The following is a 56583-nucleotide window of genomic DNA, read 5'->3' on the forward strand; positions in this document are numbered from 1 at the left end:
CCGCCGGCCGGGGACACGGCGCCCCGCCGCCGGCAGCGGCCGCAGGCGCCGCCGGTCATGGCCGCCTCGGCGATAATGGCCCGCCGCGGCACCGCCGCCCTCGCCGACCCGCCATGACCGACGCCCTGCCCGACCGCCTCTCCACCGACCCGCGCAGCCCGCACCACGACGCCGCCCTGCTCGAGCGCGGCATCGGCATCCGCTTCAACGGCGTGGAGCGCCGTGACGTCGAGGAGTACTGCGTGAGCGAGGGCTGGATCCGCGTGGCCGCGGGCCGCGCGCGCGACCGCCGCGGTCAGCCGATGACGCTCAAGCTCAGGGGCAAGGTCGAGCCCTATCCCCTGCTGCCGGAGGCGGGCGAAGCGGAAGGCTGACCCGGCCTAACCGCCCCCGGCCGGGCCGGCTCCGCCGTCGTCCCGCGCGCGCTGCCACGGCCAGCGGCCGTCGAGTTCGACTTCCAGCGAGATGCTCAGGAAGGTGCGGATCAGCACGATCGCGCCCAGCACGGTGACGCTGTCGAGCGTGGGCTCCACCGCCACGGTGCGGATGATGTCGCCGGCCACCATGAACTCCAGGCCGAGCAGGATCCCGCGCCCGACGTCCTGGCGGAGCCGCCGGTAGGCATCGGCCGCCGGCGCGCGCCCGGATCCGGCAACCCAGCGCAGCAGCGCCCAGGCCAGGCCGATCACGATCACCAGCGCGCCGCCGGCGTCGATCACGAGGCTGAGGCTTTCGGCCAGCTGCTTGAACTGCACGGGATCCATGACGTAACGGGCAACGCGGACCGGGCCGACTATGCGGGCACGGCCCTCGGCGCCGCGTCGAGATGCGGGCACCGCCGTCACGGATCGGCCCGCCGCTGCTTCAAGGCCCGGGCGTATCGCCGTTAACGGGCGGGATCCCCCACCGGCGCGACCGCCCCGCCCATGTCGAACCTCACCGAAGAGCAGGCCCGCGACTACATGCACAAGCTGCTGGCGGCGATGGCCCGCGCCGGCGGCTCCGACCTGTTCATCGCGCACGACTTCCCGCCGAGCATGAAGGCCAACGGGCAGATGACGCCGCTGGGCCCGCAAAAGCTCACCGGCGCGGTGACGCAGAAGCTCGCCCACGCGCTCATGAACGAGAAGCAGCGCGCGGAGTTCGCCGCCGAGCTCGAATGCAACTTCGCGATCGCGCTGCCGGGCGTCTCGCGCTTTCGCGTCAACGTGTTCGTGCAGCAGGGGCACGTGGGCATGGTGCTGCGCACGATCGCCGCGGAGATCCCGAACTTCGACAAGCTCCGCCTGCCCGAAGTGCTCAAGGACCTGGTCATGGCCAAGCGCGGGCTCATCCTGGTCGTGGGCGGCACCGGCTCGGGCAAGTCGACGTCGCTCGCCGCCATGCTGGACCACCGCAACCGTACCAGCGCCGGGCACATCATCACGGTGGAAGACCCGGTCGAGTACGCGCACGCCTCGCAGAAATCGCTGGTCACGCACCGCGAGGTGGGCGTCGACACGCACAGCTGGCATCACGCGCTGAAGAACACCCTGCGCCAGGCGCCCGACGTGATCCTCATCGGCGAGATCCGCGATGCCGAGACGATGGAGCATGCCATCGCCTTCGCCGAAACCGGGCACCTGTGCCTGTCCACGCTGCACGCCAACAGCGCGTCGCAGACGATGGAGCGCATCATCAACTTCTTCCCGGAAGAGCGCCGCACGCAGTTGCTGATGGACCTGTCGGCCAACCTGCGCGCGATCGTCTCGCAGCGGCTGGTGCGCACCGAGGACGGCCGCGGCCGCGCGGCGGCGGTGGAGATCCTCATCAACACGCCCACCATCGCCGAGAAGATCTTCAAGGGCGAGTTCAACGAGCTCAAGGGCATCATGTCCAGGTCGCGCGAGCTGGGCATGCGCACCTTCGACTGGGCCCTCTTCGAGCTCTACAACGACGGCACGATTTCCTACGACGAGGCCATCCGCAACGCCGACTCGGCCAACGAGCTGCGCCTGGCGATCAAGCTCAAGAGCCGGCGCGGGGAGCCTGCGGGCGCCGCGGGCACGACGCTCACGCTCGACGCCGCGCCCTCGCCCGAGGAGGTGGAGGCGATGCGTCGCGAGGAGCTTCGACGCCAGCAGGAAAAGCGCGACCAGATGGAACTCGAGCGCATGCAGCGCGAGAAGCTCGCGCAGCGCGCGCCCGCCGGCTGACCCGGCCCCACGCGGCGTTTACGGCCACGGCGCGAGCATGGCCTGCCGTTCCGGAGAGGTTCCGTGCCCGACTGGGAAACGTACGCGCCCGCCGCGGGCGTTCTGCTCGCGGCGCTCGTGGCCGGCTACGTCGTCCACCGCATCCTGCGATCGGTAGCGCGCCGGGCGCGCGAGCGTCGCGACCGCCTGGCCGCGCGCGTGGTGCACGTCATCGCGCCGCCGGCGTCGATCGCCCTGCCCCTGGTGCTGCTGGTTGCGGCCTCCGCCGCCGTGCCGCTGCCGGGAACGTGGGCGGCGCTGCTGCAGCGCACGGCCGGGATCGGGCTCATGCTCTGCCTGACGTGGCTGGGCGTGCGTACCGTCGGTGCGATCGAGCGCCGCATCCTGCTGGAGCATCCGGTGGACGTGGCCGACAACCTGGCCGCGCGGCGCGTGCAGACGCAGACGCGCGTGCTCGGGCGCATCGCGCAGGGCATCGTCGCGCTTCTGGGCGTGTCCGCCGTGCTGATGGGCTTTCCCGCGGTGCGCCAGCTGGGCACCACGCTGCTGGCCTCGGCAGGCGTGCTCGGGCTCGTGGCCGGCATCGCGGCCAAGCCGGTGTTCGGCAACCTCATCGCCGGCCTGCAGATCGCCCTGAGCCAGCCCATCCGCCTCGACGACGTGGTGATCGTGGAGGGCGAGTGGGGTCGCGTCGAGGAAATCACCAGCGCCTACGTGGTCGTGCGCATCTGGGACGAACGGCGGCTGATCGTGCCGCTGCAGTGGTTCATCGAGCACCCCTTCCAGAACTGGACGCGACGCAGCGCCGAGCTGCTGGGCGCGGCGCACCTGTGGCTGGACTACCGCACCCCGATGGACGCCGTGCGCGCGGAGCTTTCGCGCATCTGCCAGACCGACGCGCGCTGGGACGGGCGGGTCTGCGTGGCGCAGATCGTCGAGGCCGACCGCACCACCGTGCAGCTGCGCATGCTGGTCAGCGCCCGAAACTCCGGCGACCTGTTCGACCTGCGCTGCGCGGTGCGCGAGCGGATGATCGACTTCCTGCTCGCCCACCACCCCGAGGCGCTGCCGCGCATGCGCGCGGACATCGTGCGCGGAGTAGCGGCGGTGGATGCGCTCGAGGTGCGTGCCGGGGCCGCGGGTCGGCGTGATCGCGCCGACGCGGCGGAAACGGGCTCGCCGGGCGCGGAGGCAGCGGATGGCGAGCGCTCGGCGGCGCCCGCACCGTCCCGCCTCGCGCAGTGAAGGGGTGGGCGACAATGCGTCCATGCGCATCGCCTCCCTGCACCTGCATCCGCTCAAGTCCTGTGCGCCGCTGGATGTCGACATGCTCGAGATCACGCCGCGCGGGCCGGCGGGCGACCGCCGCTGGCTGGTCGTCGATGCCGACGCACGCTTCGTCACCGGTCGCCAGCACGGCGCGATGGTCGGCATCCGGGCCAGGCCCGCGCGCGACGGCCTGCAGCTGGATGCACCGGGCATGCCCGGCCTGCACGTGCCCACGCCGCCGGCGGACGCACCGCGCCTGGACGTCGCCATCTGGCGCGACGTGGTGGACGCACAGCGCTGCGGCGCGGAGGCCGATGCGTGGCTCTCGCGCTACCTCGGCATGCCGGTGCGGCTCGTTCACATGGACGAGACCAGCAGGCGTGCCGTGGACCCGGATTTCGCCACGCCCGGGGACGTGGTGAGCTTCGCCGACGCCTATCCGCTGCTGGTGATCTCACAGGCCGCGCTCGATGCGCTCAATACGCGACTGCCGCAGCCGGTGCCGATGGCGCGGTTCCGGCCCAACCTGGTGGTGGAAGGCTGCGCGCCGCATGCCGAGGACGGCTGGCGCCGCGTGCGCATCGGCGAGGTCGAGTTCGAGGCGGTCAAGCCGTGCACGCGTTGCGTGTTCACCACGATCGACCCGGCGACGATGGCGCGCGATCCCGGGGGCGAGCCGCTGCGCACGCTGGCCACCTACCGGCGTGCACCCGCCGGCAGCGGGCTGTCGGGCGTGCTCTTCGGAATGAACCTGATCCCGCGCGGCACCGGCACGGTGCGGCGCGGGGACGCGGTCACGATGCTGGCCTGAGCGAGGCGACCTCGTCGGCCTCGGCACGTTCGAGGGGATAGACCTCGGACACGGGGCAGCGGCCGGCGTCGGGCATGTCGCGCAGCCTGCGTCCCGTGTCGAAGGCACCCGCCACACCGGACGCGGCCAGGTCGCCGCTGAAGATGGCCTCGTCGCCGGCGAAGCCGCAGACCATCGCATTGCCCACGCGCGACACCAGGTTCAGGTGCACGGCATCGGTGAGCCCCTGGCAGCCGGCGCCCAGTTCGACGCGGTAATAGCGATGTCCGCCCGAGCGCACCGGCGAGACCTCCACGATCAGCCCGTGCGCGTCCTCGCTCCAGCCGCGCATGTGATTGGTATTGACGCAGTAGGACGGCGAGCCGACGAAGCCGCGCCGGCGCTCGCCGGTAACGGTGACGTTGCCCAGCACGGCCGGCTGGCCGGCGCGCGCGCCGGCCATCGCGTGCGAGGCGTAGGTGCGGGCGTCGACGCGCTGGACGTGGGCGATGGGGCAGGCACGCGGCCCGGCCACTACGGCCTCCTGCGCACGCCCGCAGGCCCAGCCGCCGGGGCTCACCAGCGTCGCCTGCGGCTCGTCGGCGATGCCCGGGCAGCGCAGCGCGAGATCGAGGCGGAAGCGCGACCCGTCGGCCAGCCTCACCGCGAGCGTGTGGTCGTCGCTCTGCACCATCTCCACGACGCTGCGTGCATCGGCGCAGGCCGGAGAAGGCGGCGGCCCGCGATCGGCGGCGCCGGACGCGGCGGCGAGCACGAGCAGGGGCGTAAGGGCGAGGCGACGGTCCATCGTGGCGGGTCCTTTATGGGTCGCGCCAAGCCTAGCGCGGCGGCGGATGGGCCGCACCGCTCGGCGCACGGGCCGATAGACTGCGCGCACCCCGGGGGCCCGCATGAACGCCGACGGCATCTCCTTCCACCATCGCTGGGCCTTCTGGCTCGGCTGCGCGCTGATCACCGCGGGCGTACTCGCCCACGTCCCGATGTTCATGATGGGCCGGCACACGCACTGGCAGATGGTCGGCATGCCGATGACCACGGGGATGTGGCTCGGCATGGCGGCCATCCCCGCGGGGCTGGCGCTGTCCTGCTACGGGCTGATGCCGCCGCGCGCACGCCGCGACCGCCTGGCGCAGGCCGGCCCTGCCCTGCACTTCCACGTGGCCGACGGCGTGCCGCTCAACCGCGAGCACTGGAAGCTGGTCGCGGTGCTGGTGGTGACGCTCGCCATCGACGTGATGAAGCCGGCCACGCTCGGCTTCGTGGTGCCGGGAATGAGCAACGAGTACGAAATCAGCAAACCGACGGCCAGCCTGCTCGCGCTGTTCGCGCTGACCGGCACCACGGTGGGCTCGGTGGTCTGGGGGCGCATCGCCGACGTGTTCGGCCGCCGTGCCGCCATCCTGCTGTCGGCCCTCATGTTCGTGGGCACCGCGATCTGCGGGGCGATGCCCAGCTTCGGCTGGAACCTCGCCATGTGCTTCCTGATGGGCGCATCGGCGGGCGGCCTGCTGCCGATCACCTTCACGCTGATGGCGGAGACGGTGCCGGCCGCGCATCGGGGCTGGCTGCTGGTCGCCCTCGGTGGCGTGGGCACGTCGGCCGGCTACCTGATCGCCGCCGGCGCGGCGGCCACGCTGGAGCCGCTGTTCTCCTGGCGCGTGCTCTGGCTGCTGGGGCTGCCGACCGGCGCGATCATCCTCTTCCTCAACCGCTACATCCCCGAATCCCCGCGCTTTCTCTCCAACGCCGGGCTCGGGCACGTGGCGCGCGCGGTGCTGCGCAGGTTTTCCGGCGGCGCGACGCACGCGCTCGAACGCGACGACGCAGCGCATCCTGGCGCGCCGCAGATCGAGGAACACCATGCCGCGCAGGGCCTGCGGCAGTTGCTGCGCGGCCGGCATGCGCGCATCAGCTGGGGCCTGCTGGTCTGCGGCACCGCCTGGGGCCTGGTCAACTTCGGCGTGCTGCTGTGGCTGCCGGTGAACCTGGCCGGGCTCGGCATCGACCCGCGGGCGGCGAGCGCGCTGCTGGCGAAGTCCGCCGTGTACGCGCTGCCGGGCATCGCCGTGGTCATCTGGCTCTACCACCGCTGGAGCAGTTACCGCGCACTGGTGCTGTTCATCGGCCTCACCACGCTGTCGCTGCTGGCCTTCGCCGCGCTGGACCTGCTCGGCCTGCGCTCGGAGCCGCTCACCATCGTCGCCACCGCGGCATTGCTGGTGAGCGTGAGCGGCGTGATCGCCATGCTGATTCCGTATGCGGCCGAGATCTATCCCGTGCACCTGCGCGGCACGGGCTCGGGCGTGATCGCGGCGAGCTCGAAGTTCGGCGGCATCGTCGGCGCAGGCCTCGGCGTGCTCGGCTTCTTCACCCATTTCGCGCTGTCGGCACTGCTGATCGCGGTGCCGATGGCGATCTCGGCGGTGATGCTCTGGCGCAGCGGCGTGGAGACGCGCGGCGTGCGGCTGGAGGACATCCAGCGCCGGATCGCCGGCCCGCACGCGGATTCCGGTCGCGCCTAGGCGGCGCGCGAGGCACTGGCGGCAGCAGGGTTCGCGCGGCTGGGCCCGACGGGTGCCGGCATCGCCGCCTCCGGCGTCCGCCGCCTGACGACGCTGAACCGTTGTGCGCCTCGCGCGAAACAGGCGGAATTAAGTTCCACGCAACAGCTTCGTCCCACTGCCTTACTGCACCTCTGCCGATCCTGCTCGCGGGCCGGTACCCGGCTCGTTCCACCCCACTTCCCAGCAGCAGGAGAGGCGACATGGCCAAGCAGAACCAGGGCGGCAGCCAGGGCGGCAGCCAGGGCGGCAAGCAGGGCGAGAGCAATCGCGGATTCGCATCGATGGACAAAGAGCAGCAGCGCGAAATCGCCTCCGAGGGCGGCCGCGCGGCGCATCGCAGCGGCAATGCGCATGAATTCACGTCCGAGGAGGCGCGCGAAGCCGGCCGCAAGGGCGGCGAAGCCAGCGGTGGCGGCAACCGCGGCGGCAGCCAGGGCAGCCGCGAACGCTGAAGCCAAGGCACGACACCAGCGCGCGGAACCTCCGGGGTTTCGCGCGTCGTGCCGTCTGCAGGCATCGCGCGGGCATGCGCGCGATGCCTGATCGTCGCGGCGCGCGCTGGCTTCATTCGCCTCTCACCGCGCGCGGCGGACCGTAATGCGGCCACGTTCCGGAATCGCCGCCATGCGCCTTGTCGTCCTGCTGTTCGCGCTCCTCATGCCCATCACCGCGTGGATGAACCAGCAGGGCGTGTTCGGCCCCACCAACGGCGAAGTCTCGGACCGCTATCCCACGCTGCTGGTCGCGGCGGGCTATGCGTTCTCGATCTGGGGGCTGATCTTCCTGCTCGATCTCGTGTACGCCGTCTGGCAGCTCGGCGGCGCGCGACGCAGGGAACGCGCGCTCACGCTGGCCGCGATGCCGGCCGCCGGAGGCTTCCTGCTGACCACGGTATGGATGCCGCTGTTCTCGATGGGCCTGTACTGGATCTGCCTGGCCGTGATCTTCGGCGCGCTGGCCTGCATGGTCGCGGCCGCGGTGCAGGTGGTTCGCCATGGCCAACCGGGCCGCGACGCGGTCGCGCGCTGGGCGCTCGGGCTGCACGCGGGCTGGCTGTCGCTCGCGGCCTTCCTCAACCTGGCCCAGGTGCTCGTCGCCGAGCAGGTGCTGCCGGGCGACCGCATGCTGGGCTGGAGCCTGCCCCTGCTGGCCGTGGCGGCTTTCACGCTGCTCGCGATCAACCACGCGCTGCGCGGCCTGCTGCCCTACGTGCTGGCGGCGGTGTGGGCGCTGGCGGCGGTGTTCGTCAAGCAGTCGGGCTGGAACCTGCCCGGCTCCGACGTCATGGCCTGGGCCGCGCTCGCAGTGGCAGCCGTACTCGTCGCGCAGACGGTACTCCTGCATCGCCGTGGCCTGCCGGCACGCCTGGCCACGCATTCGACCGCACACTGAGCGCCCATGCAGGCCCGGCCCCGCAGCGCGGCCGGGCGTGCCGGCCGCGGGTCAGCGGCGCATCGACACCGGCATGCCGGTCGTGACGACCTTCGCCAGCGCGGCCGCGCTCCAGTTGGTCATGCGGATGCAGCCATTTGATTCGGTCTTGCCCACCTTTGCGGGGTTCGGCGTGCCGTGGATGCCGTAGTGCTCCTTCGACAGGTCGATCCACGTCGTGCCCACCGGATTGTTCGGCCCAGGCGGGATCTCGGCCTTGCGGTCGGTCTTGCGGCTGCCGGCGATGAGCTTGGGGTCGTAGTGCCAGACCGGATCACGGGAGACGCCGAGGATCTTCCAGTCGCCGATCGGCAGCGGGAACTGCGCGCTGCCGGTGGTGACGGGGAACGCGCCAAGCACCTTGCCGGCGGAGTCCTCGAGCAGCAGCTGGGCATCGGACTCGTCGACCACGATGCGCGCCGGTGCCGGCAGGTTCTGCCCGGGCGCCACGTGCGGCACGGTGATCTTCGTACCGGCGGTGGCGAGATCGGCCTGCGGGTTGAGCTTCTTCAGCAGCGCCGGGCTCATGTGGAACTTCTCGGCGATCTTCTCCTCGACCGACTCGTAGGGGAGCGCGTCGAGCTTGGCCATCTCCATCGGCTGCGTGGGCACCTTGCCGAAGGGACCGGCCACGTCCTCGGCGGTCAGGGTGTACTCGACGAGGATGGGCGCGGTGTCGACGTTCAACTTCTCCCATGTCGCGGCATCGAGCTTGCCGCTCTCGGTGAGGCCCTGCGCGCGCTGGTAGGCGCGCACCGCGCGCGCGAGGTTGCCGCCGGCCGCGCCGTCGATCTCGCCGGGCGAGAAGAACGCGCGTTCCAGCAGCACCTGTGCGCGCAGCGGGCTGTCCTTGGGAAGTTCCGCCTCGGCCGCGGCGGCCACCACCGGCGCCGGCGCCGGCTGCACGGCCGTGGCCGCAGTCCCGCCGGTCGCGGCGGGCAGTGGCTTGCCGGGGGCGCCCGGCAGGCCATCCTGCACGCCTGGCGTGCCGGTCGCAGAATCCGGCGCGCCTGCGCCGGTGGCCACGCTCGTCGTCGCGGCGGGTGCGTCCGGCGTGGGCGGGTTCGCATCGGCGCCCGCGTCGGGCGACGGGGTGCGCGTGCAGGCGACCAGGCCGGATACGGTGAGCGCGCAGGCGAGTGCGAAGGCGAGGCGATGGGGTCGGATCGTGTTCATGGCGGTGGCCCTGTGCGGATCACCGCATCCTTCCCGTGCGCGGTCTCGTGGACGTGAAGCCGCGCGGCGGCCCGCGCGGAGCGTTCATCGATGCGAAGGCGGCGTACCGGTGCGCAGGCGCGCTCAGCCCGCATGCGCCGTGCGCAGCCCCCGCCACCGCGACTCGAAGACGGCGATGGTGATCGCGTACACCGCGATGATGACCAGCGACACCGCCACGTACCGTTGGGCCGGGAACGCGTACCAGGCGGCCACGATGCCCGCCGTGCGCGTGATGGCATGCAGCAGGCCGATCCAGTGGCCGATGATCCAGGAGAAGGGCAGCCACATCAGCCCGGTAAGGATGCCCACGCTCAGGGGCAGCGAGTCGGGCTGGACCAGGAAGAACGGGATCGCGATGGCATAGACGAGAACCGCCATCCCCACGCTGTGCATGAAGAGCGCATCGAAGGCGTTCCTCGGCCTGGACCGGTCGAGGAAGTTCTCTCCGGTCAGCCTGGACAGCGCGATCCCGAGGTAGGCGATCATGCCGGTGGCCAGGAACAGCACCAGCGGCAGCCAACGCGGCTCGAGCACGAGCGCGGCCACCAGCACGGCCCCCCAGGCGAGGGTGCCCGCCAGCGGCATGGCGAGAAAACGGCGGCGCGCGAACTCCTCGCGCTGGGCGTCCAGACTGCGTTCCATGAAGGTCTCCCCCGGGATGCGCGCAGCGTAGCGACCTTGCGGCGCCGAAGAAAAGGGGGCAGGCGACCGCCCGCCCCGCCCCCCGAACCGGGTCAGCGGCGGAAGGTGATGTGTTCGATGCCGCCGGCGCGCGCACTGGAAAGCGCGGTCGCGAAGGCCTGGTAGTCGGCCTCGCGCGAGGCGGCGATTTCCACCACCGCCCGCGGACTGCGCCGCGCGAGTGCGTCCAGCTCGGTCTGCAGGGCTTCGCGCGTGAGTACGCGGCCGTCCAGCGCGAAGCCACCGCTGGCGTCGACGCGTAGCTCCACGCGCGGGGCAGCCAGGGCGGCCGGCTGGCCGTCTCCGGGAAGACGCGTCGAGAGCGTGCCGGTGACCGCTGGCGCGGCGATCATGAAGATGACCAGCAGCACGAGCATCACGTCCACCAGCGGCGAGATGTTGATCTCGGCGATGCAGCCATCGCGGCTGGAACGGTCGGAAGAGGAATACGCGGACACGCTCATCGGCTTCTCCTCGCAAGGGCGGGAACGCCCGCTTGCAGGCTATCGCCGCGCCCGGCGCGCCCGGCGCGGCGGCCGGGCGGCCCGGCCCGCGTTGGCGTGGCGTTCAGGCCGGCGAACGGAAGGGCTTGCGAGCCGCGGCAGCGACGCGCTCGTGCGCGGAGCACGCATGCGCGACGCCAGCCGCCGTTGACTTACCAGCCCACGCCAGGCGGGTACTTGGCGATCACCGGCGACAGGTCGACCAGCATCCAGTAGCCCTCGCGCGTTTCGAACGACGGGGGCAGCGTTTCGGCACGCATGGGCTTGCCCAGCGGCGTGACGCAGGAGGCCAGGTGCACCGAGACGGCCTGCTGTGCGGCGTCGGTGATGCCGCTCAGACTCGAGGCGCGGGTCGTGCACCCCGGGAAGTCCGGCAGGGTGATCGAATACTGGCGCTCGGCGTCGCGCTCGATGAAGGCGTAGTACTGCATGCGGCGAACCCTGCTCCTGCCGGTGGCAAGCGGCCGTGATGATACCCGCGCGGGGCCGCCCGCCGGGGCACCGCGGCGCGCCGCCCGTCCGGGATGCAGCAAGCACGCCGGCCCTACACGCCGGCAGAACCCCCGTGGGCCTATGACGATCCCGCCTGCAACCGGAGCCCGACCCATGCATGCGCACACGCCGCCCGGCAGTGGTCGCCACGCGGCGCCGGCGCGGGCCGCCCGCGTCGTCCGCGACATGCCACCGGCGCGCGTCGCCCACCCGCCGCCCGGCCGGACGCGCGCCTCCAGCCCGTGCGGGGCACCCGGCAGCCGGCCATGGAGTGGCTGACGCCCGCGTGGGCCCGCCTGCTCGCGGACGCCCTGCTGGTGCTGCACGTGGGCGTGGTGGCTTTCGTCGTGCTCGGCACGGTGGCGATCCTGGTGGGTGCGCGACGCTGGCGATGGGTACGCGGCCGGCGCTGGCGTGCCATCCACGTCGCCGTCATGGGGGTGGTGATGCTGCAGGCCTGGCTGGGCGCCGTCTGCCCGCTCACCGTCTGGGAACAGGCATTGCGCCGCCGCGCCGGGCAGGCGACGTACGGCGAATCCTTCATCGAGTACTGGCTGGCGCGCCTGATCTTCTTCGACGCACCGTGGTGGACCTTCGTCGCGGCCTACACGGCCTTTGCGGCGCTCGTGGCGCTGGCCTGGTGGCGTGTTCCACCGCGGCCCCGTCGGCGCGCGTAACGGCTCGCGCACCCGGCGCTCGCCATCGCCTAACGCGGGCGCTGCGAGGCTGGACACCCCGCCCCGGAGGAGCACGCCATGGCCCGTCCCGGCAGCCCATCCCCCGATCCCGACACCGGCGCCGCCGGCGGCAGCCGCCGGAACATGCCCGGCCCGCAGCCGCCCCAGGCGACGGCGAACCGCCTCCACGACGTGGATCTCGAGACGCGCGGTGAGTATTTCGAGGACGAACGGCGTGATCGCGACAGCAACGGCTCCGGCCGCTACGACGATTCGGTCGCCGGACGTCGCAGCGGACGGCAGCAGGGCGACCGCGCCGGCACCGCACGCGGCGACTGAGCGCGAGCGCGGGGGCGACATCGCATCGGGCGCCGGCGTGCCGCGCCCGCGGGACGCGGCGCCGGCGGTGTCGCCCGACGCCGACTTGCCGGATACTCCGTGCAGGACCCGGACGGGACCTGCAGGCATGAGCGGTGCGCGCAGTCACCTCGACGACATCATCAACAATGCCACGGCGGCGTTGCTGATCACCGACGCGCAGGCACGCTGCACCTACATGAACCCGGCGGCCGAAGCCGTCACCGGTTACACGCTCGACGAGCTGCGCGGGCGCGTGCTGCACGACGTGCTGCATCACACGCGCCCGGACGGCAGCCCGCTGCCCGCGAACGCCTGCCCCATCGGCCGCGCGGCGGCGGCCGCCGGGCACGTGCGCGGCGAGGATGTCTTCATCCATCGCGACGGGCATTTCTACGACGTCGCCTACGCCGCGAGCGTCATCCGCGACGGCGGGGCGGTGGTGGGGACCGTGCTCGAGGTACGCGACATCACGGAGGCCAAGCGCGCGGAGGCGCGCCGGACGCTGCTGGCCGGCATCACCGAGGACATCGCGCGCGGCGCGGCGCTCGACGACGTGCTGCGGCACGCTGCCGAGGGCCTGGCGCGCCTGCTGGATGCGCGCAGCTGCGAATTCAGCGAGATCGACGAGGTGGCCGGCATCCTGCAGGTGGCCACCAGCTTCCGGCATGGCCGCGCCCCGCTGCGCGGCCGGCACCGGCTGGACGACGTGCTGCTCGGCGACTACCCCGGGATGTTGCGTCGGGGCGAATCGGTGGCCGTCGAGGACGTGCAGGCGGATGCCCGCGTGGATGGCGCGCGTTACGCGGCCCTGGGCATCGGTGCCTTCGCGATCGCGCCGTTCGTGCGCGACGGGGAATGGCGCTTCGCGGTCTCGGTGACCGACACGCGGCCCCGCCGCTGGCGCGACGACGACCTTCGCCTGCTCCGTGCCGTGGCCGCACGCGTGTTCCCCCACGTCGAGCGCCGCCGCCACGACGAGGCGCTGCGCCTGAGCGAGGAACGCTTCCGCTTGATGGCCGACTCGGTACCGCACCTGGTGTGGATCCTGCGGGGCGACGGAAGCGTGGAGTTCGTCAACCGCCAGTGGGTGGAATACACCGGCCGCGCCTTCGACCCGAGCGCGCGCGTGCCGGCGATGACCGAGCTGGTGCATCCCGACGACGTCGCGACCTCGACCGCCGCGTTCGGCCAGGCGCTCGCGACGGGCCAGGCATTCACGCTCGAGCACCGCATGCGCGCGGCCAGCGGCGACTACCGCTGGTTCATCGTGCGCGCCGAGCCCTGGCGCGATCCCTCCAGCGGCGAGGTCGTGCGCTGGTTCGGCAGCTCCGCCGACATCCACGACCTGAAGCTGGCGCAGCAGGCGCTGGCCGATGCCGACCAGCGCAAGGACGAGTTCCTGGCGATGCTCGCGCACGAGCTGCGCAACCCGCTCGCGCCCATCGCGACCGCGTCGCACCTGCTCGACCGCGTGGCCGACGACCCGGCGCGCGTGCGCGAGGTGGCGCGCGTGATCGGCCGCCAGGTCGGCCACATCCGCGAACTCGTCGACGATCTCCTGGACGTGTCGCGCGTCACCCGCGGGCTGATCACCCTGCGCGAGGACGTGCTGGACGTGTCGGCGATCGTGGCCGGCGCGGTCGAACAGTCGCGCGCCGACATCGACGCGCGCGGCCACCGCCTGCGCATCGCGCAGGCCGATGCGCCATTGCGCGTGCGCGGTGATCGCACGCGGCTGATCCAGGTGCTGGCCAACCTGCTCAACAACGCGGCGAAGTACTCGCCCGAGGGCTCGCGCATCGACGTCGGGATCGCACGCGAAGGCGGCGACGCCCTCATCAGCGTTGCCGACACGGGCCAGGGCATCGACGCGGGCCTGCTGCCGCACGTGTTCGAGCTGTTTTCCCAGGGCCGCCGCACGCCCGAGCGTGCGCACGGTGGCCTGGGGCTGGGCCTTGCACTGGTGCGCCAGCTCGTCCAGCTGCACGGCGGGCGCGTGAGCGCGCACAGCGACGGCCCGGGGCGCGGCAGCCGCTTCGTCGTGCGGCTGCCCGCGGTGGACGAGGCACCCGTACGCGTCGAAGCCGAGCCGTCGCCCGGCGAGGGCCGTTCGCTGCACGTCATCGTGGTCGACGACAACCGCGATGCGGCCGACACCCTCGCCGCCGCGCTCGGCCTGCTGGGCCACCGGGTGGAAGTGCATGGCGACGCACGCGCCGTGCTCGCCGCGCGCTGGCCGGGTCCGCCCGACGTGTTCCTGCTGGACATCGGCCTGCCGGGGATGGACGGCCGTGCGCTGGCGCGGGCCCTGCGGGAGCGGCCGGAGCTGGCCCAGAGCCGCTTCATCGCCATCACCGGATACGGAAGCGCCGAGGACATCGCCCGCTCCCGCGCCGCGGGTTTCGACCATCACCTGGTCAAGCCGCTGGACCTCGACGCCCTGCTCAGGCTGCTCGCCGAAGCACGGCCGGAGCCCGCGCACGGCCGCTGACGAAGGTCGTGGTGACCAATGCCACGCGGCGCGTGCACGCGCGCCTGCATAGACTCGCGCCGTGCTCCGCTCCCTGCTCCTGCTGGTGCCGCTGCTGGCCATGCCGGCCTGGCCCGCGCACGCGCGCACCGTCTACCGCTGCGTGCAGGGCGGCACCGTGAGCCTGGCCACCGCACCCGAGCCCGGCTCGCGCTGCGAAGCCCGCCACGTGCCGGACGATGCGGTGAAGCTGCCCAACCTCTGGGGCGCGCTCGGCCTCGTCAAGGGCACGCTCTACGAACGCGAGCAGGACGGCCGCATCGTCTACAGCACGCGCAACCTGCCCGGTTCGCGCAAGGTGCTGTCCTTCACCGTGCAGACGCCGCCGGGCGAGCCCGCGCACGAGGGGCTGGGGCGCGTGGGCCCGGCGCGGGTGGACCGCTTCGCGCCGCAGTTCCGTGCCGCCGCGAAGAAGACGGGGGTGGACGATGCCTACCTGCGGGCGATCGCGCATGCCGAAAGCGGCTTCGATCCGCAGGCCGTCTCGCCCAAGGGCGCGCGCGGCGTGATGCAGCTCATGCCCGGCACCGCGCGGGAGCTGGGGGTCACCGATCCGCATTCGCCCGTGCAGTCCATCGACGGCGGCGCGCGCCACCTGCGCCAGCTGATCCGTCGCTACCGCGGCGACCTGGTGCTTGCGGCCGCCGCCTACAACGCGGGCGCGGGCGTGGTCGCGCGCTACGGGGGCGTGCCGCCCTACCGCGAGACGCGCGCCTACGTGGAGAAGGTGCGTGCGCTGTACACGCGCTACCGCCGCGCACTGGGCCTGTCGCCCCGCGCGCTGGACGGACACGTACCGCTGACCGCCGCGAAGTAGCACCGCGGCACGCCACGCGCCGGCAAGGCGGCGCCCCTCCTTCAGTCCACCACCGCGCGCCCGGGTGGCGTGACCGCATGCCGCATGCAGTGCCGGCCCGCGGGATGGCCCACGTCGAAGGCATGCGTCTGCCGCGAGGCCCGGGCGAAGCGGGCGCAGAGCTCGTAGCGGCGCGCATCGATCACGCGGTACTCGTAGGGCGTGCCCGTCTGCGGATCGGCGAGCGAAAGCCGCTCCCAGTCGCGCCCTTCCGAGATCTCGCCCAGCGACGCAGGCAGCCGGCCCTCCAGGCGGTAGCGCGCCTCGATGGCCGACTTCAGGCCCGCCAGGTCGCGCTCACGGCGCTCGTCCATGCGCCGCAGGCGCTGCTCGCCGGGCGTGCCGATCGTGAACACCGCGGCCGCGATGCTCGCCGCCACCGCCACGCCGGCCGCCACCAGCAGCCAGGTTCCCGTCCTCCGCGTGCTCATGCCCCGGCCTCCTCGCGGCGAAGATCGTGCAGGTACCAGCCGAAGATGGCACCGGCCAGCACGGCGACCACGAGCACCTTCAGCAAGAAGCGCAGCGTCGCCTCGCCCCCGAGCACGTGGTAGACCAGCGTGGTCATGTCGCCGATCAGCACCGAGGCCGCGAGGAACAGCGTGAGGTAGGTGAGCCAGCGGCGCACCGGTGAGAGGCGCTTGATCGGATGGCGCGCCACGTCACGCGAGACGCGGTGGGCGACGAAGGCGAAGACCGGGAACGCGATCACCAGCGCCGACGCGGCCCAGCGGATGGAGTTGTCGGTCGCGGCGATGATGTAGTCGGCCGAGGCGGCGTCGGGCAGTGCGCGATCGATCAGGTCGAACAGCAGGCTGCCCAGGTTCCAGGTGCCGAAGTAGAGCGTGGCGAACATCACGAGGTAGGCGAAGGCCTCGCGTGCCGAGAGCGAGGCGCGCGGACGCGGTACCGGCACGGGGAAGTCGACGTCGGCCCAGGCGTCGAGCACGCCGCGCGTCTGCTCCGCGCTCCAGCCGGCGCGCGCGAGCGCCTCACCGATCGCCGCGCGCGGCTGCCCGCGCATGAGCGCTTCGCGCACGAAGGTTTCCAGTTCCTGTGTGGCGTTGGGCATGCGGGCCTCAGTGGGTGGGTGTCGGAGATGCGGTCGTCGGCACGTAGGCGACGCAGCCACGGCCTTCGGCACGGTCGATGCCGCCGATGCGCACGCAGGAGGCGGCGGCGTCCCAGCCGAAGGCGCGACCGGTGTAAGGATTCCGATGCGGGCTGCTCGCGAGCGCCGACGCCACCTGCACCGGTGCGATGCCCGCGGCGTGCAGGCCGAGCACGGCGAGCACCGCGCGACGGCGCGCCTCGAGATCCGCCAGGCGCCGGCCGTAACCGGCATAGGCCGGTGCCGCGATGCTGCCGAGGATGCGGCCGACGGGGTTGTAGATCGAGTACGGGAAACGCGTACGGTCCTCGATCCAGGCATCGAGCTGCCGCAGCGAACGCTGCAGTTGCGGATACGGTGCACCGCTGGCATCGGCGATGCGGCGCATCATCGCGGCATTGGCGTTGCTCGTGGCCTGGGGCTTGAACAGGGAATTGAACGATGGTGCGTCCGCACCACGGGCCTGCAGCTTTCCGCGTGCGTCGGCGCTGGTGCGCCGCATGAAGTTGTCGCCCAGCTTCCACTCCCAGGCCAGCACCCCGAGCAGCGAACGCTCGCTGGCGGATACCGGCAGCTTCCATGCAGGCGGGATCGCCGCGGCGATTGCGGTGGCAGGCAGGCGCTGCACTGCGAGCGTCCCCAGGGCCAGGTTCCGCTGTACCGCTGCCGTGGCGACCATCTTGGTGAGCAGCGTGTCCGCGCCGGCCAGGCCGCCGCGCCAGAACCGCGTATCGGCCTCCAGCGCTTCCCGCACGGCGGTGGCATCGCCGGCGCCTGCGTCGACGAAGGCCTGCATCAGCAGAAGCTCCTGGCCCTGCAGGGCAAGCGAGAGCGGCGCCGGGCGCCAGTCCATCGGCGACCGCGGCGGCGGGCCCTCGTGCCAGCCGCGGCGTGCGAGCACCTGGCGGTAGGCCGCCAGCAGCGCGGCCTCGCGCGCGATCCAGGCCGGCATGTCCGGTTCCGCGGCGGCCAGCAGGCGCGCGCAGTCGTCGCGCCGTGCGCTGCACGCGCCCAGGGCATCGTCCAGGCGCTCACCGCGGGCGGCGCGCCTGGACCGCGCGTCGCGTCCGGCGGCGTCCACGAGCCGTGCCGCAGCGTGCGGGCCGGCTTGCTCCACGGCCGTCGCCCCCAGTGACGCCAGCCCCGCCAGCGCATCGTCGGCCGGATCGACGGGGCGTGCCGAGGCGACGATCGCCTCCAGCGCCCTCGCATCCCCCGATGGCACCTCGTCGCGCCGGTTCACGAGCAGCACCACGGCCGCGAGCATCAGCAGAAGCAGCACGATCGCCAGGGCGCTCCAGAGCAGCGCCCGCAAGGCGCGCGGCATCGACTTGCGCGTTCGGCCCGGCACGATCGGCATGCCCATCCCCCGCCCCATCGCATCTCTTCCTGCAGTTCCCCTGCCGCACCGATCATGGCACGGCCCCGCGGCAGCCGGCGCGGGGCGCTGAATCCCCGCCGGCCCGCGCCGCATGCGCGCGAGCCCGCCACGCGAAGCTGCGGGATAATTGCCGGATGCCGCCGGGCCCGCCCGGCCTTTCTCGCACCCTGCCGCGTCGGCCCTGTGCCGGACGTGCGCCGACCGTGGATCCGACGATGAACACCGCCCACCGCAAGCCCCTTCCCGGCACCTCGCTGCACTGGTTCGACGCCCGCGAGGCGGTGGAGGCGATCCAGCCGGGCGCATGGGACGGCCTGCCCTACACCTCGCGCGTGCATGCCGAGAACATCGTGCGCCGTGCCGAGCCGCACCGCATCGGCGATTACCTGCGCCAGCTCGTCGAGCGCCGCCGCGACCTCGACTTCCCTTGGTTCCCCGCGCGCGTGGTCTGCCACGACATCCTCGGCCAGACCGCGCTGGTGGACCTCGCGGGCCTGCGCGATGCCATCGCCGAGCGTGGCGGCGACCCGGCGCAGATCAACCCGGTGGTGCCGACGCAGCTGATCGTCGACCACTCGCTCGCCGTCGAATGCGGCGGTTTCGATCCCGATGCGTTCGCGAAGAACCGCGCCATCGAGGAGCGCCGCAACGAGGACCGCTTCCACTTCATCGAGTGGACCAAGCACGCGTTCAAGAACGTGGACGTGATCCCGCCGGGCAACGGGATCATGCACCAGATCAACCTGGAGAAGATGTCGCCGGTGGTGTACGTGGCCGACGGCGTGGCCTTCCCCGACACCTGCGTGGGCACCGACTCGCACACCCCGCACGTGGACGCGCTGGGCGTCATCGCCATCGGCGTGGGCGGGCTGGAGGCCGAGAGCGTGATGCTCGGCCGCGCCTCGTGGATGCGCCTGCCCGAGATCGTCGGCGTGGAGCTCACCGGCCGTCCGCAGCCGGGCATCACCGCCACCGACATCGTGCTCGCGCTCACCGAGTTCCTGCGCCAGTCGAAGGTCGTCGGCGCCTACCTGGAGTTCCGTGGCGAGGGCGCGCGCGCGCTCACGTTGGGCGATCGCGCGACGATCTCCAACATGGCGCCCGAGTACGGCGCCACCGCGGCGATGTTCTTCATCGACGACAACACCCTCGACTACCTGCGCCTGACCGGCCGCGACGAGCAGCAGGTGCAGTTGGTCGAAACCTATGCGAAGGCGGCCGGGCTCTGGGCCGATGCGCTGGTGGACGCCCAGTACGAGCGCACGCTGACCTTCGACCTCTCGAGCGTCGTGCGCAACATGGCCGGTCCGTCCAACCCGCATCGCCGCCTGCCGACCACGGCGCTGGCCGAGCGCGGCATCGCCCGGGACCTGGAGGCCGCGCGCGCGCAGGAAGCCAGTGGCTTGATGCCCGACGGCGCGGTGATCATCGCCGCGATCACCAGCTGCACGAACACCTCCAACCCGCGCAACGTCATCGCGGCGGGCCTGCTTGCGAAGAAGGCGAACGAGCTCGGCCTCGTGCGCAAGCCCTGGGTCAAGACCTCGCTCGCGCCGGGCTCGAAGGCCGTGGAGCTCTACCTGCAGGAGGCGGGCCTGCTGCCGCACCTGGAAGCGCTGGGCTTCGGCATCGTCGGCTTCGCCTGCACCACCTGCAACGGCATGAGCGGCGCGCTGGACCCGGCCATCCAGCAGGAGATCGTCGAGCGCGACCTGTATGCCGTCGCGGTGCTCAGCGGCAACCGCAACTTCGATGGCCGCATCCACCCCTATGCCAAGCAGGCCTTCCTGGCCTCGCCGCCGCTGGTGGTGGCCTATGCCATCGCCGGCACCATCCGCTTCGACATCGAGAAGGACGTGCTGGGCACCGGCAGCGACGGCCGCGCGCTCACGCTCAAGGACCTGTGGCCGACCGACGAGGAGATCGACGCCATCGTGCGCGAGCACGTGCGCCCCGAGCAGTTCCGCCGCGTCTACGGCCCCATGTTCGACGTGCGCGTGGAGAACGCGCCGGTGAAGCCGCTCTACGACTGGCGCCCGATGTCCACCTACATCCGCCGCCCGCCCTACTGGGAGGGCGCGCTGGCCGGCGAGCGCACGCTGCGCGGCATGCGCCCGCTGGCGGTGCTCGGCGACAACATCACCACCGACCACCTCTCCCCCAGCAACGCGATCCTCCCCGACTCCGCGGCCGGCGAATACCTCGCGAAGATGGGCGTGCCGGAGGAGGACTTCAATTCCTACGCCACCCACCGCGGCGACCACCTCACCGCGCAGCGTGCGACGTTCGCCAATCCGAAGCTGCTCAACGAGATGGTGCGCGACGAGCACGGCAACGTGCGGCAAGGTTCGCTTGCGCGCATCGAGCCCGACGGCGTGGTCACGCGCATGTGGGAAGCCATCGAAACCTACATGCAGCGCCGCCAGCCGCTGATCGTCATCGCCGGCGCCGACTACGGCCAGGGCAGCTCGCGCGACTGGGCGGCCAAGGGCGTGCGGCTCGCGGGCGTGGAGGCGATCGTCGCCGAGGGCTTCGAGCGCATCCACCGCACCAACCTGATCGGCATGGGCGTGCTGCCGCTGGAGTTCCAGCCCGGCACCAACCGCCTGACCCTCGGCATCGACGGCACCGAGACCTTCGACGTGATCGGCGAGCGCACCCCGCGCGCCACGCTGACGCTGGTGATCCATCGCAAGGAGGGCAACACGCTCGAGGTGCCGGTGACTTGCCGCCTCGACACCGCCGAGGAAGTCTCGATCTACGAAGCCGGCGGCGTGCTGCAGCGTTTCGCCAACGACTTCCTCGAAGGCAACCGCGACGCCGCGTGATCCGGTCCCTCTCCTGGCAGGGTGCGAGACACCGCCGCCGACTCGCGACGCCGAGCGCCGCCCGCCGCGCTGCAGCTGCCGGATGAGGCGCCGGGCAGCGCAGCCTGGCCATCCAACCCCTCTCCCGCCGGGAGAGGGGTTGGGGTGAGGGGCAACGAAGCGGTCACCGCCCGCCGGTCCCGACGCTCTTGCCTGCCTGCTGTGTCGCACCGATACTCCGATGGCAATCTTTGCCATCGAGGCCCGCCATGGCGACCATGAACATCTCCCTCCCCGACCCGCTCAAGCAGTTCGTGGACCAGGAAGTCCGCGAAGGCGGCTTCGCCAGCACGTCGGACTACATGCGCGACCTGCTCCGCCAGCGCCAGCGCGCCAAGGCCGAGGAGGCACTGCGGCAGGCGATCGCCGAGGGGCTGGCGTCGGGCCCCGCCCGGCCACTGCCCGATGGGTTCTTTGACGAGCTCCGAGCGCAGGCGCGCCGCCGCGCTGCCTCATGAAGCTAGTCCAATGGCGGCCCATGGCCGTTCAAGACCTCCGCGCCGCGGCCGAGTGGTATGCGCAACAGGGCGGGCTCGCGCTCGAGCTGCGTTTTCTTGGCGCCGTCGAGGCGGCGATCGGCATGCTCCTGTCGCATCCCGCGAGCGGCTCCCTGCGGCACAACGGCTTGATTCCGGGCTTGCCCGCGCCGCTGCGCTTCCATCGCCTGCCGGGTTTCGGGCGTCACCTCCTGTACTACTGCGACAGCACCAACCACCTCGATGTCATCCGCCTTTGGCACGCCTCCCGCGACCTCGACACCCTGACCGACACGCCCGACGCGCCGCCCTCCGCCCCGGACCCCATTGAATGACCCTCGAACCCGCCTCGCCCGCGCTGCAGAAGTTCCAGTCCCTGCTGCGCGAGCTGTTCCAGTACGACTGCGCCGATCTCGACTTCGGCATCTACCGCATCCTCAACGAGCGCCGCGGCCTGTTCGAGGACTGGCTCACCCAACGCCTGCCGGCCGCCGTGAAGCAGGCGCTGGCCGGCGGCGCCGCCGCGCAGGTGGACGCGCAGGCGAAGCGTCTGGCCGAGCTCGCCGCCGAGCTGCGCGAGGAATACGAGGACGAGCGCATCATCGACGGCGACGGCCGCCTGCGCGAGGACATCCGCGGCCGCACCGCCCGCGAATACCGTGAGCTGTGGGAGGCCCGCCAGGCCGCCGGCCAGCCGCAGGACCGCGAAGCGGAGATCTACAACCGCCTCTACGACTTCTTCCGCCGCTACTACGAAGATGGCGATTTCCTCAGCCTGCGCCGCTACGGCGCCGAGGACGCCTACGCCGTGCCCTACAACGGGCAGGAAGTGATGCTGCACTGGGCCAACCGCGACCAGTACTACGTCAAGACCGGCGAGCACTTCACCGACTACCGCTTCCGCGCCGGCACCGGCAGCGACGCCTGGCACGTGGAGTTCCGCATGCGCCGGGCCGAGACCGACCGCGACAACGCAAAGTCCGCCGACAAGCGCTATTTCTTCGCCGACTTGGGCGCCCTGCACCTAGACGCCGCCACACGCACCCTGACCGTCCCCGTCGAATGGCGCGCGGCCACGTCGGCGGAAGCCGCCGCGCTGCCGGCGCGCAACGCGCAGGACGCGATCAACGCCGACATCGAGAAGAAGCTGCTGGCCGCGAAACCTGTGAAGGCCGAGCCCACGCTCAAGACTGCGCTCGAAGCGCAAGCGCCAGGCACCGGCGACACCCCGCGCACCGTGCTCGCCCAGCACCTGCGCCGCTACACCCGGCGCAACAGCAGCGATTTCTTCATCCACAAGGACCTGCGCGGCTTCCTCACCCGCGAGCTCGACTACTGGCTCAAGGCCGAAGTCCTCAAGCTCGACACCCTGCTGGCCGGCGAGCAGCCCGCCCGCGCCTGGCTGCAGACGCTGGCCATCCTGCGCGAGGTGGCCACCACCATCATTGACTTCCTCGCCCGCGTCGAAGACTTCCAGAAGCGCCTGTACGAAAAGCGCAAGTTCGTCACCGAGTGCCACTGGTGCATCACCCTCGACCACGTCGAACGCGCGGGGCTCACCGAACGGCTGGTGGAGATCCTCAACACCACCGAGGGCGGCAAGGCGCAGAAGGCGGAGTGGAAAAAGCTCTTCGCCATCGACGAAGTGAAGGCCGAGGGCGGGAAGTCGGGTTGGAAGGAGAAGGTGACGGCGGAGTTTTTGCGGAGTCAGCCATTTCTATTTGTAGACACACATAACCTACCGCGTGAGTTCACGGATGCTTTGCTGGGCCACGTCGTGGGGCTTGACGATATAACCGTCAGCATCTTGATCCATGGAGACAACCTCCAGGCCCTAAGGCTCACAGAGGAACGCTTCAAGACGGCGATCGATATCGCTATCACCGACCCACCTTACAACACAGGTTCTGATGACTTTCCTTACAAGGACGGGTTTCTGCACTCGTCGTGGATGACGATGATGGCCGATCGCCTTAAGACGTGTCGCACCCTGCTTCGCGAATCTGGACTGCTGTTTGTGCATATCGGTGACAAGAACAATGAATACAGGGAAAGCCACAACCTAGTTCGCGTACTCGACACGGCCTACGGTGCCCCCAATTACGTCGCGCAGCTGGTATGGAAGAATAAGAGTGGCGGTGGCAACGACAGCGACTTTTTCGCACAGGACCACGAGTACATATTTGCCTACGCACACAGTCGGTCCCACGCTGTTTTGCGTAGCGACCCGGACGCACAAGTCACAACTTCCTATAACCGCTCAGACGCGAACGGCAGCTACGCGCTCGAACGGCTCGACAAGCAAAGTATCCGCTACTCCGTCACCGGGGATTACGTCATCGTAGGCCCGGATGGAACGGAGTACCGACCTCGCCACAAGGATCCGCGCAAGCCCAATGCGACTTGGCGCTGGTCTAAGGACAAGGTGAGCAAACAGTACGATCAGCTCGTTTTCGAAAATGGGAACGTGTATACCAAGAACTACAAGGACGATGGCGCGGTTCCTAGATCACTTTTGGCCGACGAACGCTTTGGCAGAACCCGTACGGGCAAGACTGAACTTTTCTCGCTATTTGGGGCGGAAGTTTTCCGCAACCCAAAGCCGACGAAAGTCGAGCGCTTCTTGCTCAATGTGGGTGCAGATGACGCGGCGATAGTCCTCGATCCATTTGGTGGTTCCGGAACCGTTGCTCACGCCGCCATCGCTGCAAACCGGCTCGATGAAGGCACGCGAGTGTCGTTGATGATTGAGCAGGGGGGCCACTTCGATTCGGTTCTTCGGCCGCGCGTCCTGAAAGCTGCGTATTCGTCCGAATGGGTGGACGGAAAGCCTGTGAAACGTGACGGCATCAGTGCGGTCGTCAAATACCTCCGCCTCGAATCCTACGAAGACACCCTCTCCAACCTCCGCGTACGCAAGGCCGAGGACACGCAGCCGGGCTTCGACTTCGACGCCGTGCCGGAGAGCTATCGCCTGGGCTACTGGCTCGATGTGGAAACCGCCGGCAGCGCCAGCCTGCTCGACGTGGAGAAGCTCGAGCAGCCGTTCGACTATCGCCTGCGCGTGCACGACGGCCGCGAGTCGCGCGAGCAGGCGGTGGACCTGGTGGAGACCTTCAACTACCTCATCGGCCTGATCGTCCGCCGCCGTCGCGTGCTCGACCGCGACGGCCGGCGCTATGTGCTCGTTCTCGGACGGACCCGCGCGGACAACGCGCCGACGGCCGTGCTGTGGCGCGACATCGCGGGATGGACGACAGACGACTTCGCCGCCGAGCGCGACTGGCTCGCCGCGCAGTCGCCGTTCGAGGACGCCAGCGTGATCTACGTCAACGGCGACTCCGCCCTGCCCGGCGCGCAGTCGCTCGATCCCATCTTCCACGCGCGCATGTTCGCGCCGGTGCACTAAGAGCCATGTCCGGCGCCGACCTGCATGCCCGCATCACCGCCCGACGCGAGGCCATCGCGGCCATCTGCCGCGCCCGCCACGTGCGGCGGCTGGACCTGTTCGGCTCGCTCGTCCGCGGCGAGGCCCATTCCGGCAGCGACGTGGATCTGCTCGTGGACTTCGAGCCGCTTCCTCCTGGCGCGTACAGCGATGCCTACTTCGGCCTGCGTGAAGATCTGGAACACCTCCTGGGCGCCCCCGTGGATCTCGTGGTCGAGCGCGCCATCCGCAATCCCTTCTTCCGGCAGGCCATCGAAGGCCAGCGCGAGGCGCTCTATGCGGCTTGAATCGGCCAAGTACCTGTTCGACGTACAGAGCGCCGCGCAACGCCTGGGCGATTTCGTGGCGGGCAAGAACTGGGAGGACTACGAACGCGACGCGATGCTGCGCGCGGCCGTCGAGCGCCAGTTCGAGATCATCGGCGAAGCGCGCGCCCAGCTCGGACGCCGCGACGCGGCGCTGCTGGCGCGCATCGAGGATCATCGTCGCATCATCGCCTTCCGCAACATCCTGATTCACGGCTATGCGGATGTGGACGATGCGCTCGTCTGGGACATCGTGCAAACGCGATTGCCGGGCCTGCGCGCGCAGGTCAATGCCCTGCTGCAGGGGGCTGTCTGATGCCGCGAGGGAAACGCGCTACCGCGGCACCCGCCGCCCCGACCCCTGCGGCCACGCCGGCCGGCACGGCAACACTGATAAACGCCCGGCTGGAGCAGCGCCTGGTGCTGCTGCGCTGGGTGCTGCACCTGCTCGGGCAGCCGGACAACCGCACCCTGCTGGCGCGCTGCGCCGCGGTGCAGGAGGGCGTGGGCGTGGACGGCGTGTTCCACGTCACCCGGGCGCTCATCGGCTACGTGCGCGATCCGGCCCTGCAGCAGGACCTTCTGCGCTACGACGCCAACATCCGCAGCCATCTGGACCGCATCAACCGCGCCCGCGCCGCGCAGCCGCTGCAGCTGCGCTACTTCCAGGTCCTCGCGCTGCTGTTCACGGAGTTGTACCTGGACCACATCGCCCATGCGCCGGGCGCGTTGCTAGACAGCCTGAGCCGCTTCGCCGCCACACAGCCCGATCTCGCGGGCGCCCGGCCTTTCGGCAGCGACGACCTGCGCAAGCTCGCCTTCTGGATGGCCACCGGCAGCGGCAAGACCCTGCTGCTGCATTTCCATCTGTTGCAGTACCGGCATTACTTCCCGGGCCCCGTCAACAACATCCTGCTAATCACGCCCAACGAAGGCCTGTCGGCCCAGCACATCGCCGAGGCGCGCGCCTCGGGCATCGCGATCGAACGCTTCGACCCCGAGCGCCCGCCGCTGGTGGGTGCCAGCGACGCGGTGCAGGTGATCGAGATCACCAAGCTGGTGGACGAAAAGAAGGACGGCGGTATTCGCGTGCCTGTCGAGCAGCTGGTCCGCCGAGACGTGCCGAACCTGCTGTTCGTGGACGAGGGCCACAAGGGCAGCGGGGGCACCGTGTTCAAGGGCTACCGCGATGCGCTGGGCGCGAGCGGCTTCACCTTCGAGTACAGCGCCACCTTCGGACAGGCGCTCAACGCGGCGGGCAACGAGGACCTGCTGGCCGAGTACGGCAAGGCCATCCTCTTCGACTATTCCTACCGCTACTTCCACGGCGACGGCTTCGGCAAGGATTTCCGCCTGCTCAACGTGGACAACGATGCGGACGACGTTCGCCGCCTGCTGATGGCGGCCAACCTGCTCAGCTACTACCAGCAGCTGCGCGTGTATGCCGATGGCACGGACTGGCGACCGTACGGCATCGAGAAGCCGTTGTGGGTCTACGTGGGCGCGCGCGTGGACAGCGGCAAGACCGGCGGGTCGGATATCGCCGCGGTGCTGCATTTCCTCGATGCGTTCCTGGCTAATGAGCGCGGCAAATCGGCCGACCTCATCAAGCGCCTGCTGCACGATGCGCGGCTGTTCCGCGGCGAGGACGGGCGTGCCGCGTTGCACGAGGCGTTGGATTGGCTGCGCGCCCGCTATCCCGAGAACGCCGACTTCGACGCGCTGCTGGCGGACGTGCTCTCGCGCGTCTTCCACGTCGAAGGCGCTGCCAGCCGCCTGCAGGTGCAGCCCATCCGGGACGCGGACGGCGAAATGGCCCTGCGTGCGGAGGGCGCCGCGCGGCCTTTCGGCGTAGTCAATGTGGGCGACACCAGTGCGCTCGAAAAGCTGCTGAAGGCCGACGGCGTGACCGTACTCGACGACGTGGTGGGCGGCTCGCTGTTCCGCGAGATCGACCGGCGTGATTCGGGCATCCACCTGCTGGTCGGCGCGAAGAAGTTCATCGAGGGCTGGAGCAGCTGGCGCGTCAGCAGCCTCGGCTTGCTGAACGTCGGCAAGAAGGAAGGCGCGCAGATCATCCAGCTGTTCGGGCGCGGCGTGCGCCTGCTGGGCCTGGGCCGCAGCCTGAAGCGCTCGTCCGCGCTGCCGGGCATCGAGCACCCGCCGGACATCCGCTGGCTCGAGCAGCTCAACGTGTTCTCGGTGCATGCCTCGTACATGCGCACGTTCCGCGAGGCGCTGCTGCGCGAGGGCGTGGACGATCTTCCCTCCGTGGTGATCGAGCTGCCGCTCTGGCGCCTGGACGAGCACGAGGCGGGCGTCGCCGACCTGCCCTATTTCGAGCCGCCGGGCGAATCGCGGTTCCGAACCGAGCGCGTGGTGAGCCTGGGCCTGCAGGCGAGGATGCCAGTGCGGCACGATGCCACGTCGCGCTTTTCCCACTACCGGGGTGGCAGCGCGGGCCTGGAAGGTGGCACGGGCGAGCGAGCACCCCCGCGCGACCTTCCGCCAAGCCTGCTCGGACTGGTGGACTGGACGCGCGCCTACTTCCGTCTGCTCGAGAAAAAGCGCCTGCGCGGCTGGACCAACGTCATCCTTCGCCCGGCGCAGCTGCGGGAGCTTGTGGCCACTGGCGGCTGCCAGTTCATTGCGGATGACGACTTCTTCCGCCCCACTGACGCCGCCGCCGTGCGTCGGGTGCAGGACGCCGTATACGAGGCGCTGGAAACCTGGTTCGAGCGCGACTACCGCCACCAGCAGAAGCAGTTCGAGACGCAGCACATGCGCGTGACCCGGGTCGGCGAAGCGCAGGCGCAGTACCGCCCGTATCGCGTCGTGGTGCGCGTGGACCAGCGACCCCTGATCGCGGAGCTGCAGCGCCTCGCGGGCGAGCTGGCCGCCGGTCGCGCGCCTGCCCCGGGCGATTTGCCGCAGTTTCCGCGCTCCGGCTTCGACCGGCACCTCTATCAGCCGCTGCTCGTGGCCGTGGAAGAGAGCGTCGAGGGCGTGACAGTCTCGCCCAAGAGTCTCAGCCGCTCGGAGGGCGCTTTCGTGGACGCGCTCCGGGCGCACTGCGAGGCCGGCCGGCTGCCCGCCGGTCAGCGTCTCTACCTGCTGCGCAACCAGTCGCGCGGGCACGGGCTGGGCTTTTACGAGAGCGAAGGTTTCTTTCCGGACTTCATCCTGTGGACGACCGACGGAACGCGCCACCGCGTCGTCTTCGTCGAGCCGCACGGGCTGCTCAACGAGAGCCGCGGCGGCGACAAGGTGACCGACTTCCACACGCGCCTGCGCGATTACGTCGCGCCCGGGCTGGCGGCTGCCGGACGGAGCGACATCGAAGTCGATGCGTGGATCGTTTCGGAAACGCCGCTCGCGGAACTACGCGACCGCTGGGGCGTGACGTGGACCGAGGCCGAGTTCGCCGCCCGGCACATCCTGTTCCCGCAGGCCGATTACGCGCACGTGATCGCGGCGATCCTCGCCGCGGGGCCCGCCCCATGACCGTCCTGCGCTGCACGGCCAAGCTCCTCAAGCGCCTGCGCCAGTCTCCGAAGCTGCCGGAGCCTTCGCCGCAGCTGAACCCGCTCGGCGAGTGGCATGCGGATGTCGACTTCTGGAACCGCAAGCCCTTCGTGCTGATGCTCAACGCGGCCACCGGCGCCACGCTCGTGCTCAACGGCAATGCGGCGGGCCTGAAGGCGCTGCACGAGCGCGCCGCGCTGCAGTTCGCATCGCTCTGCGCGTACTTCGGCATCGAGGGGCCACAGGTGGACGCCGAAGCCGCGGCGTTCGCGTCCGGCTTCAGCTTCGGCCAGGCGCGCGACCGCAGCCTGCAGGCCTCGATCAACGGCCGCCGGACACAGGTCTGGCTGGGCTTCGAATGGCGCGGCGAATCGCTCGCGGAAGCGGCTGCCGGGCTGTGGGAGCACGGGCTGTTCAAGCATCCCTCGCTCGGCCGGAACGAGCAGTTGCGCTCGGAACATCACCGCACGCTCGACCTTCTTCGGCAGCGCCTGTGTGCGCCCGCCACGGTGCTGCCGTTCGGCGCGCCGCGCCCATAGCCATGCCGTCGTCAGCGACAGAAATCGTCCCCACGCTTCTCCCGACACGCCCATGACGCACACCCCCCAGCTCCGCATCCCCGCCACCTTCATGCGCGGTGGCACGTCCAAGGGCGTGTTCTTCCGCCTCGACGACCTGCCCGAGCCGGCCCGCGTGCCCGGCCCAGCACGCGATGCGCTGCTGCTGCGCGTGATCGGCTCGCCCGACCCCTACGGCAAGCACACCGACGGCATGGGCGGCGCCACCTCCAGCACCAGCAAGTGCGTGATCCTCGCGAAGTCGAGCGTGCCGGGCCACGACGTCGACTACCTCTACGGCCAGGTGGCCATCGACAGCGCCTTCGTGGACTGGAGCGGCAACTGCGGGAACCTGTCGTCGGCGGTCGGTCCGTTCGCCATCGCCAACGGGCTGGTCGACCCCGCGCGCATCCCGCGCGACGGCCACTGCACCGTGCGCATCTGGCAGGCCAACATCGGCAGGACGATCGTCGCGCACGTGCCGATGGCCGATGGCGAGGTGCAGGAAACCGGCGACTTCGAGCTCGACGGCGTGGCGTTCCCCGCCGCGGAGATCCCGCTGGAGTTCCTCGATCCCTCCGACGACGGCGACGCCGGCGCGATGTTCCCGACCGGCCGCCTCGTCGACGTCCTCGAGGTGCCGGGCGTCGGCAGCTTCGAGGTCACGATGATCGCCGCGGGCATTCCCACGGTATTCCTGCGCGCGGCCGACCTCGGCTTCGACGGCACCGAGCTGCAGGGCGCGATCAACGAGGACCGCGCCCTGCTCGCCAGGCTCGAGGCCATCCGCGCGCATGCCGCGCTGCGCATGGGCCTGATCGACGACGTGGCCGGAGCGGCCACGCGCCAGCACACGCCGAAGATCGCCTGGGTGGCGTCGCCGAAGGACTACGTGGCCTCCAGCGGCCGGCCGGTGCGCGCGGCCGACGTCGACCTGCTGGCGCGCGCGATGTCCATGGGCAAGCTGCACCACGCGATGATGGGTACGGCCTCGGTGGCGATCGCCACCGCCGCGGCCGTGCCGGGCACGCTGGTCAACGCCGCGGCCGGCGGCGGCGAGCGCGGCGTGGTCACCTTCGGGCATCCGTCGGGCACGCTGCGCGCCGGCGCCGAGGTGCGCTGCGTGGACGGGCAGTGGACGGTCACCAAGGCCGTGATGAGCCGCAGCGCGCGCGTGCTGATGGAAGGCCACGTCCGCGTACCGGCCGAGGCAACCGGCTGAGCCGCGGCGCCGGCACCGCGCGCTGCCGGCGGGGCTAACGGCCGCTTGGTCGCTGCCATGTGAAGACGGGCATGACACGCCTGTCGCGATGATCGGCCGACATCCTCATGGGGTGGACACATGGGCGGTCCGGCCTTGTCGAGTGCAGCACTTACCGCAGCCGCCACTGCCGGGGCGGTGGCGGCCGTGGCAACTGCCGTGTCCGGGCTGGGGCACCGCACCCGGCGGGTCCGCATCCTCCTGCGCCAGCTGGCCGGCCTGCGTCGCCGGGTGCAGCGGCTGAAGAAGGTCGAGCGGCTGGCGGGGATCGGCGAGTACGTCTGGAACGTCGACACCGGTGCGATGTGGTGGTCGCCGGCGACCTACCGCATCTTCGGCATGGACCCCGCGCGCGGCATCGACATGGACCGCGTGATCGCGGCGGTCCACCCGGAGGACCGGCGCATCGCCATCGCCTCCATCGCCGCGGTCGTCGCCGGCGAGCACCGGCCGGAGGTGTCGGTGCGCATCGTGCGCCCGGGCGGGGACGTCCGCCGCATCGTGACCACCGGCGAGCGCGTCGTGCAGCAGGGCGAGCGGCGCGTGATCGGCTTCATGAAGGACGTCACCGAGCTCGATGCCATGCGCAGCCGCCTGCGCGAGGCCGAGGCGCAGTACCGGGTGCTGTTCGACGACAACCCGGTGCCGATGTGGATCTTCGATCACGCAGGCGGCGTTCTTGTCGCCGTCAACGCGGCCGCCGAGCGGCTGTTCGACTACGGCCCGGGCGAGATGGCCGGCCGGCCGGTCGACTCCCTGCTGGCCGAGGAGGAGCAGCCGCCCGAGGGCAGCGCCGCCTGGAACAGCCGCTGGCGCTCGGGCGCGGTCGTCACCAGCAAGTCCCGCGACGGCCGGCGCATGCGGCTGGCGCTTTCCGTGCACGACACCATGTTCAACGGACGCGCGGCGCGGCTGGTCGGCGCGCAGGACGTGACCGACCGCGAGCGCAGCGAGGAGCGTTTCGCGCTGATCGCACGCGCCACCAGCGACGCCGTCTACGACCTCGACCTCGAAACCGGCACGATGTGGTGGAGCGATTCGTTCTACACGATGTTCGGCTACCCGCGCGGCGCGGTGGAGCTGTCGCTTTCGGGCTGGAGCATGCTGGTCCACCCCGACGACCTCGACCGGGTGACCGCCAACCTCGAGCGCGCACTGGCCTCGGGCGCGAGCGAGTGGCGCGAGTCCTACCGCCTGCGCCGCCGCGACGGGCGCTACGCGCAGGTCAGCGAGCGCGGCTTCATTGCACGCGGGCCACGCGGCCATGCCCTGCGCATCGTGGGCGGAGTGGTCGACGAAACCGAGCGCCGCCAGCAGGAAGCCGAGCTGCGCCTTCTGCGGCGCGCGGTGGAGTCCGCGGACAACGGCGTCATCATCGCCGATGCCCGCGCGCCCGACCTGCCGGTGGTCTACGTCAATCCCGCCTTCGAGCACATGACCGGCTACACGCGCGAGGAGATCGGCGGGCGCAACTGCCGTTTCCTGCAGCGCGACGACCGCGACCAGGCCGGCCTGGACGCGATCCGCCGCGGCATCCGCGAGGCGCACGAGGTGCGCACGCTGCTGCGCAACTACCGCAAGGACGGCAGCCTGTTCTGGAACGAGGTCTACATGGCGCCGGTGCGCGACGAGCGCGGCGCGCTGACGCACTTCGTGGGCATCCTGCACGACGTGAGCGAGCGCCATCGCTACGAGGAACAGCTGGCCCATCGCGCCACCCACGACGAGCTCACCGGCCTGCCCAACCGCGTCCTGATCGAGGATCGCCTGCAGCAGGCGCTTCACGCCTCCGACCGCTACGGCACCGGCGCGGCCGTGGTCTTCATCGACCTCGACGACTTCAAGATCGTCAACGACAGCCTGGGCCACGACACCGGCGACCTGCTGCTGAAGGAGGTGGCCCGAAGGCTGCTGGCGGTCGTGCGCGAGACCGACTCGGTGGGCCGCTTCGGCGGCGACGAGTTCGTGGCCGTGCTGAGCTCGCCGCAGCACAGCGAGCGTCCGTCGGAGGTCATCCGGCGCATGATGGACGCGCTGGCCCAGCCGGTGATGCTGGGCGACGTGCAGCACGCGATCACGGCCAGCATCGGCTACGGCTGCTACCCCGAGCACGGCGGCGACGTGCAGACGCTGTTGCGCCACGCGGACCTGGCCATGTACCAGGCGAAGGTGACCGGGCGCAACCGCGCGGTGGTGTACCGCGACGAGTTCGACGCGCATGCCTCGCAGCGCCTGCAGCTGGTCAGCCACCTGCGCGAGGCGCTGGAGAAGGGCGAGTTCGACGTGATGTTCCAGCCGCAGTACGACGCCGACGGCCGCGCCCAGGGCCTGGAGGCGCTGGTGCGCTGGAAGCACCCGGCGCGCGGGATGCTGCCGCCGGCGGAGTTCATCGGCGCCTGCGAGGACAGCGGGCTGATCGTCGAGCTCGGCCGGCGCGTGCTGGAGCAGGCGGCCGCGCATCACCGCCGGCTGGTGGACGCCGGCCTGCCGGGGCTGCGCATCGCGGTGAACGTCTCGGCCGCGCAGTTCAACGACGATCTCTACCTCGACATCGAGCACCTCGTGCGCACGCTCGAACTGCCACGCGGGGCCCTGGAGCTCGAGCTCACCGAGAGCGTGGTGATGCACTGCCCCGAGCGCGCGATCGAGCTGATGCAGCGGCTCGACGCGCTGGGCGTGGGCTTCACCATCGACGATTTCGGCACGGGCTATTCGAGCCTGGCCTACCTCAAGCGCTTTCCGATCCGCCGCCTCAAGATCGACCGCTCCTTCGTGCAGGACCTCGACCGCAACGCGCAGGACGCGGCCATCTGCCAGTCCATCATCGGCCTGGCCAGGTCGTTGGGCATCGCGACCGTGGCCGAGGGGGTGGAAACGGTGCAGCAGGAACGGTGGCTGCTGGAGAACGGCTGCAACGAGCTGCAGGGTTTCCTGCTGGGCCCGCCGCAGCCGTTCGAGGAGCTGCTGCCCGGCCTCGTGGCGGGCAATGGCGTGCATCCCGGGCCGGGCCCGTGACGGCGGTGCCGGCGAAGGCCGACATCCGCGCGCGATCCGGCGCGCACCTGCTGCCGCACGCGCGACGACGAACCCGGCCAGGCCGCGCGTGAACTGGCTGGCGCACCTGTATCTCGCCCGCCAGAGCGAGGATGCGATGCTGGGCGCGCTGCTGGGCGATTTCGTCTTCGGCTCCAGCGAACTGGAAGACTTCGGCCCGATCGTGCGGCGCGAGATCCTGGTGCATCGCCGCATCGACGCGTTCACCGATTCGCATCCGGCCGTGACCGCGCTTCGAGCGCGCTTCCCCGAAGGCCGGCGACGCTACGCGGGCATCGCATTGGACGTGTACTTCGACCACCTGCTCGCCCGCGACTGGGCGCGCTGGTCCACGACCGCGCTGGAAGCCTTCACCGCCCGCGCCTATTCGATGCTCGGCGCGCGCAGCGCGGTGCTGCCGGCACGGCTGCGGGCGATCGCACCTGCCATCGCGGCCGACGACTGGCTCGGCAGCTACCGCCATCGCGACAGCGTCGACCTCGCGGTGACGCGCATCGCAGCCCGCCTCTCGCGAAATGGCGAGCGCCTGGTGGGTTGCCTGGAAGACCTTCGCGGCCTGGAAGACGAGGCCAGGAGCGCGTTCGACGCGCTGTTTCCGGCGCTGTGCGGGTTCGCGGATGCCGAACGCGCGCGATGGAACGCAGGTGCCGGGCCTCAGCCGTCGGCGACGCGATCGCGACCGCCGCGCTTGGCCTCGTAGAGCGCCACGTCCGCGCGCTGCAGCAGCGCGTCCAGCGACTCGCCCGGCCGGCGCGTGGCCAGGCCGATGCTCACCGTGAGCGGCATGTCGGGCACCAGCCCCTGGCCACGCTGGCGCAGCCCGCTGCGGATGCGCTCGGCCACCGCATGCGCTTCCGCCGTTCCGGTGCGCGCCAGGCCCACCACGAACACCTCGCCGCCGTAGCGCCCCACGGCATCGCGTCCGCGCAGCGCGCCGCGCAGCACCTCGACGAACAGCCTCAGCACGCGGTCACCGCCTTCGTGGCCGATGCGATCGTTCACGCGCTTGAAGTGGTCCAGGTCGAGATACAGGACGGAGAACGGGCCGGCCTCCTGCGCGAGTCGCTCCTGCGCCACCTCGCGCCAGGCGCGGCGGTTGAGTACGCCGGTGAGCGGGTCGGTGCCCGCCAGCAGCCGCGCCTGGTCGCGCTGGCGACGCACCGATGCCGCGCGCTCGGCCAGGCCCAGCGAGAGCACGATGGCCTCGAAGGCTCCCGCGGCGAGCGCCGCATCGTCGCTCCAGGTCCAGTCCGGGGCGATGCCGTAGAGCTGCAGGCTGCCGAGCACGGTGACGGCCAGCAGCGGCACCCAGCCCAGCAGGAAGATCAGCGCATACCGCGACCCCCGCGAAGCCGCGCCCACCGCCACGCCCAGCAGCAGCGGCCCTCCGAGGATGAGCATCGGGTTGACCAGCGCGCGCATCGGCGCATGCAGGCCGGGGATGTAACTCACCGCCACCACCAGCAGCATCAGGGCGGCATAGGCCTGCAGCGCACGACGCACGCGCGGCAGGTGGCGCCGCAGCTCGGCGAAGTGATCGAGAAACAGCACCGCGGCGACCACCGAGAGCGTGGTCACGCCCCGGCCCCACAGCGGCAGCGTCGCGCCCACCGTGCTCCAGCCCAGGGGCGCGACGATGTAGCCGCTCTGCGTCGCCTGGATCAGCGCATAGGCGAGCACGTACGCCGCGTACCAGACGAAGGCGGGGTCGCGCAGGCGCAGGCCGAACACCAGCGCGATCACGGCGGTCGCCAGCATGATCACCAGGCAGGCGGTGGCGAAGGCCAGCCAGCGCGCCTCCACCGCCTGTTGCGCGGCCGGGTCGCGCAGGGCGAACAGCAGCGGCGAGGGCACCGCGTCGCGCGCGTCCACGTGCAGCACCAGCGGTGCGTCGCCTTCCGGCAGGCGTGGCAGCTCGAACACCAGCCGCCCGAAGGCGTACCGGTCCGATGGCGCGAGCAGGTGCGCGGTCCTGGGCGGGGCGCCGGGCACGTGCAGGGTGATGCGCTGAAAGCCGGCCGAGTCCACCGACAGCACCCACGGACCCGCCGGCCACGCGCCGGAGCGGGGATGCAGGCTCAGCCGGATGCCATCCGGCGCGCGGCCGAACGCGCTCAGCCGCGACGGGTCGAAGGCGCGCGGGGCGGCGCCGGTCGCCGGCACCCACTCGCCGCGCATCGCGACCTCTCCCTGCGCCGGCACGCCCGCGCCGGCCAGCCACGGCCAGGCCAGCGCGATCAGCAGCGCGGCCAGGCGCAGGGCCACGAGGGCCGCGCGGGAGCGGGCGGAGCACGGAAACGCGGGCATGGGCGACGTCGTCGAACCGGGCTGGCCTGCGCCATGCGGCGGCGCGGCGGTGGGGGACGCTTCCGTCATCGGCCGCGCGCGGCGGTCCTGAATGCGCCCCACGCCCGCGGCATTCCGCACGCCCTCAGCGGCATGCACGCTGCACGCGCTCCTGCCAGGCCCGCAGCGAGTCGAGGTCGCGCGACAGGCCCGCGCGCCGCTCCCAGTCGTCGCGGTCGGCCTTCGCCTGCGCGCAGGCGTCGCCACCCGCCGGAAGCACCGCGCCCGCGGGCGCCACGGGCTGCCGCAGGCGCGCATTGCGCAGCGCCATCTCCCGCTCGGTGCGGTAGTGCCGCCAGGCCAGCTCGTTCGCCGTCGGCGCGCGCTCGGGCACGTAGGCGCGCGTGGCGGTGGCGCGCGCCGCGCCCTCGCAGGGATGGCTCTGCAGGCTCACCGGCTTGCCCTTCTCCACGCAGCGGTAGACCACCTGGGCCGCGGCCTCGCGCGGGCCGGCCAGGCTGCAGGCCAGGGCGATGGACAGGAGGACGGTGCGCATGCGGTCGCGGGCGGCGGGACGGGCCCGCCATGGTGCAGGCCACGCGCGCGCGGCGGATGTGCAGGAAGTCGGAGGCGCGCGCGCCGCGCCCGGTGCGCGCATGCAGCCCGCACGATTTGATCCGACGCAAGTCGCGCGGCGGCGGTCGGCCTACAGTCGCCCCGCACTCCCAACCCCGACTCCCATGGCGACCCTCCTCTACGAGCGCGACGGCCACCGCTGCGTGGCCTTCAATGACCTGGTGCGCGGCGACGACGGCATCCAGGCCAACCAGTTCCTGGTGCAGCACGGCGCGCACAGCGCGCTGATCGACCCCGGCGGCGCATTGCTCTACAACCCGCTGATCCTGGCGATGGGCCCGTACGTCAAGCCCACGGACCTCACCTGGCTGCTCTGCTCGCACCAGGACCCCGACATCATCGGCTCGGTCGACAAGTGGCTGCTGTACACCAAGGCCACCGTGGTGTGCTCCAGGCTCTGGGGCCGCTTCGTGCCGCACCTGGTGCCGGGCTACATGAAGAACGCCGGCAGCGAGCGCTACCACCTGCTGCCCGACGAGGGCGGCCGCATCCCGATGGGCGACGCGTACCTGCGCGCGATGCCGGCGCACTTCATGCATTCGGTGGGCAACTTCGGCTTCTTCGACCCGGTCAGCCGCATCCTGTTCTCGGGCGACGTGGGCTCGTCGCTGATCCCGAGCCGCGCGCCCTACGTGTTCGTGGAGGACTTCGCCGCGCACGTGGACGCAATGGCCGGCTTCCATCGCCGCTACATGGCCTCCAACCGCGTCACCCGGCTGTGGGCGCGCATGGTCCGCCAGCTCGCGCCGGAAATGATCGTTCCGCAGCATGGCCTGCCGCTGCGCGGCCGCGCGATGGAGGATTTCCTGGACTGGCTCGAGCGGCTCGAGTGCGGCGTCGACCTGCTCACCGCGGCCGACTACGCCTGACACGGCCGCTGCGACGCCCGGGCCACGCCGCCTCCCCCAGCATGAGCGCATGAACGACCGCATCCTCCATCCCGCCCTCGCCGCACGCGTCTGCAGCGCCGAGGAAGCCGCCGCCCACATCCGCCATGGCCAGACCGTCGCCATGAGCGGCTTCACCGGCGCCGGCTACCCCAAGGTGGTGCCGCAGGCGCTGGCCTCGCGCATGCGCGAGGCGCACGCCGCCGGCGAGGACTTCCGCGTGCGCGTGCTCACCGGTGCCTCCACCGCGCCCGAGCTCGACGGCGAGCTCGCGCGGGCCGAGGGCATCCAGCTGCGCCTGCCCTACCAGTCCGACCCGGCCGTGCGCGAGCGCATCAACGCGGGCACGCTGGACTACATCGACCTGCACCTGAGCCATGTCGCCCAGTACACGTGGTTCGGCTTCTTCGGCGATGTCGACGTGGCGGTGGTGGAAGTCGCCGCCATCCGCGAGGACGGGCGGCTGGTGCCGTCCTCGTCGGTGGGCAACAACAAGACCTGGCTGGACCAGGCCTCGCGCGTGATCCTGGAGGTCAACCGCTGGCAGCCGATGGCGCTGGACGGCATGCACGACGTCTACTACGGCACCGCGCGGCCGCCGAACCGCAAGCCGATCCCGCTGGTGCAGCCCGACGACCGCATCGGCGAGCGCTACCTGCGCGTGGACCCGGACAAGATCGTCGCGATCGTCGAGACCGATTCGCCCGACCGCAACACGCCCTTCGCGCCGCCGGACGAGGACTCGCGCCGCATCGCCGGGCACCTGCTGGACTTCCTCGACCACGAGGTGCGCCGCGGGCGCCTGCAGCCGAACCTGCTGCCGCTGCAGTCGGGCGTGGGCAACATCGCCAACGCGGTGCTGGCGGGCCTGCAGGACGGCGGCTACCGCGGGCTGACGGCGTTCACCGAGGTCATCCAGGACGGCATGCTCGCGCTGCTGAAGTCCGGCGTGCTGCGCATGGCCTCGGCCACAGCGTTCTCGCTCAGCCCCGACGGCATCGACGAGTTCAACCGCGAGATCGACTTCTACCGCAAGCGCATCGTGCTGCGCCCGCAGGAGATGTCCAACCACCCCGAGCTGATCCGCCGGCTGGGCTGCATCGCCATGAACGGCATGATCGAGGCCGATCTCTACGGCCACGTCAATTCCACCCACGTGGCCGGCAGCCGGATCATGAACGGCATCGGCGGCAGCGGCGACTTCGCGCGCAATGCGTATCTCTCGGTGTTCATGTCGCCGAGCACGGCGAAGAACGGCAAGGTGTCGTCGATCGTGCCGATGGCCAGCCACGTCGACCACACCGAGCACGACGTGATGGTGCTGGTCACCGAGCAGGGCCTGGCCGACCTGCGCGGGCTCTCGCCCAAGCAGCGCGCGAAGGCGGTGATCGAGCACTGCGCGCACCCGGACTACCGCCCGATGCTGCAGGACTACTTCGACCGCGCCTGCCGCGACAGCTACGGCAAGCACTCGCCGCACCTGCTGGGCGAGGCGCTGGCCTGGCACCAGCGCTTCGTGGAGACGGGCTCCATGCGTCGCTGACGCCACGGCCGCCCTGCTATGTTCGCCGGGCGATCTCAAGGCCCGGCGGCCCCGGCCGCTAACCCCTGGTACCCCCGCGGAGGCCTAGCCCATCGTGGACCCCACCCCCTTGCCGCCGCGGCGACGTCGCTCCCTGCAGGCCGACCTGCTGAGCCGACTGGCCGGCGTCGCGCTGGTCCCTGCCGCGCTGCTGGGTTTCGGGGCCGTGGGCCTGACCTACCGCTCCCAGCGCGAGAACCTGGTCGAGCAGGTGGCCGTCATTGCCGGCCTGTCCGCCTCCTCGGTGGAAACGTTCGTCCAGAACCACGCCGCGGCGACGGCCCTGACCGCGCGGGCGGCCAGCCTGCGGCCGGACTGGTCGTATGCGCTGGCCCAGCTGCGCACGCACTACCCCGCCATCCTCACCGCGGTGGTGACCGACGCCAACGGCCGGATCATCGCCTCCTAGCCCGCGCATGGCCCCACCGGCACCAGCGTGGCCGACCGCGAGTATTTCCGCGTACCGATGCGCACGGGCCAGCCCCACGTCTCCGGCGCGTTCCGCGGGCGCGGGTTCGGGCGCGATCCACTCGTGGCGGTATCGGCACCGCTGCTGGATCAGGGCCGCCCCGTGGGCGTGATCGAAGCCTCGATCCGCGTGGACGCCTTCACCCGCCTGCGGTCGGATGCCCTGCGAAAGCGGGGCTACGAGATGCTGATCGTGGATCGTGACAACCGCGTGGTGCATGCGGGCAGCGGCCTGCCCTTCGACTTCGCGCAGGATCTTTCCGGGGCTCCGTTCCTCGCCGCGGGACGTACCGCGGCGACCGTGCGCCACGTGCCCGACGCCCTGCGCGACGGCCGCGACGCCTTCGCGGCGCGCGCCGACATGCAGACCGGCTGGAAGCTGGTGCTGTTCGCCCCCGAGGACAGCATCAGCACGCCCCTGTATGCACGCCTGGGCACCATGCTGGCCATGCTGGTGCTCGCCGCCGCCGGCGGGGCGCTCGCGGTGCGCTGGGAAATGCGCCACTTCGCCCGTTCGCTGCGCCGCGTGCTCGGGCCGCTGGAGGCGCTGGCGCGCGATGGCCAGCAGGGGCCGGCGCCGCCCGTGCACATGCCCGAGGAACTGCGCCCGCTGGCGCGCGCCATCGACGGCCTCGGCCATCGCCTGCGCAGCGCGCGACGCGACAACGCCGAGCTGGACCGCCTCAACCGCACCGACGCGCTCACCGGCACGCTCAACCGCCGCGGGCTGGATGCCGCGCTGGACTCGCTGTGCGCCGGCACCCAAAGCCTCCCGCTGGCCGCCCTGCTGTTCGACATCGACCACTTCAAGGCCTACAACGACCGCTACGGCCACGTCGCGGGCGACGCGACGCTGCGTCGCGTGGCCGCCGCGATCGGCGGCAGCCTGCGCAATGCCGACGATGCGTTCGGCCGGCTCGGCGGCGAGGAGTTCCTCGCACTGCTGCCCGCGGTCGATGCGCAGGCGGCGCTGGAGGTCGCCGAGCGCGCGCGTGGCGCCGTGGAAGGCCTGGCGATCCCGCACGGCGATTCGCCCACCGGGTACGTCACCGTGAGCGCGGGCGTGCACATGGCCACGAGTTTCGCGACGCCCGACCTGATCCAGGCTGCCGACGCGGCGCTCTATCGCGCCAAGCGCGCAGGCCGCAACCGCGTCGCGTTCTGAAGCCTGCGCGGGCCGACCGTGCGGCGCGCGTCGCGCGCGTCCTGCGAACCCCGTCACCGTTCCGCACGCCGCCGCCTGCGGGTTGATCACGGTCAAGCCCGCGACGGCGCGTGCGCGCAGAGTCCGCGCGACATCCACGCAGAGACCGCGATGCGAAGCAACCTGCCCGTGACCGGCGTCGAGGTGATGCTGCCCGACGACCATCCCCTCGTCTCCAAGACCGATCCCGAGGGCCGCATCACCTACGTCAACACGGCCTTCGTCCAGGTCAGCGGCTATGCCGAGCACGAGCTGCTCGGCCAGCCGCACAATATCGTGCGCCATCCGGACATGCCCGCGGCGGCCTTCGCCGACCTCTGGAGGACGCTCAAGGCAGGCCGCCCCTGGGTGGGCATGGTCCGCAACCGCTGCAGGAACGGCGACCACTACTGGGTGGAGGCGCACGTCACCCCGCTGCACGAGGACGGCCGCCACGTGGGCTACATGTCGGTACGGCGGCGGGCCACGCGCGCGCAGATCGACGAGGCCCAGGCCCGGCACGCGGCGCTGCGCGAGGGCGATGCGCGGCTGCATTTCCAGCATGGGCGCATCGACCGCCGGCATCCGCTGCGGCGGCTCAACCCGCTCTGGCTGCTGTCGCTGCGCCAGCGCCTGCTTCTGGCCGCGCTCGGCAGCGTGGCCTTCGCGGCGTCGGCGGCCTGGCTGGCACGGCATGCGGGTGACGGCGCGCTGGCCGCGCTGCTGGCCGGCGGCGGCGTGTTCGCGCTCTACAGCGCTGCCTGGCTGGGCCGCGACGTGGTCGGCCGGCTCGACGCGGCCAATGCGCACTTCCATGCGCTCGCCGATGGCCGCTACGACCAGGCCATCGCGATCGATCGCAACGACGAGGTCGGCCGCCTGCTGCTGGGCCTGAAGTCCATGCAGGTGCGGCTCGGTTTCCAGGTCGAGGACGGCGCGCGCATGCTGCGCGAGGCCACGCGCCTGCGCTGCGCGCTGGATGCCTCGGCATCGAACGTGCTGGTGGCCAACCGCGAGCTGCGCATCGTCTACGCCAACCGCGGCATGGCCGCGCTGCTGGCCGCGACCGAAGCCGACCTGCGCCGCACGCGCGCCGGCTTCCGTGCCGACGCCCTCCTCGGCACGCCGCTGGACACGCTGTTCGAGGGCACCGGGATCAGCCGCGAGCTTCTGGCCACGCTGGGCGCGGCGCGCGAGGTGCGCATCGAGCTCGGCGGCCACGTCTTCGACCTGGTGCTCACGCCCGTGCTCGACGACGAGGGCGCCCGCATCGGCCTGGCCACCGAGTGGCGCGACCGGACGGTCGAACTCGCCATGGAAGCGGAGGTCGCGCGCGTGGTCGGTGCGGCGGCAAACGGCGACTTCGACGCACGCATCGACACCACCCGCCAGCAGGGCTTCCTGCGCCATCTCGGCCAGGACGTGAACCGCCTGGTCGACGCCACGCGCACCGCGCTCGGCGAGCTCGAGGGCATGCTCGACGCGCTGGCCGCGGGCGATCTCGGCTATCGCGCCGATGCCGCGCTCGATGGCCAGTTCGGTCGCCTGCAGGCCGCGGCCAACCGCAGCGCCGCGCGCCTGGGCGAGACGGTGGGCGCGATCCGCCTGGCCGCCGACGCCATCCGCGCGGCGGCCGACGAGATCGCCGCCGGCAATGCCGACCTCGCGCGGCGCACGGAGCGGCAGGCCGCATCGCTGGAGCAGACCGGCGCGGCCATGGACGAACTCACCGGCACCGTGCGCGGCAACACCGCCCGCGCGCAGCAGGCCCAGCGCCTGGCCGGCGACGCCGCGCGCACCGCGGGCGAAGGCGGCGCGGCGATGGACCGCGTGGTCGAGACCATGGACGGGATCCGCAGCGCGTCGCAGCGCGTGGCCGAGATCGTCGGCGTGATCGACGGCATCGCCTTCCAGACCAACATCCTCGCACTCAATGCGGCGGTGGAGGCGGCACGCGCGGGCGAGGAGGGGCGCGGCTTCGCGGTGGTCGCCGCCGAGGTACGCAGCCTCGCGCAGCGCTCGGCCGCCGCCGCGCGCGACGTGCGCGACCTGGTGGCCACCTCGGCGGCGCAGGTCGAGGCGGGCAGCGAGTGGGTGGGCACCGCGCACGGCCGCATCGCGCAGATCGTCGACGACGCGCAGCGCGTGAGCGGCCTGGTGGCCGACATCGCCCGCGCATCGACGCAGCAGGCCGATGGCATCGCCCGCATCGGCGACGCGGTGGCGCACATGGACGCGGGCACGCAGCAGAACGCAGCCCTCGTCGAACAGGCCTCCGCCTCCGCCCTCGGCCTGCAAGCGCAGGCCGAGCGGCTGGTCGAGGCGGTGGCGGTGTTCCGCTTGCCGGCAACCGAGACACCATGCAGCGTGCAGGAGGCCCTGAGACAACGCGAGAGCGGCAGGCTCGTGCAGGCGGCTTGATCAGCCACCCAGTCGCCGGGGAACCGTGAACGCGCGGCACATTACCAGCCCACGTCTGGTTACCGGCGGTCATGCACACTGCCGAGCCCCTGCTGCCAAACAGGCGGTTCGGTTGCAGCAATCGCGAACGCACTCGTCCCCCGGCATAACCGGGCTGTGCCGGCGCGAAGACTTGCGGGCTTGCCTTGCCCGACCAGCTCGCTAGGATTGAGGCTGCCAAGGACGGCATGCCATGACGGCCTCCTTGCCACTCTCGAGGCCAGCCCCATGACGCGTCCCACTAGGTTTGCACTTGTTCTGTCCTGCTGCCTTTCCGCGTGTTCGGAAAAGGGGCAGGACATCACTGCTGCGATCGCTACGCGTACCGAACGAGCGCAAGAGGACGGGGCTGCGAGCGGCCCTCGCTGCCCGGCGGACGACTTCCCCGCATTTCTCCGCGCTTTTGCCGCGAACCGTGCCGTGCAGCGCAGGCATACGGCGCCCGTGCTCGAGATTGTCGACTGGGTCGACATCGACGAGCCGCAACTAGGCACACGCGTAACCCGGGTACCGCGCGACCAATACGGCGACTTCAAGCTCGCCTACCGCGACGGGCGGTTCGTGCACGTCGAACATGAGGCGTCGTCCGACCCCATACCGGTGATGCCACGGGTTTCGCCCGTGCAGGGCGGCTACCGCGTCGAATACGTCTTCGGCATGTCCGAGGGCAACTCGTGGACATTCTCCCGCGCCGGCGGCTGCTGGGTGCTGACCGGTGAACCGGACCCCTCCCTCCTCTGAGAAGCCCGAGAACACGGCATGGAGCGTTATCGCATCACGGAGAGCGTCGGTCGTCGTATCGAGCCCGTCCGCAGCGATGACGACCTCGAAATCCATCATCCGACGGCCAACGAGCGCGAATGCGAACAGGGCGTCCGTCGGACTTCGAACAACCGCACAAGCGTCACCACGCACGCGTCGAGGGCGATTTCGAGGAAGTCCGCTACGAGCCCGACGGACGGATCCTCGTCAAGAAGGACTTCATCCTGTCTCGCGAAGGCGGCGGACCGGTGCACGTACCGTCGCCTGTTAGCGGTTACGTGCATTACCTCCGCGACGCAACGCAAGCCGTGCGCATCTATGACCGCCCGTTCGGCACGCCCGGCGCCCGCCTGCTGGCGCAATCGCTGCACATGGACCCGGGCAGCTTCAGAAGTCGTCCAGGCGCGCGAGGTACTGCGCCGGGGAAATGTCCGATCGCGGGCCGAAATAGCCGTTGTCGGTGCCTCGGATGATGAAGCGGTCGGCGCCGGTGCCGACTGCGAAAATCTGGTGCTCGGCGCCACCGGCCGACGGCTGCTGCTGCAGGGCGAACAGGATCGGGGAGTCGCTGCCCCAGAAGAACCCTTCGGCCTTCGCCCGCTCGATTAGGCGGGCGGATTGCGCTCGGATTTCGGCTCGGCTGGCGTCGCCTTGCTCGGCTGCGCCGTCCGTTCCGCGAGCGACGGCCCCAATATCTTCGGGGCGTGCTTCCACTGCTCGAGGAACTGCGCCTCCGACTCGAAGGGCGTCAAACCAACGCGCAAGGCGGTCGTTGAGGGCTTGTTCTGCATCGGCGTACCTTACGCTCCCGTCGTTGTTGTCGGCAATGCCGTCCGTCGCGCCGCTCTTGCCGGTCGCCGACTGATACAGCGACCGCGCAGCGTCAGGCGAGCCAAGCGCGGAAGCTAGAGCGGCGAGCGCGTCCTCGCCGAATTCCTGAAGGCGGCCGGGTTGCCTATGGCGAGCCGCTTGGTCTCATGTCGGATACGGGCTCACGCGGTTCGATCCACGCCCACGTCGAATGCGAGGTCGAACAGTTCCGCCGCTACATCCGCGACATCGACAACGGCGCCATCGCCCCGGGCCGCTGGCCGGGTCGCCCCGATCGCCCGCAGGCTCATGGCGCCACCGACGCACGGCCCGGCGACGGCGCCGCGGCGCCACGCGGCAGCACGCAGGACGGCTCGGCCGGGACTTTGGACGCAGGGGATCAGGGCACTGCGGTGCGCGAGCTCCAGCGCAGGCTCAACCACCTCGGCATTCGCGATGCGCGCGGCCTGCCGCTGGTCGAGGACGGGGACTTCGGTCGACGCACGCGCGAGGCCGTCGAAGCCTTCCAGCGCGCGCATGGCCTCGAAGTCGACGGTCGCGTCGGTCGGCTCACGCGCGAGGCGCTGGCGCAGCCGCACGGGCGACGCATTACCGACACCGGCCATCCCGATTACGCGCTGTTCGAGCGGATCCTCGGGCAGGTACAGGCGGCCGAAGCCGCGCGCGGTGTTCGTTCGGGCCCGCACAGCATGAACATCGCCGCCGCGCTGCTGGTGCGCATGCGGGAGGACCGCGTGGCGCACGTCGACCGCGTCGAGTTCAACGCGGACGCGACGTCCATCCGCATCGTCCACTCGCCGACAGGGTTGCGCGAGCACGAGATCGCGACCCGTCCGCTGTCCACCTCGCAGGCATCGATGCAATCCATCCACGAATCCAGCGACCGATGGATCGCGTCCTCGCAGGTGCCCGCACGCGAGACCCTGCCGGAGCGGCAGCCGGCTCTTGCGCGCTGAGTCGCGCCGCGTTCCACCGACCGGCGCGTCCGAGCCCGAAGACGCGAACTAACCCGCCGGTGGCGCCGCGCCGGCACGCAGGGCCGCGAGTTCCAGCTCCACCCGCACCAGCCCCGCCTCGCCCCCCCGCGCGCCGCGCAAAGCCCAGCGCGTCGGCCAGGCGCAGCATGGGGCCGTTGGTTTCCAGCACGTCGCCGTAGAGCGCGTCCAGCCCGCGGCGGCGCGACCACTTCACCAGCCGCGTCATGAGGTGCCGGCCCAGCCCCATGTGCGCGAGGTAGTGGCTGACGAGGATGGCGAACTCGCCGCGTCGCCCGCCCGGGTCCAGCGCGATGCGTGCCACCGCGCCGACGAGCGCCTCGCCCGGCGGCAGCGGCTCGGCGGCCACCAGCGCGAATTCGCTGCGCGGGTCGATCCGCGTCAGGCGCCGCGCCATCGAGGGCACCATCTCCTTCATCGAACACATGAAGCGCTGCTGCACCTCTTCGGGCTGCAGCAGCGGGAACGCGGCGCGCAACGGATCGGCGTCGGCCGGATGGACCGGGCGGATCAGCACCTCGCGCCCGTTGGGCAGGCGGCGCAGCTCGTGCCAGGGCGGACGACGCTTGGCAGCGGTCACATGCGGATCTCCATGCATCGGGATGCGGCCGTGGTGCGCGCGGCCACGCATCTTGCGCGGCCACGCGGCGGGCCCGCCGCTCAGCCCTGCCTGCGCGAGGCGATCCACTGCTCCACGCGGCGCTCGAGCAGCGTGAGCGGCATCGCGCCACCGCCGAGCACCGCGTCGTGGAAGCCGCGGATGTCGAAGCGCTCGCCCAGTTCCGCCTCGGCCTTGCGGCGCAGCTCCTGGATCTTGAGCATGCCGATCTTGTAGCTGGTCGCCTGGCCCGGCCAGGTGATGTAGCGACGCACCTCGGCGCGGATCGCCGGCAACGGGATCGAGCTGTTGGCGGCCATGTAGTCCACCGCCTGCTTCTCGGTCCAGCCCTTGGCATGCAGGCCGGTGTCGACGACGAGGCGGATCGCGCGCCACATCTCCGAGGTCAGCCGGCCGTACTCGGAATACGGGTCGGCATAGGTGCCCGGCATCTCGCGTGCGAGCCATTCGGAGTACAGGGCCCAGCCTTCCGAGTAGGCGGTGAAGCGCGCCTGCTTGCGGAACTCCGGCACCCCGGTGAGTTCCTGCGCGATCGCGATCTGCATGTGATGCCCGGGCAGGCCCTCGTGGTAGGCGATGACCTCCAGCTCCGGCTTGGGCATCGCGCTCATGTCCGACAGGTGCGCGTAGTACACGCCGGGCCGCGAGCCGTCCGGCGTGCTCGGGTAGTAATGCTGCGCGGCACCGGCGACCTCGCGGAACGGTTCGACGCGCCTGACCACGAGGTCGGCCTTGGGCAGCAGGCCGAAATACTTCGGCAGCTGCGTCTTGATGCGGGCGATGGCCTGCGTCGCTTCGTCGATGTAGGCCTGCCGGCCGGCGTCGGTATCGGGGAACTTGAAGCGCGGGTTGGTGCGCACGTACTCGAAGAAGGCCTTCAGGTCGCCCTTGAAGCCGACCCTGTCCTTCAGCGCTTCCATCTCCCCGCGGATGCGCGCGACTTCCGCCAGGCCGATCGCGTGGATCTGCTCCGGCGTCAGGTCGGTGGTGGTCGAGGCGCGCACGCGCTCGGCGTAGTAGGCCGCGCCGTCGGGGTGCCGCGTGCCCACGCCGGTGGGATTGACGGCGGCCTTGGGCAGGTCGGCCTTGAACCAGGCCACGACGTCCGCATAGGCCGGCTTGACCGCCTCTACCAGCGCCGCGCGCGCCTGCGCCTTGAGCTGCGCGGCGCGCGTGGCGTCGATCCTGCCCGCCTTGACCAGCGCGTCGGCCTTGGCCTGCGCGTCGGCCCAGAGGGCGCTGTCCTTGCCGGCCGTGAACGGCGCACCGGTGATGACCTTGCCGGCCTGCTCGATCACGCCCTCGTGCGCGAAGCGCGGTGGGCGGATGCCCATTCCGGCCGATCGCTTCACCTGATCCATCAGCTGGCCGAACGCACGCGGCACCTGGCGCATGCGCGAGACGTAGGCGAGGTAGTCGGCCTCGCTCTCGACCTTGTGGAAGTTGATCAGGAACGTGGGCAGGAAGGCCTGCGTGCCGCCCATCTGCTCGAAGGGATAGCGATGGTCGGTGAAGCGGTCGGCGGCCTCGGCGGCCTGCAGCTGGTACTCGAAGAGATCCCAGGACAGCTTCGTCTCCGGCCCGAGCCGCGCGTAGTCGAAGCCGGCCTTCATCTCCGCGAAGGCGGCGCGCATCCAGTCGAGCTGCCTGCGCGCGGCCTCGCGCGACATGTCGTCGAGGTCGCCATAGCGGTCCTTGCGGCCCTGCATGGTCATGGCGATGGGGCTGAGCTGCAGCTGTTCCTCGTACTTGCGCTCGAACCAGGCATTGAGGCGCGCGTCCTCGCTGACGGCGGCCGCCACGGGCGCGGTGGCAGGCGCGGGCGCGGTGGCGGTCGGCGCGACATGCGCGCAGGCCGTGCACAGCGCGAGCGAGAGGGCGGAGACGACGAGCAGGCGATGCATGGGCACTCCAGTTCGGGGAACGCGTTCCCGGGCAGGGCCGATCATGCCGGAAGGCCGGGGCCGCCCCCCCTGCCGGTCGTACCGCATCGACAGCGCGGGGAATGCCGCCCCCCGGGCGGGCGCTACGGCGGCGTCACGCCGCATCGCAGGCAGCGCCGCGCGATGCCCCGCTCAGCCGCCCGTGCGCAGCCGCGGCCGCAGCGCGACGCTGCGCTCGGCGTCCATCAGCTGCAGCTCGCCGTCCTGGATCATCGCGGTCAGCCGCGCCCCGCGCGAGAGCAGCGGCAGCGCCGCATCGAGTTCCTGCGGGTCGAGCTCGATCACCGTGAGCGCGCGAAGCCGCGCCAGCGCGGCGGCATTGCGCGTCCACCACAGCTCCGACGCCTGCCCGCCGTAGCCCACCACGACCACCTGCGCCGCGCGTCCCGCCGCCTTGCGCAGGCGCGACTCGTCGGGCTGGCCGAGCTCGATCCACTGCTCGATGGCGCCGGTGTAGTCGCGTCTCCACAGCGCGGGTTCGTCCTCGTCGCCCAGGCCGCGGCCGAACTCCAGGCGCTCGTCGGCGTGCAGCGCGAAGGCGATGAGGCGCACGAGCAGGCGCAGGTCGGTTTCCGACGGGTGCTGCGCCAGCGTGAGCGCATGGCTGGCGTAGTAGTGCCGGTCCATGTCGCTGACCTGCAGCTCGACCTTGACCACGGTGGACTTGGGGGACATGCGCCTTCCGGGAGGCGAGCGGGAGCGCGATTCTAGGCGCAGGCACGGCGCGGCCGCCGGCTTACCTCCGATGGCGCGCCGTGCCGGGGCGTGGCGCGCGGTGCCCTCATGCCGGCGCGTCCGGGTGGCGTGCGAGCCAGGCGGCCAGCTGCGCGCGGTAGTGCTCGAGCTCCTCCTCGTAGCTGTCGAAGACGCAGACCGCGCAGCCACCGTCGCAACAGTCGGCCGGCAGCGGGCGTTCGGGGGGAACCGGGCGGGGATCGGGCGTCGCGTGCATGTCCGACAGGTCCGGGCGCCGCGGGCGGCTTTCAAGCGCCCCGCGTCGCATTCCCGTACAGGTGCGCACGGCCACGCGTGCGCTGCAGCGCAGCACGCAGCGTGACGCCGGTCTCCTTCCGGCGGCGCCCCCGCCGACCCGCCGATGGCCCGGCCCGGCATGTATCGCGTTGCCCGTACTGGAAAAACGCGGTCCCGGCGCCCGCCGCGGCGCGGTCGTGGCCTGCCTGGGTGGAATTCCCCGCTGTGGCGGTTTCGGAATCGACCCTAAGGTCGGGGCGCACCCGTTCTCCGCCATCCGCCGAGGAACACGCGGCTGCTGCCGCGCGGCCTTTCGCCACGGACGCGGGCGCCACGCGGCGGCCCGGCGCATCGCAGTGCAAGCCACCCTCCTCACTCTGCAGGGAACCACCCGATGTCGAAGTCGCACACGTTCCACCAGCGCGCACTGGCCACCGCCATGGCGCTCGCGCTCACCGCCGGATTCGCGGGCACGGCCGTCGCCGGGCGCGTCGACACCACCGGCCTGCGCGCGGCCGAGCAGACCACGTTCGATCGCTTCATCGTCAAGTACCGCGAGGGCGCCAGCGCGGCTGCCCGCCAGGACAACCTGGCCCGGGCCGGGCGCGCCACCGCGCGTGCGGTGGCCCTCGGGCACCTGCGCCGCCTTTCGGTGGGCGCGGACGTGGTGAAGGCCGACCGCGGCCTCGATCGCGCCGAAGCCGAAGCGCTGATGCGCCAGATCGCCGCCGACCCGAACGTCGAGTACGTCGAGGTCGACCAGCTGATGCAGCCGCTGATGACGCCCAACGACACGCACTACGGCGCCTACCTCTGGGGCATGCAGAGCGGCACCGGCGGCATCCGCGCCGACCAGGCCTGGAACACCACCAGCGGCAACGGCGTGGTCGTGGCGGTGCTTGACACCGGCTACACCGACCACAGCGACCTGCTCGGCAACATCCTCCCGGGCTACGACTTCATCAGCGACAGCCGCACTGCCGGCGACGGCAACGGCCGCGACGCCGACGCCCACGTCCGGGCGACTACTACCGCAAGGACAACTCCAGCTGGCACGGCACGCACGTGGCCGGCACCGTGGCCGCCATCGGCAACAACGGCAAGGGCGTGATCGGCGTGGCCTACGGCGCGAAGGTCGTGCCGGTGCAGGGCACCGTCGTGGAGGCGGGCTGCGTGGCGCGACGAAAGCCGATGCGTCGAAGCCACGCTGGCATTGGGATACCTCGGTCTACTACGCGCGGATCCGCGACGAGATCCTGTCGGTCGATAGCCCGGTCGCGCCCGGCACCAGCCTGTCCGCCAACATCCATCGCACCACGCATGGCGGTATCGAGGCGCTCGTCGGCGTGAGCCTGCCGCTCGGCAACGGCGTTGATCGCATCGAGCCGCTGCTCAGTGCGTCGTACAACCGCTTCTTCTTCGACGGTGATCTGGTCTATGGCGACAACCGCCTGCCGGCGGCGCCGGCGTATGCGATGCGTGGCGAAGTGATATATCGCCACGGCAACGGGTTCCTCGTCGGCCCGACGTTCGACTGGGTGGGCTCGCGCTATGCGGACTTCAGCAACAGCTATCGCCTCGCGGGGTACCACCTCTTCGGCCTCCGCGCCGGCATCCGGCGCGACCGGTGGGAGGTCTTCGGCGAGCTGCGCAACCTGACCGACCAGCGCTACGTGGGCACGATGAGCGTCCGCGACCGAACGTCGGCGGGCGACGCTGTCCTGCAGCCAGGCGCGCCACGATCGGTAAGTGCCGGGGCGCGCTTGAGCTTCTAGCGGGTCAGACGGCGTCCGCGACCACCATCGTGTCCGACCGATCAGCGAAGCGGCGGCGACTCCTCAACGGCAGACCCAATAAAATGTATTGACTGGTTAGGGTCGGCCCAATATGTTGTGCCCGTCGAAGGTGCCGCGCCCGCCCGGGTCGGCTTAAAAGGGAACCCGGTGGAACTCCGGGACTGCCCCGCAGCGGTAAGTGGAAACGACCCGCGTCATTGGCACTGGCCCGAGCGGCTGGGAAGCGACGCGCAGTAGGTGGCGAGCACTCGCCGTAGTCCACGAGTCCGAAGACCTGCCTCGATCGGCGGCCGCGTGCCGCCGTTGGCCAGGCGTCCTCGTGGGAGGGACGGGGCGGTCCGCGGACCTCGTCCGCTGCCTTCCGTCTTCTTGCGTCGATGCCGGCTCGCCCGAGGGGGCGGGGGCCGGCACGGGCATGCCTGCGCCGCTTTCGCTTCCTCTCCATCGCCACCGGAGAGGAACCAATGACGAACGAGACACTCACCCCAACCGTGCCACACGTGGCGTCCGACACCGACGCGCCCGGCTTCGCACTGACCCCGCCGCATGCGCCGGCGACCATGACCGTGACCAAGCGGGACGGCCGCCGCGAGCCAGTCGACGTCGCCAAGATCGTGCGCGCCGTGCAGCGCTGCAGCGCAGGGCTCGATGACATCGATCCGATGCGCGTCGCGCTCAAGACCATCGGCGGCATCTTCGACGGCGCGACCACCCGCGAGCTCGACGAGCTTTCAATCCATACCGCCGCCGCGTTCACCGCCGAGGAGCCGCAGTACTCGCGCCTCGCCGCGCGGCTGCTCGGGGCGTACATCGACAAGGAAGTCGCCGGGCTCGGCGTGCATTCGTTCTCGCAGTCGATCCTGCTCGGCCACGACCTCGGCCTGATCAACGACCGCGTGCGCGAGGCCGTCGAAGCGAACGCCCGCAAGTTCAACGACGCGATCGACGCGGCCAACACGCGGCGCTTCGAGTACTTCGGCCTGCGCACGCTGTACGACCGCTACCTGCTCAGGCACCCGCACACGCGCCACGTCATTGAGACGCCGCAGCACTTCTTCATGCGCATCGCGGTCGCGCTGACCGACAGCCCCGCGGGTGCGCTTCAGCTTTACCGGCTGATGGCGTCGCTGGATTACATCCCGAGCTCGCCGACGCTGTTCAACTCCGGCACGCGCCACGAGCAGCTCTCGTCGTGCTTCCTGCTGGATTCGCCGCAGGACTCGCTGACCGACATCTACGCGCGCTACGGCGACGTCGCGCAGCTGTCGAAGTTCTCCGGCGGCATCGGGCAGGCGTATCACCGCATCCGCGCGCGCGGTTCGCTGATCCGCTCCACCAACGGCCGCAGCAACGGCATCGTGCCGTGGCTGAAGACGCTCGACGCGTCGGTCGCCGCGGTGAACCAGGGCGGCAAGCGCAAGGGCGCGGCCTGCATCTACCTCGAGACATGGCATGCGGACATCGAGGAATTCCTCGAGTTGCGCGACAACACCGGCGACGAGATGCGCCGCACGCACAACCTCAACCTCGCCAACTGGATCCCGGACCTGTTCATGCAGCGGGTCGAGGCGGACGGCGACTGGTCGCTGTTCGATCCCAAGGCCGTTCCGGAGCTGCCGGATCTCTGGGGCGAGGCCTTCGAGCGGGCCTACGTGCAGGCCGAGCAGCAGGGCCTCGCGACACGCACGGTCAAGGCGCGAGAGCTGTACGCGCGGATGATGAAGGTGCTTGGCGAAACCGGTAACGGCTGGATGACGTTCAAGGACGCCTCCAACCGCACCTGCAACCAGGTTGGCCCCGGCCGCACGGTGCACCTGTCGAACCTGTGTACGGAGATTCTGGAAGTCACGAGTGCCGACGAGACCGCCGTCTGCAACCTCGGCTCGATCAATCTCGCGCAACACGTCGGCGACGACGGCTTCGATTTCGACAAGCTCGCCGGGACCGTCGACGTGGCCGTACGCCAGCTCGACCGCGTGATCGACCTCAATTTCTATCCGATCGAGTCGGCGCGGCGCTCGAACCTGCGCTGGCGCCCCGTCGGGCTGGGGGTGATGGGACTGCAGGATGTGTTCTTCAGGCTCCGCCTGCCATTCGATTCGGCCGAGGCGCTCGCGCTCTCGACGCGGATCGCCGAGACGATCTACCTGCATGCGCTCGATGCGTCGTGCGCCCTCGCCGAGCAGCACGGCGCGCATCCCTCGTTCGACGAAACGCGCGCGGCGAAGGGTGAACTGCAGTTCGACCTCTGGGGCGTGACCCCGACGCATGCCGTCGCCTGGGAGGCACTAAAGGCGCGCATCGCCACGCATGGCCTGCGCAACTCGCTGCTGATCGCCATCGCCCCGACCGCCACCATCGCCTCGATCGCCGGCTGCTACGAATGCATCGAGCCGCAGGTTTCTAACCTGTTCAAGCGCGAGACGCTCTCGGGCGACTTCGTGCAGGTCAACCGCTACCTCGTCAACGAGCTCAAGAAGCTCGGCCTCTGGACGCAGCCCATCCGCGATGCGATCAAGCTCGGCGAGGGGTCCATTCAGGCCATCGAGGCCATCCCGGAATCATTGCGGCAGGTCTACCGCACTGCTTGGGAGCTGCCGCAGAAGGCGCTGATTGACCTCGCCGCCGCGCGAGGCGCCTACATCGACCAGTCGCAGTCGCTGAATCTCTTCATGGAGAGCCCGAACATCGGGCGGCTGTCGTCGATGTACATGTACGCCTGGAAGTCGGGCCTGAAGACGACGTACTACCTGCGCTCGCGGCCGGCGACCCGCATCGCGAAGGCCACCGTGTCGACCGCCCCCCCGCAGGCCGCCATCGCGTGCTCGCTCGAAAACCCCGAAGCCTGCGAGGCCTGCCAGTAGGCGACCCGACGTCCGCCGCGGGTGTTCTTGACGCCCGCGACCGAATCTCTCTGACCGGAACAACCCCATGCCCGCCGCACGCCTTCTAGACCCCGGCTTCGAGCTGACCCTGCGCCCGATGCGCTACCCGCTCTTCTACGACATGTACCGCGACGCGATCCGTAATACGTGGACCGTAGAGGAGATCGACTTCGGCATTGACATCAACGATCTGCGGGACAAGCTCACGCCGGCCGATCGCCACCTCATCGAGCGTCTCGTCGCCTTCTTCGCGACGGGCGACTCGATCGTCGCCAACAACCTTGTGCTCAACCTCTACCAGCACGTCAACGCACCCGAGGCGCGCATGTACCTGTCGCGCCAGCTCTACGAGGAAGCGCTGCATGTGCAGTTCTACCTGACACTGCTGGACGCCTACGTGCCCGACATGGAGCGGCGTGCCGCGGCGTTCTCGGCGATCGAGAACATCCCGTCGATCCGTGTCAAGGCCGATTTCTGCTTTCACTGGATCGACTCCATCCAGCAGCTGAGGCGGCTCGAGACGCGCGAGGATCGGCGTGCATTCCTGCTGAATCTCATCTGTTTCGCCTGCTGCATCGAAGGTCTTTTCTTCTTCGCCGCCTTCGCCTACGTGTGGTTCCTGCGCTCGCGCGGCCTGCTGCCGGGGCTGGCAGCGGGCACGAACTGGGTTTTCCGCGACGAATCGGGCCACATGGCGTTCGCCCTCGAAGTCATCCGCACCGTGCGCAAGGAGGAGCCGGGTCTGTTCGACGCCGCGATGGAGCGTGAGGTTCGGACGATGCTGCGTGACGCGGTCGAAGTGGAGGCGGCGTTCGCCCACGACGTGCTGTCTGGCGGCGTGAACGGCCTGTCCCCTCGCGAAATGCGTGAGTACCTGCAGTACGTCGCGGATCTCCGGCTCGCCGCCCTCGGGCTTGAGCCGGAGTTTGGTAGCCGCAACCCGTTCGCGTTCATCGAGCTGCAGGACGTCCAGGAGCTGACCAATTTCTTCGAGCGTCGCGTGTCGGCGTACCAGGTCGGGATCAATGGGGAGGTCGCCTTCGATGACGCCTTCTGATCCCCCACGCCAGGCGCGCCTGTGGGAGATCGTGTTCCCCGATCACACCAACCACTTGGGCACGCTGTTCGGTGGGCAGGCACTGGCATGGATGGACAAGGCGGCGTTCGTGGCCGCCACGCGCTACGCCAAGCGCACCACGGTAGTGACGGCGCGTTCGGAGCAGGTCGACTTCCATGTACCCGTACGGCAAGGCCAGCTGGTCGAGCTGGTCGCACGCGTGGTCGACGTGGGCCGCAGCTCCATGCGCGTGGAGGTCGAGCTCAATACCGAGGACCCGCAAGCGGCGACACGACACCTGTGCACGCGAGGGCATTTCACCATGATCGCGCTCGACTCGAACGGGCGGCCGGCGCCGGTGGAGCCGTTCAGGGAAGTGGCGCCCATGGGGTCGTCGGAATCGTAGGAGGCTGCTGTTGCCGATGTCCGCTTCTGGCCTATTCCGTTGAAAAACTCGCTGTCTCCAAGAGGATGGTCGGCCACTTCGGCCTGAGCAGGCGAACCGGCTGATAGATGCGATCGATTTCATCGGCGCCAAGGCGCCTGGCCGCCTCAGGCGGCTAGTGCTTTTGGTGCTTCTTCGCTCTTCGGCATCAACCACGCTGCCATTCGCCTCCGATTCTGCGCAGTCGCGGCCAAAAGGAACTCATCCCGGGCACCGCTCAGCCCCCGCAGACGCAACCGGTCCAGCCGCAGGATGCGTTTCAGGTGCGCGAACAGCATCTCCACCTTCTTCCGATGCCGCCGCGACTGCGCGTACCGCTCGGTGGTGGCGATCTGTCGGGCGACGTCTCGGGCGCTTTCGTGTTGCTGGCGTGTGATCTTGCGGTGCGTTGTATTCGGGCAGCAGGGCGGCTTTAGGGAAGGTCTGAACAACTCCGCTGCTGCAGGCGACAATAGCGCACCAGATTGGGGTGACGATCGATGCAGCTGACGTTCGGTGATGCCGAGACCCTGGGCCAGCGCAAGCGCACGCGGCGCGAGGTGTTTTTGGCGGAGATGGAGCAGGTGGTGCCGTGGCAGGCGCTGCTGGCGCTGATCGAGCCGCACTACCCGAAGCTGGGCCGTCCCGGCCGCCAGCCGTACCCGCTGGCGACGATGCTGCGCATCCATTTCCTGCAGCAGTGGTACGCGCTCAGCGACCCGGCGATGGAAGAGGCCTTGTACGACACGCCGGTGATGCGCCGCTTCGCGCAGTTGGGCGGCGTGGACGCGATTCCCGACGAGACCACGATCCTCCACTTCCGCCGGTTGCTGGAAACCCACGGCCTGGCCGGGCGGATCTTCGAGCGGGTGAATGCGCATCTGGCGCGCAAGGGCCTGAGCCTGCACGCGGGCACGATCGTGGACGCGACGATCATCGCCGCGCCGAGCTCGACGAAGAACGCCGAAGGCAAGCGCGATCCGGAAATGTGCCAGACGAAGAAGGGCAACCAGTGGCACTTCGGCATGAAGGCGCACATCGGCGTCGATGATGAATCCGGCCTGGTGCACCACGTCGAGTGCACGGCGGCGAACGTGGCCGACGTGACCCGGGTACACAGGCTGCTGCACGGCCGGGAAGACACGATCTGTGGCGACAGCGGCTATACCGGTGCCGACAAGCGTGAAGAGTTGAAGGATGTGGAGGCCGGCTTCCTGATCGCGGA

Annotated in this window: 49 protein-coding genes, 2 pseudogenes and 1 riboswitch (1 of these 52 only partly in view); of the genes and pseudogenes, 34 read left to right on the forward strand and 17 right to left on the reverse strand. The window is 70.8% G+C overall.

The window, feature by feature from the left end; genetic code table 11:
• The first annotated feature begins 113 nt into the window (after positions 1–113).
• Positions 114–374: a DUF3297 family protein gene (locus EYQ95_RS15415; RefSeq protein WP_132328111.1), complete on the forward strand. Its 261-nt coding sequence runs from the start codon at positions 114–116 to the stop codon at positions 372–374.
• A 6-nt stretch (positions 375–380) separates the two neighbouring features.
• Here the strand turns inward: EYQ95_RS15415 and EYQ95_RS15420 are convergent, their stop codons facing one another.
• The gene (locus tag EYQ95_RS15420; RefSeq protein WP_207916467.1) at positions 381–764 is read right to left on the reverse strand and encodes a DUF1622 domain-containing protein; all 384 of its coding nucleotides are present in this window, start codon (positions 762–764) and stop codon (positions 381–383) included.
• A 162-nt stretch (positions 765–926) separates the two neighbouring features.
• Between EYQ95_RS15420 and EYQ95_RS15425 the strand changes: the two genes are divergently transcribed.
• The 3 genes from EYQ95_RS15425 (at position 927) to EYQ95_RS15435 (ending at position 4275) form a co-directional block, all read left to right on the forward strand.
• Complete coding sequence (locus EYQ95_RS15425; RefSeq protein WP_132328112.1) at positions 927–2195, forward strand: PilT/PilU family type 4a pilus ATPase; 1269 nt, start codon at positions 927–929, stop codon at positions 2193–2195.
• A 63-nt stretch (positions 2196–2258) separates the two neighbouring features.
• Positions 2259–3440, forward strand: a complete 1182-nt coding sequence (locus EYQ95_RS15430) for a mechanosensitive ion channel family protein (RefSeq protein WP_132328113.1) — start codon at positions 2259–2261, stop codon at positions 3438–3440.
• A gap of 22 nt (positions 3441–3462) precedes the next feature.
• On the forward strand, positions 3463–4275 hold the full coding sequence (locus EYQ95_RS15435; protein ID WP_207916470.1) for an MOSC domain-containing protein: 813 nt from the start codon (positions 3463–3465) through the stop codon (positions 4273–4275).
• Here EYQ95_RS15435 and EYQ95_RS15440 read toward each other — a convergent pair.
• Positions 4259–5062, reverse strand: a complete 804-nt coding sequence (locus EYQ95_RS15440; protein WP_132328115.1) for a hypothetical protein — start codon at positions 5060–5062, stop codon at positions 4259–4261. The two genes, EYQ95_RS15435 and EYQ95_RS15440, sit on opposite strands and share 17 nt — an antisense overlap.
• A 103-nt stretch (positions 5063–5165) precedes the next feature.
• Between EYQ95_RS15440 and EYQ95_RS15445 the strand changes: the two genes are divergently transcribed.
• From EYQ95_RS15445 to EYQ95_RS15455, 3 genes are all read left to right on the forward strand, one after another.
• Positions 5166–6797: an MFS transporter gene (locus EYQ95_RS15445; protein WP_132328116.1), complete on the forward strand. Its 1632-nt coding sequence runs from the start codon at positions 5166–5168 to the stop codon at positions 6795–6797.
• A 242-nt stretch (positions 6798–7039) separates the two neighbouring features.
• Complete coding sequence (locus EYQ95_RS15450) at positions 7040–7291, forward strand: KGG domain-containing protein (protein WP_132328117.1); 252 nt, start codon at positions 7040–7042, stop codon at positions 7289–7291.
• Between the two features lie 172 nt (positions 7292–7463).
• A complete protein-coding gene (locus tag EYQ95_RS15455; RefSeq protein ID WP_132328118.1) occupies positions 7464–8231 on the forward strand; it encodes a hypothetical protein in 768 nt (255 codons plus the stop codon).
• A 51-nt stretch (positions 8232–8282) separates the two neighbouring features.
• Here the strand turns inward: EYQ95_RS15455 and EYQ95_RS15460 are convergent, their stop codons facing one another.
• The 4 genes from EYQ95_RS15460 to EYQ95_RS26390 all read right to left on the reverse strand — a co-directional run bounded on the left by EYQ95_RS15460 (position 8283) and on the right by EYQ95_RS26390 (position 11103).
• Entirely contained in the window at positions 8283–9446 is a 1164-nt protein-coding gene (locus tag EYQ95_RS15460; protein WP_132328119.1) for a L,D-transpeptidase, read from the reverse strand.
• A gap of 123 nt (positions 9447–9569) precedes the next feature.
• Positions 9570–10130 carry a hypothetical protein gene (locus EYQ95_RS15465; protein WP_132328120.1) on the reverse strand — a complete coding sequence of 187 codons (561 nt, stop codon included), beginning with the start codon at positions 10128–10130 and terminating at the stop codon, positions 9570–9572.
• A gap of 92 nt (positions 10131–10222) precedes the next feature.
• Positions 10223–10633: a biopolymer transporter ExbD gene (locus tag EYQ95_RS15470; RefSeq protein ID WP_132328121.1), complete on the reverse strand. Its 411-nt coding sequence runs from the start codon at positions 10631–10633 to the stop codon at positions 10223–10225.
• 191 nt (positions 10634–10824) lie between these two features.
• Positions 10825–11103 carry a type II toxin-antitoxin system HicB family antitoxin gene (locus EYQ95_RS26390; RefSeq protein WP_165924753.1) on the reverse strand — a complete coding sequence of 93 codons (279 nt, stop codon included), beginning with the start codon at positions 11101–11103 and terminating at the stop codon, positions 10825–10827.
• A gap of 327 nt (positions 11104–11430) precedes the next feature.
• Between EYQ95_RS26390 and EYQ95_RS15480 the strand changes: the two genes are divergently transcribed.
• The 4 genes from EYQ95_RS15480 to EYQ95_RS15495 all read left to right on the forward strand — a co-directional run bounded on the left by EYQ95_RS15480 (position 11431) and on the right by EYQ95_RS15495 (position 15548).
• Positions 11431–11841 carry a DUF2784 domain-containing protein gene (locus EYQ95_RS15480; RefSeq protein WP_132328123.1) on the forward strand — a complete coding sequence of 137 codons (411 nt, stop codon included), beginning with the start codon at positions 11431–11433 and terminating at the stop codon, positions 11839–11841.
• A 78-nt stretch (positions 11842–11919) separates the two neighbouring features.
• Complete coding sequence (locus EYQ95_RS15485; RefSeq protein WP_132328124.1) at positions 11920–12180, forward strand: hypothetical protein; 261 nt, start codon at positions 11920–11922, stop codon at positions 12178–12180.
• Between the two features lie 127 nt (positions 12181–12307).
• Entirely contained in the window at positions 12308–14692 is a 2385-nt protein-coding gene (locus EYQ95_RS15490; RefSeq protein WP_132328125.1) for a PAS domain S-box protein, read from the forward strand.
• 61 nt (positions 14693–14753) lie between these two features.
• A complete protein-coding gene (locus tag EYQ95_RS15495) occupies positions 14754–15548 on the forward strand; it encodes a lytic transglycosylase domain-containing protein (RefSeq protein ID WP_370451264.1) in 795 nt (264 codons plus the stop codon).
• A 41-nt stretch (positions 15549–15589) separates the two neighbouring features.
• On the opposite strand, the gene EYQ95_RS15500 is transcribed toward EYQ95_RS15495, so the two are convergent.
• From EYQ95_RS15500 to EYQ95_RS15510, 3 genes are read right to left on the reverse strand one after another with little or no spacing between them, the layout of a single operon-like run.
• Positions 15590–16018, reverse strand: a complete 429-nt coding sequence (locus EYQ95_RS15500) for a hypothetical protein (protein ID WP_132328126.1) — start codon at positions 16016–16018, stop codon at positions 15590–15592.
• Complete coding sequence (locus EYQ95_RS15505; RefSeq protein WP_132328127.1) at positions 16015–16659, reverse strand: DUF5671 domain-containing protein; 645 nt, start codon at positions 16657–16659, stop codon at positions 16015–16017. The genes EYQ95_RS15500 and EYQ95_RS15505 overlap by 4 nt, the downstream gene beginning before the upstream one ends.
• 7 nt (positions 16660–16666) lie before the next feature.
• Entirely contained in the window at positions 16667–18064 is a 1398-nt protein-coding gene (locus EYQ95_RS15510; RefSeq protein ID WP_132328128.1) for a hypothetical protein, read from the reverse strand.
• A gap of 230 nt (positions 18065–18294) precedes the next feature.
• Here EYQ95_RS15510 and acnD point away from each other — a divergent pair, with 230 nt between their 5' ends.
• The 11 genes from acnD (at position 18295) to EYQ95_RS15565 (ending at position 34272) form a co-directional block, all read left to right on the forward strand.
• On the forward strand, positions 18295–20907 hold the full coding sequence (gene acnD / locus EYQ95_RS15515; RefSeq protein ID WP_132328129.1) for a Fe/S-dependent 2-methylisocitrate dehydratase AcnD: 2613 nt from the start codon (positions 18295–18297) through the stop codon (positions 20905–20907).
• A gap of 248 nt (positions 20908–21155) precedes the next feature.
• A complete protein-coding gene (locus EYQ95_RS15520; protein ID WP_132328130.1) occupies positions 21156–21404 on the forward strand; it encodes a type II toxin-antitoxin system ParD family antitoxin in 249 nt (82 codons plus the stop codon).
• Entirely contained in the window at positions 21401–21757 is a 357-nt protein-coding gene (locus tag EYQ95_RS15525; protein WP_132328131.1) for a type II toxin-antitoxin system RelE/ParE family toxin, read from the forward strand. Before EYQ95_RS15520 ends, EYQ95_RS15525 begins: the two co-directional genes overlap by 4 nt.
• A complete protein-coding gene (locus tag EYQ95_RS15530; RefSeq protein WP_132328132.1) occupies positions 21754–24831 on the forward strand; it encodes a site-specific DNA-methyltransferase in 3078 nt (1025 codons plus the stop codon). The genes EYQ95_RS15525 and EYQ95_RS15530 overlap by 4 nt, the downstream gene beginning before the upstream one ends.
• 5 nt (positions 24832–24836) lie before the next feature.
• Entirely contained in the window at positions 24837–25157 is a 321-nt protein-coding gene (locus tag EYQ95_RS15535) for a nucleotidyltransferase family protein (RefSeq protein WP_132328133.1), read from the forward strand.
• Positions 25147–25491, forward strand: a complete 345-nt coding sequence (locus tag EYQ95_RS15540) for a DUF86 domain-containing protein (RefSeq protein WP_132328134.1) — start codon at positions 25147–25149, stop codon at positions 25489–25491. The genes EYQ95_RS15535 and EYQ95_RS15540 overlap by 11 nt, the downstream gene beginning before the upstream one ends.
• Positions 25492–25595: 104 nt before the next feature.
• A complete protein-coding gene (locus tag EYQ95_RS15545; protein ID WP_165924754.1) occupies positions 25596–28679 on the forward strand; it encodes a DEAD/DEAH box helicase family protein in 3084 nt (1027 codons plus the stop codon).
• On the forward strand, positions 28676–29239 hold the full coding sequence (locus tag EYQ95_RS15550; protein WP_132328136.1) for a hypothetical protein: 564 nt from the start codon (positions 28676–28678) through the stop codon (positions 29237–29239). The genes EYQ95_RS15545 and EYQ95_RS15550 overlap by 4 nt, the downstream gene beginning before the upstream one ends.
• Positions 29240–29291: 52 nt before the next feature.
• Complete coding sequence (gene prpF, locus EYQ95_RS15555) at positions 29292–30479, forward strand: 2-methylaconitate cis-trans isomerase PrpF (RefSeq protein ID WP_132328137.1); 1188 nt, start codon at positions 29292–29294, stop codon at positions 30477–30479.
• A 186-nt stretch (positions 30480–30665) separates the two neighbouring features.
• Complete coding sequence (locus EYQ95_RS15560; RefSeq protein WP_165924755.1) at positions 30666–33533, forward strand: EAL domain-containing protein; 2868 nt, start codon at positions 30666–30668, stop codon at positions 33531–33533.
• Positions 33534–33621: 88 nt separating this feature from the next.
• Entirely contained in the window at positions 33622–34272 is a 651-nt protein-coding gene (locus EYQ95_RS15565) for an ACP phosphodiesterase (protein WP_132328139.1), read from the forward strand.
• On the opposite strand, the gene EYQ95_RS15570 is transcribed toward EYQ95_RS15565, so the two are convergent.
• A complete protein-coding gene (locus EYQ95_RS15570; RefSeq protein ID WP_132328140.1) occupies positions 34227–36017 on the reverse strand; it encodes a diguanylate cyclase in 1791 nt (596 codons plus the stop codon). The genes EYQ95_RS15565 and EYQ95_RS15570 overlap by 46 nt on opposite strands.
• A complete protein-coding gene (locus EYQ95_RS15575; RefSeq protein ID WP_132328141.1) occupies positions 36004–36414 on the reverse strand; it encodes a hypothetical protein in 411 nt (136 codons plus the stop codon). The genes EYQ95_RS15570 and EYQ95_RS15575 overlap by 14 nt, the downstream gene beginning before the upstream one ends.
• Positions 36415–36598: 184 nt before the next feature.
• Here EYQ95_RS15575 and EYQ95_RS15580 point away from each other — a divergent pair, with 184 nt between their 5' ends.
• From EYQ95_RS15580 to EYQ95_RS15605, 6 genes are all read left to right on the forward strand, one after another.
• The gene (locus tag EYQ95_RS15580; RefSeq protein WP_132328142.1) at positions 36599–37363 is read left to right on the forward strand and encodes an MBL fold metallo-hydrolase; all 765 of its coding nucleotides are present in this window, start codon (positions 36599–36601) and stop codon (positions 37361–37363) included.
• A gap of 49 nt (positions 37364–37412) precedes the next feature.
• Positions 37413–38924, forward strand: a complete 1512-nt coding sequence (locus EYQ95_RS15585; protein ID WP_132328143.1) for an acetyl-CoA hydrolase/transferase family protein — start codon at positions 37413–37415, stop codon at positions 38922–38924.
• Positions 38925–39018: 94 nt separating this feature from the next.
• Complete coding sequence (locus tag EYQ95_RS15590; protein ID WP_132328144.1) at positions 39019–39372, forward strand: hypothetical protein; 354 nt, start codon at positions 39019–39021, stop codon at positions 39370–39372.
• A gap of 27 nt (positions 39373–39399) precedes the next feature.
• Complete coding sequence (locus EYQ95_RS15595) at positions 39400–40596, forward strand: sensor domain-containing diguanylate cyclase (RefSeq protein ID WP_132328145.1); 1197 nt, start codon at positions 39400–39402, stop codon at positions 40594–40596.
• Positions 40597–40746: 150 nt separating this feature from the next.
• On the forward strand, positions 40747–43035 hold the full coding sequence (locus EYQ95_RS15600; protein WP_132328146.1) for a methyl-accepting chemotaxis protein: 2289 nt from the start codon (positions 40747–40749) through the stop codon (positions 43033–43035).
• Positions 43036–43518: 483 nt separating this feature from the next.
• Entirely contained in the window at positions 43519–43815 is a 297-nt protein-coding gene (locus tag EYQ95_RS15605) for a hypothetical protein (RefSeq protein ID WP_132328147.1), read from the forward strand.
• 408 nt (positions 43816–44223) lie between these two features.
• Here the strand turns inward: EYQ95_RS15605 and EYQ95_RS15610 are convergent, their stop codons facing one another.
• The gene (locus EYQ95_RS15610; RefSeq protein ID WP_132328148.1) at positions 44224–44550 is read right to left on the reverse strand and encodes a hypothetical protein; all 327 of its coding nucleotides are present in this window, start codon (positions 44548–44550) and stop codon (positions 44224–44226) included.
• A gap of 263 nt (positions 44551–44813) precedes the next feature.
• Here EYQ95_RS15610 and EYQ95_RS15615 point away from each other — a divergent pair, with 263 nt between their 5' ends.
• Complete coding sequence (locus EYQ95_RS15615; RefSeq protein ID WP_132328149.1) at positions 44814–45623, forward strand: peptidoglycan-binding protein; 810 nt, start codon at positions 44814–44816, stop codon at positions 45621–45623.
• Between the two features lie 48 nt (positions 45624–45671).
• Here EYQ95_RS15615 and EYQ95_RS15620 read toward each other — a convergent pair.
• The 4 genes and pseudogenes from EYQ95_RS15620 to EYQ95_RS15635 form a co-directional block, all read right to left on the reverse strand.
• Positions 45672–46242 (reverse strand): annotated as a pseudogene (locus EYQ95_RS15620) (N-acetyltransferase family protein).
• 80 nt (positions 46243–46322) lie between these two features.
• The gene (locus EYQ95_RS15625) at positions 46323–48185 is read right to left on the reverse strand and encodes a DUF885 family protein (RefSeq protein WP_132328150.1); all 1863 of its coding nucleotides are present in this window, start codon (positions 48183–48185) and stop codon (positions 46323–46325) included.
• Between the two features lie 171 nt (positions 48186–48356).
• A complete protein-coding gene (locus tag EYQ95_RS15630; RefSeq protein WP_132328151.1) occupies positions 48357–48899 on the reverse strand; it encodes a YaeQ family protein in 543 nt (180 codons plus the stop codon).
• 106 nt (positions 48900–49005) lie between these two features.
• Positions 49006–49176, reverse strand: coding sequence for an oxidoreductase-like domain-containing protein (locus tag EYQ95_RS15635; RefSeq protein WP_132328152.1), 171 nt, complete (start codon positions 49174–49176; stop codon positions 49006–49008).
• Positions 49177–50365: 1189 nt separating this feature from the next.
• On the opposite strand from EYQ95_RS15635, the gene EYQ95_RS15645 reads away from it, so the two are divergent.
• The 4 genes from EYQ95_RS15645 to EYQ95_RS15660 all read left to right on the forward strand — a co-directional run bounded on the left by EYQ95_RS15645 (position 50366) and on the right by EYQ95_RS15660 (position 55340).
• Complete coding sequence (locus EYQ95_RS15645; protein WP_370451267.1) at positions 50366–50971, forward strand: TonB-dependent receptor domain-containing protein; 606 nt, start codon at positions 50366–50368, stop codon at positions 50969–50971.
• 111 nt (positions 50972–51082) lie between these two features.
• A riboswitch (cobalamin riboswitch) is annotated at positions 51083–51289 on the forward strand.
• Between the two features lie 263 nt (positions 51290–51552).
• On the forward strand, positions 51553–53856 hold the full coding sequence (locus tag EYQ95_RS15650; protein ID WP_132328195.1) for a ribonucleoside-diphosphate reductase subunit alpha: 2304 nt from the start codon (positions 51553–51555) through the stop codon (positions 53854–53856).
• A 67-nt stretch (positions 53857–53923) separates the two neighbouring features.
• Positions 53924–54934, forward strand: a complete 1011-nt coding sequence (locus EYQ95_RS15655; protein WP_132328154.1) for a ribonucleotide-diphosphate reductase subunit beta — start codon at positions 53924–53926, stop codon at positions 54932–54934.
• Positions 54921–55340: an acyl-CoA thioesterase gene (locus tag EYQ95_RS15660; protein WP_132328155.1), complete on the forward strand. Its 420-nt coding sequence runs from the start codon at positions 54921–54923 to the stop codon at positions 55338–55340. Before EYQ95_RS15655 ends, EYQ95_RS15660 begins: the two co-directional genes overlap by 14 nt.
• Before the next feature lie 146 nt (positions 55341–55486).
• Here EYQ95_RS15660 and EYQ95_RS15665 read toward each other — a convergent pair.
• Positions 55487–55795, reverse strand: a pseudogene (locus EYQ95_RS15665) (transposase); the annotation flags it as partial.
• Positions 55796–55858: 63 nt separating this feature from the next.
• On the opposite strand from EYQ95_RS15665, the gene EYQ95_RS15670 reads away from it, so the two are divergent.
• A protein-coding gene (locus EYQ95_RS15670) for an IS5 family transposase (RefSeq protein ID WP_132328156.1) crosses the window boundary here: on the forward strand, positions 55859–56583 show its 5' portion. It continues 256 nt past the right edge of the window; 725 of the gene's 981 nt are visible here — the first part of the coding sequence; the start codon lies at positions 55859–55861; its stop codon lies beyond the right edge, outside the window.

This window comes from Lysobacter sp. N42 (genome assembly GCF_004344885.1).

Excerpts from the sequence above, each read along its gene's own strand:
- EYQ95_RS15420 (WP_207916467.1), bottom strand. The coding sequence starts at position 764 with ATGGATCCCGTGCAGTTCAAGCAGCTGGCCGAAAGCCTCAGCCTCGTG.
- EYQ95_RS15485 (WP_132328124.1), top strand. The coding sequence starts at position 11,920 with ATGGCCCGTCCCGGCAGCCCATCCCCCGATCCCGACACCGGCGCCGCC.
- prpF (WP_132328137.1), top strand. The coding sequence starts at position 29,292 with ATGACGCACACCCCCCAGCTCCGCATCCCCGCCACCTTCATGCGCGGT.
- acnD (WP_132328129.1), top strand. The coding sequence starts at position 18,295 with ATGAACACCGCCCACCGCAAGCCCCTTCCCGGCACCTCGCTGCACTGG.
- EYQ95_RS15445 (WP_132328116.1), top strand. The coding sequence starts at position 5,166 with ATGAACGCCGACGGCATCTCCTTCCACCATCGCTGGGCCTTCTGGCTC.
- EYQ95_RS15550 (WP_132328136.1), top strand. The coding sequence starts at position 28,676 with ATGACCGTCCTGCGCTGCACGGCCAAGCTCCTCAAGCGCCTGCGCCAG.
- EYQ95_RS15425 (WP_132328112.1), top strand. The coding sequence starts at position 927 with ATGTCGAACCTCACCGAAGAGCAGGCCCGCGACTACATGCACAAGCTG.
- EYQ95_RS15470 (WP_132328121.1), bottom strand. The coding sequence starts at position 10,633 with ATGAGCGTGTCCGCGTATTCCTCTTCCGACCGTTCCAGCCGCGATGGC.
- EYQ95_RS15660 (WP_132328155.1), top strand. The coding sequence starts at position 54,921 with ATGACGCCTTCTGATCCCCCACGCCAGGCGCGCCTGTGGGAGATCGTG.
- EYQ95_RS15460 (WP_132328119.1), bottom strand. The coding sequence starts at position 9,446 with ATGAACACGATCCGACCCCATCGCCTCGCCTTCGCACTCGCCTGCGCG.
- EYQ95_RS15635 (WP_132328152.1), bottom strand. The coding sequence starts at position 49,176 with ATGCACGCGACGCCCGATCCCCGCCCGGTTCCCCCCGAACGCCCGCTG.
- EYQ95_RS15490 (WP_132328125.1), top strand. The coding sequence starts at position 12,308 with ATGAGCGGTGCGCGCAGTCACCTCGACGACATCATCAACAATGCCACG.
- EYQ95_RS15585 (WP_132328143.1), top strand. The coding sequence starts at position 37,413 with ATGAACGACCGCATCCTCCATCCCGCCCTCGCCGCACGCGTCTGCAGC.
- EYQ95_RS15500 (WP_132328126.1), bottom strand. The coding sequence starts at position 16,018 with ATGAGCACGCGGAGGACGGGAACCTGGCTGCTGGTGGCGGCCGGCGTG.
- EYQ95_RS15440 (WP_132328115.1), bottom strand. The coding sequence starts at position 5,062 with ATGGACCGTCGCCTCGCCCTTACGCCCCTGCTCGTGCTCGCCGCCGCG.
- EYQ95_RS15415 (WP_132328111.1), top strand. The coding sequence starts at position 114 with ATGACCGACGCCCTGCCCGACCGCCTCTCCACCGACCCGCGCAGCCCG.
- EYQ95_RS26390 (WP_165924753.1), bottom strand. The coding sequence starts at position 11,103 with ATGCAGTACTACGCCTTCATCGAGCGCGACGCCGAGCGCCAGTATTCG.
- EYQ95_RS15455 (WP_132328118.1), top strand. The coding sequence starts at position 7,464 with ATGCGCCTTGTCGTCCTGCTGTTCGCGCTCCTCATGCCCATCACCGCG.
- EYQ95_RS15505 (WP_132328127.1), bottom strand. The coding sequence starts at position 16,659 with ATGCCCAACGCCACACAGGAACTGGAAACCTTCGTGCGCGAAGCGCTC.
- EYQ95_RS15580 (WP_132328142.1), top strand. The coding sequence starts at position 36,599 with ATGGCGACCCTCCTCTACGAGCGCGACGGCCACCGCTGCGTGGCCTTC.
- EYQ95_RS15480 (WP_132328123.1), top strand. The coding sequence starts at position 11,431 with ATGGAGTGGCTGACGCCCGCGTGGGCCCGCCTGCTCGCGGACGCCCTG.
- EYQ95_RS15530 (WP_132328132.1), top strand. The coding sequence starts at position 21,754 with ATGACCCTCGAACCCGCCTCGCCCGCGCTGCAGAAGTTCCAGTCCCTG.
- EYQ95_RS15575 (WP_132328141.1), bottom strand. The coding sequence starts at position 36,414 with ATGCGCACCGTCCTCCTGTCCATCGCCCTGGCCTGCAGCCTGGCCGGC.
- EYQ95_RS15540 (WP_132328134.1), top strand. The coding sequence starts at position 25,147 with ATGCGGCTTGAATCGGCCAAGTACCTGTTCGACGTACAGAGCGCCGCG.
- EYQ95_RS15630 (WP_132328151.1), bottom strand. The coding sequence starts at position 48,899 with ATGTCCCCCAAGTCCACCGTGGTCAAGGTCGAGCTGCAGGTCAGCGAC.
- EYQ95_RS15650 (WP_132328195.1), top strand. The coding sequence starts at position 51,553 with ATGACCGTGACCAAGCGGGACGGCCGCCGCGAGCCAGTCGACGTCGCC.
- EYQ95_RS15655 (WP_132328154.1), top strand. The coding sequence starts at position 53,924 with ATGCCCGCCGCACGCCTTCTAGACCCCGGCTTCGAGCTGACCCTGCGC.
- EYQ95_RS15600 (WP_132328146.1), top strand. The coding sequence starts at position 40,747 with ATGCGAAGCAACCTGCCCGTGACCGGCGTCGAGGTGATGCTGCCCGAC.
- EYQ95_RS15615 (WP_132328149.1), top strand. The coding sequence starts at position 44,814 with ATGTCGGATACGGGCTCACGCGGTTCGATCCACGCCCACGTCGAATGC.
- EYQ95_RS15625 (WP_132328150.1), bottom strand. The coding sequence starts at position 48,185 with ATGCATCGCCTGCTCGTCGTCTCCGCCCTCTCGCTCGCGCTGTGCACG.
- EYQ95_RS15535 (WP_132328133.1), top strand. The coding sequence starts at position 24,837 with ATGTCCGGCGCCGACCTGCATGCCCGCATCACCGCCCGACGCGAGGCC.
- EYQ95_RS15450 (WP_132328117.1), top strand. The coding sequence starts at position 7,040 with ATGGCCAAGCAGAACCAGGGCGGCAGCCAGGGCGGCAGCCAGGGCGGC.
- EYQ95_RS15525 (WP_132328131.1), top strand. The coding sequence starts at position 21,401 with ATGAAGCTAGTCCAATGGCGGCCCATGGCCGTTCAAGACCTCCGCGCC.
- EYQ95_RS15510 (WP_132328128.1), bottom strand. The coding sequence starts at position 18,064 with ATGGGCATGCCGATCGTGCCGGGCCGAACGCGCAAGTCGATGCCGCGC.
- EYQ95_RS15465 (WP_132328120.1), bottom strand. The coding sequence starts at position 10,130 with ATGGAACGCAGTCTGGACGCCCAGCGCGAGGAGTTCGCGCGCCGCCGT.
- EYQ95_RS15520 (WP_132328130.1), top strand. The coding sequence starts at position 21,156 with ATGGCGACCATGAACATCTCCCTCCCCGACCCGCTCAAGCAGTTCGTG.
- EYQ95_RS15435 (WP_207916470.1), top strand. The coding sequence starts at position 3,463 with ATGCGCATCGCCTCCCTGCACCTGCATCCGCTCAAGTCCTGTGCGCCG.